54 protein-coding genes and 1 riboswitch (1 of these 55 running past the window's edge) are annotated in these 56597 nt (G+C 67.9%); of the genes, 35 read left to right on the top strand and 19 right to left on the bottom strand.

The annotated features are described in order from the left end of the window. A protein-coding gene (gene tcuA / locus K5880_RS03365; protein ID WP_297648662.1) for an FAD-dependent tricarballylate dehydrogenase TcuA crosses the window boundary here: on the top strand, window positions 1-1120 show its 3' portion. It extends 296 nt beyond the left edge of the window; 1120 of the gene's 1416 nt are visible here — the last part of the coding sequence; the start codon falls outside the window, past its left edge; it ends in the stop codon at window positions 1118-1120. Then, on the top strand, window positions 1107-2282 hold the full coding sequence (gene tcuB / locus K5880_RS03360) for a tricarballylate utilization 4Fe-4S protein TcuB (RefSeq protein WP_297648659.1): 1176 nt from the start codon (window positions 1107-1109) through the stop codon (window positions 2280-2282). The genes tcuA and tcuB overlap by 14 nt, the downstream gene beginning before the upstream one ends. A gap of 182 nt (window positions 2283-2464) precedes the next feature. Here the strand turns inward: tcuB and K5880_RS03355 are convergent, their stop codons facing one another. Then, window positions 2465-2770, bottom strand: a complete 306-nt coding sequence (locus K5880_RS03355) for a HigA family addiction module antitoxin (protein ID WP_297648655.1) — start codon at window positions 2768-2770, stop codon at window positions 2465-2467. Window positions 2771-2968: 198 nt separating this feature from the next. Here K5880_RS03355 and K5880_RS03350 point away from each other — a divergent pair, with 198 nt between their 5' ends. Further along, complete coding sequence (locus K5880_RS03350; RefSeq protein WP_297648652.1) at window positions 2969-4294, top strand: NAD(P)/FAD-dependent oxidoreductase; 1326 nt, start codon at window positions 2969-2971, stop codon at window positions 4292-4294. A gap of 12 nt (window positions 4295-4306) precedes the next feature. Here the strand turns inward: K5880_RS03350 and K5880_RS03345 are convergent, their stop codons facing one another. Next, window positions 4307-5050 (bottom strand): class I SAM-dependent methyltransferase, encoded by a 744-nt coding sequence (locus K5880_RS03345; RefSeq protein WP_297648649.1) that lies wholly within the window; start codon window positions 5048-5050, stop codon window positions 4307-4309. A gap of 150 nt (window positions 5051-5200) precedes the next feature. Then, entirely contained in the window at window positions 5201-6136 is a 936-nt protein-coding gene (locus K5880_RS03340; protein ID WP_297648646.1) for a LysR substrate-binding domain-containing protein, read from the bottom strand. A 151-nt stretch (window positions 6137-6287) separates the two neighbouring features. On the opposite strand from K5880_RS03340, the gene K5880_RS03335 reads away from it, so the two are divergent. From K5880_RS03335 to K5880_RS03275, 13 genes are all read left to right on the top strand, one after another. Further along, window positions 6288-7550 (top strand): ABC transporter substrate-binding protein, encoded by a 1263-nt coding sequence (locus K5880_RS03335; RefSeq protein WP_297648643.1) that lies wholly within the window; start codon window positions 6288-6290, stop codon window positions 7548-7550. 68 nt (window positions 7551-7618) lie between these two features. Beyond that, window positions 7619-8494 (top strand): branched-chain amino acid ABC transporter permease, encoded by an 876-nt coding sequence (locus K5880_RS03330; RefSeq protein WP_297648640.1) that lies wholly within the window; start codon window positions 7619-7621, stop codon window positions 8492-8494. Between the two features lie 13 nt (window positions 8495-8507). Continuing rightward, the gene (locus tag K5880_RS03325; RefSeq protein ID WP_297648637.1) at window positions 8508-11042 is read left to right on the top strand and encodes a branched-chain amino acid ABC transporter ATP-binding protein/permease; all 2535 of its coding nucleotides are present in this window, start codon (window positions 8508-8510) and stop codon (window positions 11040-11042) included. A 24-nt stretch (window positions 11043-11066) separates the two neighbouring features. After that, a complete protein-coding gene (locus tag K5880_RS03320) occupies window positions 11067-11453 on the top strand; it encodes a cupin domain-containing protein (protein WP_297648634.1) in 387 nt (128 codons plus the stop codon). Then, window positions 11453-12913: an aldehyde dehydrogenase family protein gene (locus tag K5880_RS03315; RefSeq protein WP_297648632.1), complete on the top strand. Its 1461-nt coding sequence runs from the start codon at window positions 11453-11455 to the stop codon at window positions 12911-12913. Before K5880_RS03320 ends, K5880_RS03315 begins: the two co-directional genes overlap by 1 nt. Window positions 12914-12953: 40 nt before the next feature. Continuing rightward, window positions 12954-14732 (top strand): thiamine pyrophosphate-binding protein, encoded by a 1779-nt coding sequence (locus tag K5880_RS03310; RefSeq protein ID WP_297648629.1) that lies wholly within the window; start codon window positions 12954-12956, stop codon window positions 14730-14732. A 26-nt stretch (window positions 14733-14758) separates the two neighbouring features. Beyond that, window positions 14759-15481, top strand: coding sequence for an SDR family oxidoreductase (locus tag K5880_RS03305; protein WP_297648626.1), 723 nt, complete (start codon window positions 14759-14761; stop codon window positions 15479-15481). A 31-nt stretch (window positions 15482-15512) separates the two neighbouring features. Next, complete coding sequence (locus tag K5880_RS03300) at window positions 15513-16418, top strand: sugar ABC transporter substrate-binding protein (RefSeq protein ID WP_297648623.1); 906 nt, start codon at window positions 15513-15515, stop codon at window positions 16416-16418. After that, complete coding sequence (locus K5880_RS03295; RefSeq protein ID WP_297648620.1) at window positions 16415-17401, top strand: tripartite tricarboxylate transporter substrate binding protein; 987 nt, start codon at window positions 16415-16417, stop codon at window positions 17399-17401. Before K5880_RS03300 ends, K5880_RS03295 begins: the two co-directional genes overlap by 4 nt. Window positions 17402-17426: 25 nt before the next feature. Continuing rightward, the gene (locus tag K5880_RS03290; protein WP_297648617.1) at window positions 17427-18401 is read left to right on the top strand and encodes a tripartite tricarboxylate transporter substrate binding protein; all 975 of its coding nucleotides are present in this window, start codon (window positions 17427-17429) and stop codon (window positions 18399-18401) included. Between the two features lie 155 nt (window positions 18402-18556). Continuing rightward, the gene (locus K5880_RS03285) at window positions 18557-20029 is read left to right on the top strand and encodes an FAD-dependent oxidoreductase (protein WP_297648614.1); all 1473 of its coding nucleotides are present in this window, start codon (window positions 18557-18559) and stop codon (window positions 20027-20029) included. A gap of 64 nt (window positions 20030-20093) precedes the next feature. Continuing rightward, a complete protein-coding gene (locus tag K5880_RS03280; RefSeq protein WP_297648611.1) occupies window positions 20094-20405 on the top strand; it encodes a hypothetical protein in 312 nt (103 codons plus the stop codon). Between the two features lie 161 nt (window positions 20406-20566). After that, window positions 20567-22795, top strand: a complete 2229-nt coding sequence (locus K5880_RS03275; RefSeq protein ID WP_297648608.1) for an ATP-binding protein — start codon at window positions 20567-20569, stop codon at window positions 22793-22795. A 17-nt stretch (window positions 22796-22812) separates the two neighbouring features. Here the strand turns inward: K5880_RS03275 and K5880_RS03270 are convergent, their stop codons facing one another. The 5 genes from K5880_RS03270 to K5880_RS03250 are packed head-to-tail and all read right to left on the bottom strand — an operon-like array spanning window position 22813 to window position 27598. Continuing rightward, window positions 22813-23631 (bottom strand): carbohydrate ABC transporter permease, encoded by an 819-nt coding sequence (locus K5880_RS03270; protein WP_297648604.1) that lies wholly within the window; start codon window positions 23629-23631, stop codon window positions 22813-22815. Window positions 23632-23647: 16 nt separating this feature from the next. Beyond that, window positions 23648-24523 (bottom strand): sugar ABC transporter permease, encoded by an 876-nt coding sequence (locus K5880_RS03265; RefSeq protein ID WP_297648601.1) that lies wholly within the window; start codon window positions 24521-24523, stop codon window positions 23648-23650. 22 nt (window positions 24524-24545) lie between these two features. Then, entirely contained in the window at window positions 24546-25823 is a 1278-nt protein-coding gene (locus K5880_RS03260; RefSeq protein WP_297648599.1) for an ABC transporter substrate-binding protein, read from the bottom strand. Window positions 25824-25832: 9 nt separating this feature from the next. Then, window positions 25833-26834: an ABC transporter ATP-binding protein gene (locus K5880_RS03255; RefSeq protein ID WP_297648596.1), complete on the bottom strand. Its 1002-nt coding sequence runs from the start codon at window positions 26832-26834 to the stop codon at window positions 25833-25835. Continuing rightward, window positions 26831-27598, bottom strand: a complete 768-nt coding sequence (locus K5880_RS03250) for a DeoR/GlpR family DNA-binding transcription regulator (RefSeq protein WP_297648593.1) — start codon at window positions 27596-27598, stop codon at window positions 26831-26833. The genes K5880_RS03255 and K5880_RS03250 overlap by 4 nt, the downstream gene beginning before the upstream one ends. A 123-nt stretch (window positions 27599-27721) precedes the next feature. Here K5880_RS03250 and K5880_RS03245 point away from each other — a divergent pair, with 123 nt between their 5' ends. Further along, on the top strand, window positions 27722-28531 hold the full coding sequence (locus K5880_RS03245; protein ID WP_297648590.1) for a phosphodiesterase: 810 nt from the start codon (window positions 27722-27724) through the stop codon (window positions 28529-28531). 76 nt (window positions 28532-28607) lie between these two features. Here the strand turns inward: K5880_RS03245 and K5880_RS03240 are convergent, their stop codons facing one another. Genes K5880_RS03240 through K5880_RS03230 form a run of 3 tightly spaced genes read right to left on the bottom strand, consistent with a single transcriptional unit; the run spans window position 28608 to window position 30861 of the window. Continuing rightward, window positions 28608-29309, bottom strand: a complete 702-nt coding sequence (locus tag K5880_RS03240) for a nitroreductase (RefSeq protein ID WP_297648588.1) — start codon at window positions 29307-29309, stop codon at window positions 28608-28610. Beyond that, window positions 29306-29869 carry a DUF4863 family protein gene (locus K5880_RS03235; RefSeq protein WP_297649239.1) on the bottom strand — a complete coding sequence of 188 codons (564 nt, stop codon included), beginning with the start codon at window positions 29867-29869 and terminating at the stop codon, window positions 29306-29308. The genes K5880_RS03240 and K5880_RS03235 overlap by 4 nt, the downstream gene beginning before the upstream one ends. Before the next feature lie 2 nt (window positions 29870-29871). Further along, the gene (locus K5880_RS03230) at window positions 29872-30861 is read right to left on the bottom strand and encodes a tripartite tricarboxylate transporter substrate-binding protein (protein WP_297648585.1); all 990 of its coding nucleotides are present in this window, start codon (window positions 30859-30861) and stop codon (window positions 29872-29874) included. A gap of 119 nt (window positions 30862-30980) precedes the next feature. Between K5880_RS03230 and K5880_RS03225 the strand changes: the two genes are divergently transcribed. After that, a complete protein-coding gene (locus K5880_RS03225; protein ID WP_297648582.1) occupies window positions 30981-31949 on the top strand; it encodes a LysR substrate-binding domain-containing protein in 969 nt (322 codons plus the stop codon). A gap of 83 nt (window positions 31950-32032) precedes the next feature. On the opposite strand, the gene K5880_RS03220 is transcribed toward K5880_RS03225, so the two are convergent. The 4 genes from K5880_RS03220 to dnaA form a co-directional block, all read right to left on the bottom strand. Next, window positions 32033-32506 carry a VOC family protein gene (locus K5880_RS03220; protein ID WP_297648579.1) on the bottom strand — a complete coding sequence of 158 codons (474 nt, stop codon included), beginning with the start codon at window positions 32504-32506 and terminating at the stop codon, window positions 32033-32035. Between the two features lie 418 nt (window positions 32507-32924). Then, window positions 32925-35546, bottom strand: a complete 2622-nt coding sequence (gyrB, locus tag K5880_RS03215) for a DNA topoisomerase (ATP-hydrolyzing) subunit B (RefSeq protein WP_297648576.1) — start codon at window positions 35544-35546, stop codon at window positions 32925-32927. Between the two features lie 85 nt (window positions 35547-35631). Beyond that, complete coding sequence (gene dnaN / locus K5880_RS03210) at window positions 35632-36738, bottom strand: DNA polymerase III subunit beta (RefSeq protein ID WP_297648573.1); 1107 nt, start codon at window positions 36736-36738, stop codon at window positions 35632-35634. Window positions 36739-36844: 106 nt separating this feature from the next. Then, a complete protein-coding gene (dnaA, locus tag K5880_RS03205; protein ID WP_297648570.1) occupies window positions 36845-38263 on the bottom strand; it encodes a chromosomal replication initiator protein DnaA in 1419 nt (472 codons plus the stop codon). A 234-nt stretch (window positions 38264-38497) separates the two neighbouring features. Here dnaA and rpmH point away from each other — a divergent pair, with 234 nt between their 5' ends. The 7 genes from rpmH (at window position 38498) to K5880_RS03170 (ending at window position 44063) form a co-directional block, all read left to right on the top strand. Next, window positions 38498-38632, top strand: coding sequence for a 50S ribosomal protein L34 (gene rpmH, locus K5880_RS03200; protein WP_006299042.1), 135 nt, complete (start codon window positions 38498-38500; stop codon window positions 38630-38632). A gap of 73 nt (window positions 38633-38705) precedes the next feature. After that, window positions 38706-39125 carry a ribonuclease P protein component gene (locus K5880_RS03195; protein WP_297649237.1) on the top strand — a complete coding sequence of 140 codons (420 nt, stop codon included), beginning with the start codon at window positions 38706-38708 and terminating at the stop codon, window positions 39123-39125. Further along, a complete protein-coding gene (gene yidD / locus K5880_RS03190; protein WP_297648567.1) occupies window positions 39115-39405 on the top strand; it encodes a membrane protein insertion efficiency factor YidD in 291 nt (96 codons plus the stop codon). The genes K5880_RS03195 and yidD overlap by 11 nt, the downstream gene beginning before the upstream one ends. Further along, window positions 39402-41108, top strand: coding sequence for a membrane protein insertase YidC (yidC, locus tag K5880_RS03185; protein WP_297648564.1), 1707 nt, complete (start codon window positions 39402-39404; stop codon window positions 41106-41108). The genes yidD and yidC overlap by 4 nt, the downstream gene beginning before the upstream one ends. Before the next feature lie 153 nt (window positions 41109-41261). Next, entirely contained in the window at window positions 41262-42668 is a 1407-nt protein-coding gene (mnmE, locus tag K5880_RS03180) for a tRNA uridine-5-carboxymethylaminomethyl(34) synthesis GTPase MnmE (protein ID WP_297648562.1), read from the top strand. A 107-nt stretch (window positions 42669-42775) separates the two neighbouring features. Further along, window positions 42776-43267 carry a cyclic nucleotide-binding domain-containing protein gene (locus K5880_RS03175; protein WP_297648560.1) on the top strand — a complete coding sequence of 164 codons (492 nt, stop codon included), beginning with the start codon at window positions 42776-42778 and terminating at the stop codon, window positions 43265-43267. Between the two features lie 88 nt (window positions 43268-43355). Then, window positions 43356-44063, top strand: coding sequence for a hypothetical protein (locus K5880_RS03170; protein ID WP_297648558.1), 708 nt, complete (start codon window positions 43356-43358; stop codon window positions 44061-44063). A gap of 28 nt (window positions 44064-44091) precedes the next feature. On the opposite strand, the gene K5880_RS03165 is transcribed toward K5880_RS03170, so the two are convergent. Together K5880_RS03165 and K5880_RS03160 are read right to left on the bottom strand one after the other, a co-directional pair. Then, window positions 44092-44637, bottom strand: a complete 546-nt coding sequence (locus K5880_RS03165) for an adenine phosphoribosyltransferase (RefSeq protein ID WP_297648556.1) — start codon at window positions 44635-44637, stop codon at window positions 44092-44094. Between the two features lie 232 nt (window positions 44638-44869). Beyond that, window positions 44870-46855 (bottom strand): monovalent cation:proton antiporter family protein, encoded by a 1986-nt coding sequence (locus K5880_RS03160; protein ID WP_297648553.1) that lies wholly within the window; start codon window positions 46853-46855, stop codon window positions 44870-44872. A gap of 63 nt (window positions 46856-46918) precedes the next feature. Here K5880_RS03160 and K5880_RS03155 point away from each other — a divergent pair, with 63 nt between their 5' ends. From K5880_RS03155 to K5880_RS03130, 6 genes are read left to right on the top strand one after another with little or no spacing between them, the layout of a single operon-like run. Beyond that, on the top strand, window positions 46919-47917 hold the full coding sequence (locus tag K5880_RS03155; RefSeq protein ID WP_297648550.1) for a KpsF/GutQ family sugar-phosphate isomerase: 999 nt from the start codon (window positions 46919-46921) through the stop codon (window positions 47915-47917). A gap of 11 nt (window positions 47918-47928) precedes the next feature. Next, window positions 47929-48474 carry an HAD hydrolase family protein gene (locus K5880_RS03150; protein WP_297649235.1) on the top strand — a complete coding sequence of 182 codons (546 nt, stop codon included), beginning with the start codon at window positions 47929-47931 and terminating at the stop codon, window positions 48472-48474. Beyond that, window positions 48471-49142 carry an LPS export ABC transporter periplasmic protein LptC gene (gene lptC / locus K5880_RS03145; protein ID WP_297648547.1) on the top strand — a complete coding sequence of 224 codons (672 nt, stop codon included), beginning with the start codon at window positions 48471-48473 and terminating at the stop codon, window positions 49140-49142. Before K5880_RS03150 ends, lptC begins: the two co-directional genes overlap by 4 nt. A 26-nt stretch (window positions 49143-49168) precedes the next feature. Beyond that, window positions 49169-49984, top strand: a complete 816-nt coding sequence (locus tag K5880_RS03140) for an SDR family oxidoreductase (protein WP_297648545.1) — start codon at window positions 49169-49171, stop codon at window positions 49982-49984. Then, window positions 49981-50934 carry a sodium-dependent bicarbonate transport family permease gene (locus K5880_RS03135; RefSeq protein WP_297648543.1) on the top strand — a complete coding sequence of 318 codons (954 nt, stop codon included), beginning with the start codon at window positions 49981-49983 and terminating at the stop codon, window positions 50932-50934. The genes K5880_RS03140 and K5880_RS03135 overlap by 4 nt, the downstream gene beginning before the upstream one ends. Window positions 50935-50945: 11 nt before the next feature. Further along, window positions 50946-51248 carry a transcriptional regulator gene (locus tag K5880_RS03130; protein WP_297648540.1) on the top strand — a complete coding sequence of 101 codons (303 nt, stop codon included), beginning with the start codon at window positions 50946-50948 and terminating at the stop codon, window positions 51246-51248. 100 nt (window positions 51249-51348) lie between these two features. On the opposite strand, the gene K5880_RS03125 is transcribed toward K5880_RS03130, so the two are convergent. Next, window positions 51349-51750: an RNA-binding protein gene (locus tag K5880_RS03125; RefSeq protein WP_297648537.1), complete on the bottom strand. Its 402-nt coding sequence runs from the start codon at window positions 51748-51750 to the stop codon at window positions 51349-51351. Window positions 51751-52032: 282 nt separating this feature from the next. Further along, window positions 52033-52108, top strand: a riboswitch (SAM riboswitch). Between the two features lie 54 nt (window positions 52109-52162). Between K5880_RS03125 and K5880_RS03120 the strand changes: the two genes are divergently transcribed. Further along, the gene (locus K5880_RS03120) at window positions 52163-53332 is read left to right on the top strand and encodes a homoserine O-acetyltransferase (RefSeq protein ID WP_297648534.1); all 1170 of its coding nucleotides are present in this window, start codon (window positions 52163-52165) and stop codon (window positions 53330-53332) included. Next, window positions 53329-53910 carry a methionine biosynthesis protein MetW gene (metW, locus tag K5880_RS03115; protein ID WP_297648532.1) on the top strand — a complete coding sequence of 194 codons (582 nt, stop codon included), beginning with the start codon at window positions 53329-53331 and terminating at the stop codon, window positions 53908-53910. Before K5880_RS03120 ends, metW begins: the two co-directional genes overlap by 4 nt. Window positions 53911-53914: 4 nt before the next feature. Here the strand turns inward: metW and K5880_RS03110 are convergent, their stop codons facing one another. Further along, window positions 53915-54601, bottom strand: coding sequence for a transglutaminase family protein (locus K5880_RS03110; RefSeq protein WP_297648529.1), 687 nt, complete (start codon window positions 54599-54601; stop codon window positions 53915-53917). Between the two features lie 198 nt (window positions 54602-54799). Between K5880_RS03110 and K5880_RS03105 the strand changes: the two genes are divergently transcribed. Both K5880_RS03105 and K5880_RS03100 read left to right on the top strand, forming a co-directional pair. After that, a complete protein-coding gene (locus K5880_RS03105) occupies window positions 54800-55330 on the top strand; it encodes a chemotaxis protein CheW (protein WP_297648528.1) in 531 nt (176 codons plus the stop codon). 32 nt (window positions 55331-55362) lie between these two features. Continuing rightward, a partial coding sequence (locus K5880_RS03100; protein WP_297648526.1) for a methyl-accepting chemotaxis protein occupies window positions 55363-56597 on the top strand: 1235 nt, incomplete at its 3' end.

Below are 56597 nucleotides of genomic sequence, written 5' to 3'. Positions count from 1 at the left end.
GATGCGCCGCCACGGCGTGCACTTCCAGCCGCCGCTCTCGGGCGCGCTGCACGTGGCGCGCACCAACGCCTTCTTCATGGGCGGCGGCAAGGCGCTGGTGAACGCCTACTACCGCAGCGCCGAAAAACTCGGCGTGCGCGTGCGCTACGAAACCCCGGTGGACCGCATCGAGCTGGAGGACGACCGCTTCGTCGCCGCCCACACGCGCGGTGGTGAGCGCATCACCGCCAGGGCCTGCGTGCTTGCCGCCGGCGGTTTCGAATCCGACCGCGAATGGCTGCGCGAAGCCTGGGGCCAGAACGAGCGCGGCGAATGGCCGGCCGACAACTTCCTGATCCGCGGCACCGCGTACAACAAGGGCGTGCTGCTCAGGCACATGCTGGAAGACCACGGCGCCGACCGCATCGGCGACCCGACGCAGGCGCACATGGTGGCCATCGACGCGCGCGCGCCGCTCTACGACGGCGGCATCTGCACCCGCATCGACTGCGTCTCGCTCGGCGTGGTGGTGAACCAGGAGGCGCGCCGCTTCTACGACGAAGGCGAAGACTTCTGGCCCAAGCGCTACGCCATCTGGGGCCGCCTGGTCGCCCAGCAGCCGCAGCAGATCGGCTATTCGATCATCGACAGCAAGGCCATCGGCCGCTTCATGCCGCCGGTGTTCCCCGGCGTGAAAGCACACACCCTGCCCGAGCTCGCGCGCCAGCTCGGCCTGGACGAACACACCTTCATGCAGACCCTGAACGACTACAACGCCGCCTGCCGCGTCGGCAGCTTCGACCACACCGCGCTCGACGATTGCCACACCGAAGGCCTCACACCCGCCAAGACGCACTGGGCGCGCCCCATCGACACCGCGCCCTTCTACGGCTACGCGGTGCGCCCCGGCATCACCTTCACCTACCTCGGCCTGCGCACCGATCACACCGCCGCCGTGCGCTTCAACGACCAGCCCAGCCCCAACCTCTTCGTGGCCGGCGAGATGATGGCCGGCAACGTGCTCGGCAAGGGTTACACCGCCGGCGTGGGCATGTCCATCGGCACCGCCTTCGGCCGCATCGCGGGCACGCAGGCCGCCAAAGCCGCGAAGCAACAGGGGGTGCAGCATGCAGGCGCTTGAAGCCCTCACGCGCGACGCGCGCGCCCTCGCTCAAGGCGAACCCGTGCAACTCTCCGCGCCCGAAACCGAAGTGGCGCGGCAGCTGCAGATCTGCAACGCCTGCCGCTACTGCGAAGGCTTCTGCGCCGTCTTCCCGGCCATGACGCGCCGGCTCGAATTCGGCAAGGCGGACATCCACTTCCTCGCCAACCTGTGCCACAACTGCGGCGCCTGCCTGCACGCCTGCCAGTACGCGCCGCCGCACGAATTCGCCATCAACGTGCCGCAGGCCATGGCCACCGTGCGCGGGCAGACCTATGCCGACTACGCCTGGCCGCCCGCGCTGGGCAAGCTCTACCAGCGCAACGGTCTCACGCTGTCGGTAGCGCTGGCCGCCGGCCTCGCGCTGTTCCTGCTGATGGCCGTCGCGCTCAAAGGCAGCCTGTGGCCCAGCGACCTCGGCGGCAACTTCTACAAACTGTTCCCGCACAACCTGCTGGTGAGCCTGTTCGCGCCCGTGTTCCTGTTCGTGGTGTTCGCGCTCGGCATGGGCGTCGCGCGCTTCTGGCGCGACGTGACGCCCGCCACCAGCGGCGCACCGCTGAACCTGCCTGCCACCACCGAGGCCACCGGCAACGCATTGCGCCTGAAGTACCTGGACGGCGGCCACGGCGACGGCTGCCACAACGAAGACGACGCCTACACGCTCTCGCGCCGCCGCTTCCACCACTTCACCTTCTACGGCTTTCTGCTGTGCTTCGCCGCCACCAGCGTGGCCACCGTGTATCACTACGTGTTTGGCTGGGTCGCGCCCTACGAACTGCCCAGCCTGCCCAAGCTGCTCGGCGTGGTCGGCGGTGTGAGCCTGCTCATCGGCACCGCCGGCCTGTGGCACCTGAACCGCCGCCGCCACCCGCTGCACGGCGACGCCGCGCAAAAACCCATGGACCTCGGCTTCATCGCCCTGCTCTTCCTCACCAGCGCCACCGGCCTGGCGCTGTGGCTGCTGCGCGGCACACCCGCACTGGCCATCACGCTGTGCCTGCACCTGGGCGCGGTCATGGCGCTGTTCGCCACCCTGCCCTACGGCAAGTTCGCGCACGGCGTGTTCCGCACGGCGTCGCTGCTGCGGTTTGCGGTGGAGAAGCGGCAGCCGAACCCGGTGGGGCTGGGGGCGGATTGAGCGCGATAAATTGCCAAGAGTGGTAGTTGCTGCCGCGGGATCAAGCTAACGACGACCTGTTTCAGCTCTTTTAGCTCTTTGGCGATTTCCTTCATCTGATCCACTGCGGGCTCGGGTACTGCCGTTGCCTGGACCATCGGGTGAAGGTCTGTGCTGGATGTTGTCCGGCGAATGAAAGCTCTTCACACGGCCAGCGCGAGCGGCTTGATCTCCCTGGTGATCGCCTTGCCTGCCGCGATCTCGGCGGTGCGCAGGTCGTACGCGCTTTGCAGGTTCAACCAACCCTGGGCCTCGCTGCCAAAGTAGCGCTCCAGACGCAGCGCGGTATCGGCACTCACGCCGCGCTCGCCTTTGGTGATTTCACTGAGGCGCGAGTAGGGCACATGCAGGGCGATGGCCACTGCGCGCACGCTGACGCCCATGGGTTTGATGTAGTCCTCCAGCAGGACTTCGCCTGGATGGACTGGACGCATGCCGTTCTTGAACATGATGCACTCCGTTGCTGTTCAGGGTTTCATTGCGGAAAGGACCAGGTGCATTCTCGCCCCGGTGGGCGTCAACCGGGCAACGGTCAATGATGTGAAGTGCAGGTTTGGTCAAATCAAGTTCACACACTTCAAAACGCCGCCGGCCGCGCCCGTCGCCATGGTATTTTTGGCCCCCTCCCCAAATCAGAAAGTGCCCCGATGCAACCGGAAGAACATTGCGACGTGCTGGTGGTGGGTGGCGGCCCCGCTGGCTCCACCATTTCCGCCCTGCTCGCGCGCCAGGGTCGCAAGGTGGTGCTGCTGGAGAAGGCGCACCACCCGCGCTTTCACATCGGCGAATCCCTGCTGCCGGGCAACGTGGCCTTGTTCGACCAGCTCGGCGTGCGGGACCAGATCGAGAAGATCGGCATGCCGAAGTACGGCATCGAATTCGTCCCTCCGGACCTCGACTACTGCAGCTATGTGGATTTCGCCGAGGGCTGGGACCCTTCGATGGCGTCGGCGTGGCAGGTGCGGCGCTCCGAGATGGACGAGCTGCTGTTTCGCCACGCCGCGCGCACGGGCGCCCAGGCGCTCGAAGGTGTGAGGGTCACGGACGTCGCGTTCGACGACGAGGGCGCCCGGGTCGAGGCGGTGCACGACAGCGGTGAAACGCGCCGCTGGCGCGCGCGCTTCGTGGTGGACGCATCGGGCCGCGACACCCTGCTGGCGAACAAGTTCAGGTGCAAGCAGAAGAACAAGGACCACAACAGCACGGCCCTGTTCGGCCACTTCCGCGGCGCGCGGCGCCTGGAAGGCAAGCGCGAAGGCAACATCAGCATCTGCTGGTTCGAGCACGGCTGGTTCTGGTTCATCCCGCTGGCCGACGGCACCACGAGCGTGGGTGCGGTGTGCTGGGCCTACTACCTGAAGGCGCGCGACAAGCCGCTCAAGGACTACTTCTTCGACACCATCGCCCTGTGCCCGGAACTGCACGACCGGCTCAAGGACGCCACGCTGGTGGACGACCAGGTGCACGCCACGGGCAACTTCGCTTACGCCAGCACACATGCCACGGGTGACCGCTACCTGATGGTGGGCGATGCCTTCACCTTCATCGATCCCATGTTCTCCTCCGGCGTGTTCCTGGCGATGCAGAGCGCCTTTGACGGCGCAGCGTTCGTGGCCACGGCGCTGGACGAACCCCGGCGCCTGCCCGCTGCTCGCGCTGCGTTCGAGAAACGCGTGCGCGTTGGCCCGCGCGACTATTCATGGTTCATCTACCGCGTCACCAACCCCACCATCCGCGACATGTTCATGCACCCGAACAACCGGTTCAAGGTCAAGCAGGGGCTCATGTCGCTGCTGGCGGCCGACATCCACCACGGCCCCGCCTACCGGCTGTCGCTGGTGATGTTCAAGCTGATCTACTACGTCGTCTCGGTGGCGAACTGGCGCCGCACCTATGCCGGCTGGAAGCGCCACCGCCTCAACATCCGCGACGTGGGCCCCTTGAGCGGCGAGACGGTCATGAAGGCCGACTGACGGGACACCCGCTCACGGCCGCACAGCCGTGTACTCCGAGAAGATGCCCAGCTCGGTGTGGCGCCTGACCTGCAGGAAGCCGGCACGCTCCATCGCCTCAAGGATCTGCGCGGGCGGGATGCAGCTCTCGATGGTGTCCCAGTAGTAGCGCCACAGCTCCGCACTGCCGCGCTCGCGCGCCACCAGGCGCGCGAGGGTCGGCACGACGCGGCGCATGTAGAACTTCACGAAGGCGCGCGAGAGGCGGCTCGCCGGCTGGCTGATTTCCAGGATCAGCAGGCGGCCCCCAGGCCGCAGCACCCGATGGAACTCGCGCAGCGCGGCGTCCACGTCCGACACATGCCGGAACGCGTAGCCGAAGCTGAGGAAGTCGGCCTCGCCGGTGGCGCACGGCAGTTCCTCCGCCCGGCCGGCGCGCAGTTCAACGCCGGGGATGTCCACCTGCGCCAGCATGCCGGGGCTGGGGTCGACGCCGATCAGGCGGCCCCGCTCGCCGATCACGCCGCAGGCCTGGCGCGCCAGCAGCCCCGTGCCGATGCCCACGTCGACGACCTTGTCGCCGGCCGCCAGGCCCGCCCGGACCAGCGCTTCCCGCCGGTACCAGCCACCCGACCCGAGCGCCATCGCGCGCTCGATGCGGTCGTAGTCGACGGCGGTCTCGTCGAAGATGCGGCGCACGTACCGCGCATGGTCCGCCTCGTCACGGTAGTAGGCCGGCAGGGGCGCATGCGGCAGGTGGGGGGTGGGTTCTGTCAATGTCTGCTCCTGGGGGTCTTGGGCCGGGATGGGGGCCGGATGTTGTGCATCGGATGGCGGGGCTTCGGCCGCCGCGCCCAGGTCGCAGCGTAACGCAGCGCCGCGCTCGCCCCCGATGATCTTGTCGAGGTTCGTCCTGCCGAGGCCCGGTCAGATCAGGTTCACCCCGCGCCACTCCCCGCCCACCACCAGGTCCTTCACCGTCTCCCGCAGCTCCGCCCGCACCGCGGCCGCCGCCGGCGTGAGGCGGTCGGCCACGACCGAGAACAGGTAGTTCGGCCGCTTCATGTCGGCGTCGGAGAACGCCAGCGTGCGCCAGTGTTCGCGCATCTTGCCTTCGAGCAGCGCGGCGGCCATGGGCTTGATGGTGGCGCCCATGCCGTCGCGCACGCAGGTCATCAGCAGCGAGAGCGAGTCGATCTCGGCCACCACGCGCGTGGTCAGGTTGCGCTGTTCGAACTCGGCCGAGATGCGGCGGCGCAGGCCGTGGATGCCGGTGGGCAGGATGAGCGGCAGCTCGGCCGTCTCGGCGCAGCTGAGCTTGATGCGCCGCGGCGCGACGAGCTCGCTGCTGTCGGGAAGCATCACGAAAAGTTCTTCCTCTACCAGCGGCTCGGCCGGCAGGTCGGGCACGGCGTCGCGGCTGAACAGGATGGCCAGGTCCAGCTGGCCAAGCCGCATCATCTGCGCCAGGTGGCCGCTCATGCCTTCGACGACGTTGAGCACGACGCCCGGGTACTTCTCGCGCACGCGGCGCATGAAGGGCACACCCACCGCGCACACCGTGGTGGCGGCCAGGCCCACCGACACCATGCCGTGCACCGTGCCCGGCTCCTGCCGCGCGATGGACAAGGCCTGGTCCAGCTGGCGCAGCATGAAGCGCGCGTGGTGGTGCAGGGCGGCGCCGTTCTCGGTCGGCGTCACGCCCTTGGCGGTGCGGATCAGCAGCGGCTTGCCCACCTCCGCTTCGAGCTTGGCCACGTGCTGGCTGAGCGCGGGTTGTGCGACGTAGAGCTGGCGCGAGGCTTTGGCCAGGCTGCCGCTTTCGACGATCTGCACGAAGTACTTGAGCTGCCGCAGGTCCATGCCGTGTCTCCGTTGTGGTGGCCCGAGCATAGTGGAACAGCCCATAAGCAAAAGCGATAGCCCATCTCGGAAAACAGTATTTTCCCTCTGAGAGGCTCCTTCCTATGATCGCGCTGCATCCCGGCAGACCCAACAAACAGGAGACAAGAGCATGGAATCGAAATCGCAATTGCAGGTGGCTTCGGCGCATCGCCGCACGATGCTCAAGACCGGCGCCCTGGTGGCCGGCAGCGCGGCGCTGGGCTTGCCCACGCTGGCCGTCGCACAGGCGGAAAAAATCAGGATCGGCCACCTCACGCCGCTCACCGGTTTCCTCGGCGCTCTGGGCGACTACGCCGTGCAGGGCATCAAGATGGCGGTGGAAGAGGTCAATGCCGCCGGTGGCGTGCTGGGCCGCCAGATCGACCTGGTCAGCGAGGACTCGGTCAACCCGCAGACGGCCTCGAGCAAGGCGCAGCGCATGATCGAGCGCGACAAGGTCGCCTTCCTGATGGGCGAGATCAACTCGGCCTCGGCGCTCACCATCGCCCAGGTGGCCGAGCGCAACAAGACCCTGTTCATGAGCATCGGCGCGCGCTCCGACGCGCTGCGCGGCAAGAACTGCAACCGCTACACCTTCCACGTCGACATCCCGGTGACGGTGATGGTCAACGCCGCGGGCGAGGCCCTGCTGCGCCAGGGTCTGGTCAAGGACAAGAAGGTCTATGCCCTGACCTCCGACTACCTGTTCGGCCACGACCTGTCCAAGGCGGCGAAGAACTTCTTCACCCGCAACGGCGGCACCGTGATCGGCGACGAGCTCGTGCCGACCGACCTGACCGACTTCAGCTCGCAGATGATCAAGATCCGCCAGGCCCGGCCCGATCTCATCGCCACCAACCTCGGCGGCAACCAGGTCACCAACTTCGTCAAGCAGTATTCGGAGTTCGGCCTGCAGATTCCCGTGGCGGGCTTCAACCTCAACACCGCCGACGCCTGGGCAGCGGGCGAAGGCAACCTGGGCGGCATCTGGCCCACGGTGTGGCACCACGAGCTCAAGACACCGGGCACGCAGGCCTTCGTCGAGAAGTTCACGAAGAAGTACGGCCGCATCCCCGAGAACCACGCCTGGATCGAATACGTCTCGCTCATGATGCTGGTGCAGGCGATCCGCGAAACCAAGTCGACCGACACCGACAAGGTCATCGCCTACTTCGAGAGCGAGGCGCAGTTCGACGTGCTCAAGGCGCGCAAGGCCTACTTCCGCAGCTGGGACCACCAGCTCATGCAGGAGGCCTACCCCTTCACCGTCAAGCCCAAGGGACAGGCGAAGCACAAGCAGGACTTCCTGCTGTTCGGCGAGGCCGTGCCCGGCCCGAACGAGCCGCTGGAAAAGCTCGCACCCACCAAGGCGGAGAGCGCCTGCAAGATGTGACCGCGCCCTGAGCGGCCCCGGCCGGCACCGCGTGGCGGTGCCGGTGTTTTCCCTTTCCCCGGATCCCCATGGAAATCGTCTTTCTGCTCGAGCAGGTCGTCAACGGCCTGGTGCTCGGGGGTTACTACCTGCTGCTGGCCCTGGGCCTGTCGCTGATCTTCAGCGTGGGTGGCATCGTCAACCTCGCGCACGGCGCCTTCTACGCGCTGGGCGCCTACCTGTCGCTGGAAGTCATCCAGGTCACCGGCTTCGGCCCCAGCATCGTCATCACGCCGCTGCTGGTGGGCCTGCTGGGCATCCTGTTCGAGCGCTTCCTGCTGCGCCGCTTCTACAGCGCCGATCCCATCCTCAGCCTGCTGGTCACCTTCGGGCTGGCGCTGGTGGCCGAACAGGCGCTGCGCATGATCTGGGGCTCCGCGCCACTGGCCTCCAACATGCCGCCCGAATTCAAGGGCAGCGTGGTGCTGGGTGACTTCCTGTTCTCGAAATACCGCCTCTTCATCCTGGGCGTGGTGATCGTGGTGATGACGGGCATCTGGCTGCTGATGCACAAGACCGCCTTCGGCCGCGTGGTGCGCGCGGGCGTGCAGAAGCCCGACATGGTGGCGGTGCTGGGCATCAAGCTGCAGCCCTACATGACGGCGATCGTGGTGCTCGGCGTGGCCACGGCCGCGCTGGGCGGCGTGCTGTTCGGGCCGATTGCCATCGTGCACCCGGCCATGGGCATGGAGATCATGACGGTCGCCTTCGTGGTGGTGGTCATCGGCGGGCTGGGCAGCTTCTGGGGCGTGGTGGCGGCGGCGCTGCTGGTGGGCGTGGTGCGCGGCATCACCACGCACTTCATGCCCGCAGCCAGCGAGGCATCGATGTACGTGCTGATGTTCCTGGTGCTGATGTTCCGCCCGCGCGGCCTGCTGGGGGAGCGCATCGAGCGCTTCGAATGACGAGACAAGAACAATGAACGCCTTCCTGACATCCCGACACCGACCCCTGTGGATCGGCGCACTGGCCCTGGTGGCGCTGCCGCTGGTGTTCCAGGCCGTCGGCCTGACGCTGGACTCCGCCACCGTGGTGGTCATCCTGGCCATGGCGGCCATGGGTCTGAACCTGCTTGTGGGCTACACCGGCCTGGTGTCCTTCGGCCACGCGGCCTGGTTCGGCATCGGCGGTTACGCGGCCGGCCTGGCGCAGCTGCACTGGTTCAAGGGCCAGATGCTGCTGCCGCTGCTGTTCGCGGTGGTGTTCGTCGCCGCGCTGTCGCTGGTCGTCGGCTACCTGATCCTGCGGCGGCGCGGCGTCTACTTCTCGCTGCTCACGCTTGCCCTGTGCGCACTGACGTTCGCGATCTCGTTCCGCTGGACCAGCCTGACCGGCGGCGAAGGCGGCCTGGGCGGCATCGAGCGCGCCAGCTTCGGCCCGATCGACCTCAACAGCCACCTGAGCTACTACGTCTTTGCGGCGCTGGTCGGCTTTGCCGTGCTGTACCTGCTGCACCGCGTGGTGCGTTCGCCGTTCGGCCATGTGCTCGTGGCCATCCGCGAGAACCAGCAGCGCGCCACCTTCCAGGGCTACGACGTCGAGCGCTACAAGCTGATGGTGTTCGTGCTCTCGGCCACGGTCACCGGACTGGCGGGCGCGCTGCTGGTGTTCCTGCACCGGCTGGTGGCGGCCGAATCCACTGCCGTGCATTTTTCGGGCGAACTGCTGGCCATGGTGGTCATCGGCGGCATGCACAGCTTTCTGGGCCCGGCCCTGGGCGCGGTGTTCTTCCTGCTGTTTCGCGAGCTGTTCTCGATGTGGACCGACAACTGGCTGCTGTACTTCGGCCTGATCTTCGTCGGCTTCATCATCTTCTCGCCCTCGGGCCTCACCGGCATCTGGGGGCAGATCCAGCGCCGCCTGCGCCCGCCGCCCGAGGACGGCGCGGCCATGAGCAAGCGCAAGATCTACGAGGGCCTGCCGCTGCCCGAATTCCTGCGGCCCGCGCGGCGCGAAGGCGCGGTGCTGGAGGCGACAGACGTCGGCATGCGCTTTGGCGGCATCCAGGCGGTGAAAGGCGCGCACCTGAGCGTGGAAGCCGGGCAGATCCACGCGCTGATCGGGCCCAACGGCGCGGGCAAGACGACCACCTTCAACCTGATCTCGGGCATGTTCCCGCCCAGCACCGGCACCGTGCACCTGCACGGGCAGGCCATTCACCACCTGGCGCCGGACCGCATCTGCCAGCAGGGCCTGGCGCGCTCGTTCCAGATCACCAACCTGTTCAAGGGCCTGACGATCCAGGAAAACCTGCGGCTGTCGCTGCAGGCGCGGCACCCGGCGCGCTTCAACTTCTGGCGCGACATCGACAGCTACCCCGAGATCCACGCCGAGACCGCCGAACTCATGAAATTCCTCGGCCTGCAGGGCATGGAGGCCGTGGGCGGCGGCGACCTGTCCTACGGCGGCCAGCGCCTGGTGGACCTCGGCATCGCGTTGGGCTCCAAACCACAGGTGCTGTTGATGGACGAGCCGCTGGCCGGCCTGGCGGCGGCCGAGCGCGAGCGCGTGTCGCGCCTGGTGACCACCATCGCCAGCAACATCCCGGTGCTGATCGTGGAGCACGACATCGACCGCGTGCTGGCGCTGTCGCACCGCGTGACGGTGATGAACCAGGGCGAGGTGCTCATGAGCGGCACGCCCGACCAGGTGCGCGACGACGCGCGCGTGCAGGAGATCTACACCGGCACCGGCACACCGCCCGTCACCGGGCGCACGGGCGTGGCCACGGGTGACCGCGCCCTGGTGCTGGACTTCGACCAGGTCAACGCCTTCTACGGCAAGAGCCACATCCTCAACGGCGCCAGCCTGCAGGTGCGCGCGGGCGAGATCGTGGCCCTGCTGGGGCGCAACGGCGCGGGCAAGTCCACGCTGCTCAAGAGCCTGGTGGGCCTGGTGCCGCCCGCCAGCGGCAGCGTCCGGTTCGACGGGCGCGAGATCGCCGGTCTGAGCGCGCCCGACATCGCGCGGCTGGGCATCGGCTATGTGCCCCAGGGGCGTGGCCTGTTCGCCGGCATGACGGTGGCGGAAAACCTCTCGCTCGGCCGCCTGGCACGCGCCACCGACGGCAAGACCGGCGTGGTCTGGGACGAAGCGAAGATCTTCGAGTACTTCCCGCGCCTGAAGGAGCGCATGCACATCGCGGCCGACTACCTCTCGGGCGGCGAGCAGCAGATGGTGGCCGTGGCGCGCGCGCTCTCGGGCAACGTGAAGCTGCTGCTGCTCGACGAACCCTTCGAGGGGCTGGCGCCGACGGTGGTGCAGGAACTGTTCACCGTCTTCGACCGCTTGCGCCAGCACATCGCCATCGTCATCGTCGAACACAACCTCGACCTGGTGCTGGCCCTGGCCGACCGCGCCTACGCGCTGGAGCGCGGCGCCGTGTTCCACGAAGGGCCGGCCGAACCGCTGCTCACGAATCTCGACTACCGCAAGCAGATCCTCTGGCTCTGACACATGAACAAGGAAGAACACACCATGACCCGCAAACCGGCACCCCGACTGCTGCTGGAGAAGATGGCCAACATGCCCTGGAAGGAGTACCCGGGACACTTCGGTGGCGCCCTGTCCAAGGAGCTGGCCGGCCCCGAGACCACAGGCAGCGCGCGCGTGGACTTCCGCATCTCGCGCTACGCGCCCGCGGCCTACGTGCAGGAGCACGTGCACCAGGTGCAGGAGCAGGTCTACTACGTGCTTGAAGGCGAAGGCGTGCTCACGCTGGACGACACGAAGAACCTGATGCGAGCGCACGACTACGTCTACGTGCCACCGGGCGTGCGCCACAGCTTCACCAACACCGGCACCCAGGGCCTGGTGTTCCTGGTGATCACCACACCCGCGAGCGACGACGAGGAGGCGCGCTGATGGACCGCAAGGCTGCCGCCGTGACCGACACGGCACCGACCACCCTGCACCACCTGCTGATCGACGGCCAGTGGGTCGAAGGCGCCGGGCCGCGTGTGACCGTGCACGACAAGTTCCGCCTGGAACCCTTCGCCACCATCACCACCGCCGACGCCGCGCAGGTGCGCCAGGCGGTGGACGTGGCGCACGCCGCGTTCCGCCAGGGCGCCCCGGTGGCGTACGAGCGCGGCGTGGCGCTGGACCGGGCCGCCGCGCTCATGGAGGCGCGCCTGCCGGACTTCGTGCGCACCATGCAGATCGAGGCCGGTTTCACGCAGTCCGACGCCACGGGCGAGGTGCGCCGCTGCATCCAGACGCTGAAGCTCTCGTCCGAGGAAGCGCGCCGCCTGGCCGGCGACGTGATCCCGCTGGCCGGCGCGCCCGGCCAGGCCGGCCGCCTGGGCTTCACGCTGCGCGTGCCGCTGGGCGTGGTCGCGGCGATCACGCCATTCAACTCGCCGCTGAACACCGTCACGCACAAGGTGGCGCCGGCGCTGGCGGCGGGCAACGCGGTCATCCTCAAGCCGTCCACGCACACGCCGTTGACGGCGCTGCTGCTGGCCCGGGTGCTGCTGGATGCGGGCGTGCCCCCGGGCTTTCTCACGGTGCTGCATGGCAGCGCCGAGGTGGTGAAGCACCTGCAGGACGACGCGCGCGTGCGCTTCTTCGCCTTCACCGGCAGCACCGAGGTGGGCCGCCAGATCCAGCAGGCCGCCGGCCTGCGGCGCACGCAGATGGAGCTGGGATCGATCGCCTGCACCATCGTCTGCGAGGACGCCAACCTCGACATGGCGCTGCCCAAGATCGTCAACGCGGGCTACCGCAAGGCCGGCCAGGTCTGCACCTCGGTGCAGCTGCTGCTGGTGCACGAGTCGCTGCAGCAGGTGGTGGAGACGCGGCTGGCGAAGCTGGTGCAGGCCCTGCCCTGTGGCGACCCGATGGACGCCCGGACCTTCGTCGGCCCGGTCATCAGCGTCGAGGCGGCGCGCCGCATCGAACAGTGGATTGCCGAGGCGGTGGCCGCTGGCGCCCAGTGCCTGGCCGGTGGCACGCGCGAAGGCGCGGTGGTTGCGCCCACGCTGCTCACCCGCGTCAGCGACAGCATGCGCGTGGGCTGCAGCGAGATCTTCGGCCCGGTGGTCTGCATCGTGCCCTTCGGCACGCTCCAGCAGGCGATCGACCGCGTCAACGCCACGCCCTTCGGCCTGGCCACCGGCCTGTTCACCAACCGCCTGGGCGACGCGCTGGCCGCCGCGCAGAAACTCGAAGTGGGCGGCGTGCACGTCAACGAGACCTCCAGCTCGCGCGTGGACCTCATGCCCTACGGCGGCTCCAAGGACAGCGGCTTCGGCCGCGAAGGCCCGCGCTACGCGGTGCACGAAATGACCGAGGAACGGGTCGTGACCTTCACGACCGCATGAGACATTGCGGCCTACCTATTGAACCGATGGAAGACAAGACATGCCCATGATGAAAGGCGGCGAACTGATCGCCGAATACCTCGTCCAGGAGAAAGTGCCGTACATCTTCGGCATCTGCGGCCACGGCAACGTGGGCATCCTCGACGCCCTGTACGACCGCAAGGACAAGATCCAGCTGGTCTCGCCGCGCCACGAGCAGTGCGCCGGCCACATGGCCGACGCCTACTTCCGCGTGAAGCACAAGCCGGTGGCCACGCTCACCTCCACCGGCCCGGGATCGGCCAACATGGTGATGTCCTGCGCCACCGCGCTGTCGGACTCGTCGGCCTTCCTGTGCATCACCTCCAACGTGCCGACCTCGCAGCACAACCGCGCGCCGTTCCAGGAGCTCTACAAGCACAACCAGGCCGACTTCGCGCAGGTGATGCGCCCGGTGGTCAAGCGCGCCTTCCAGCCCAGCCGCGTGGACATGCTGCCGCTGGCGCTGCGCCAGGCCATGGACACCATGGTCACCGGCCGGCCCGGCCCGGTGAACCTGGACATCCCGTACAACGTGTACCAGGAAGAGGCGGACGTGGAACTGCCACCGCCTTCGCACATCCACCGCGCGCACCGCCCCGGCGCCAGCGACCTGGATGTGGCCGCCGCGCTGGACCTGCTGGCCGCCGCGCACAAGCCGGTGCTGTTCATCGGCCATGGCGCCACGCTGTCCGAGGCCGGCGTGGAGATCACCACGCTGGCCGAACAGCTCGGCATCCCGGTCATCACCTCGCCCAACGGCATGGGCTGCATCGCGGGCGACCACCCGCTGGCGCTGGGCTTCATCGGTCGCAACGGTGCCTACCCGGCCAACGAGGCCGGCCGCCGCGCCGACCTGGTCATCACCCTGGGCACGCGCTTCGACGACCGCAGCTCGTCGAGCTGGCACGAGGGCTACTCGTGGAACTTCCCTGCCACGAAGCTGGTGCACGTGGACATCGACCCGCAGGAGCTGGGTCGCAACTACGCGCCGACGCTGGGTGTCATCGCCGATGTGCAGGTGTTCACGCGCCAGTTGCTCAACGCACTGCCCGCGCGCACCGGCATCACCGCGCAGCGCTACGCGCCCTGGCTGGCCGAGGTGCAGGGCTGGCAGGCCGAGTGGGAAGCTTTCGTGCGCCCGCACTTCGGTGACAGCACCAGCCCGCTGCGGCCCGAGTTCGTGGTCGGCACGCTGCAGAAGGTGCTGCCTGACGACGTGATCCTGGCGCTGGACTCCGGCGTGCACCACAACTGGTTCATGCAGTTCTGGCAAGCGAAGCGCCCGCAGAGCATGTTGAACAGCTGGGGCTACTCCAGCATGGGCTTCGGCGTCTGCGGCGTGATGGGCGCGGCGCTGGCCGCGCCCGACCGCCCCTGCGTGGCCGTGGTCGGCGACGGCGGCTTCACCATGGCGCCATACGTGCTGTGCACGGCGGTGGAGCTGAACCTGCCCGTGGTCTGGATCATCTGGAACAACTTCGCCTGGGGCGCGATCCGCGACCTGCAGTACGGCCTGTTCAACGGCCGCGAGATCGGCACCGCCTTCTACAAGGGGGAGACCGGCGAACGCTACAACCCCGACTTCGCTGCCTGGGCCCGCGCCGCCGGCGCCGACGGCTACACCGTGACGCGCCCGCAGGACCTCGGCGCCACCGTGCAACAGGCCTTGAAGAACAGGCGACCCTGCGTGATCGATGTGCACGTGGACGCCGAGGTGCGCCCGCCCTCCACCGGAACCTGGCAACTGCCACCCATCCCTTTCAAAGAACCGATCTACGGCAAGCCTTTCAAGGCCTGACCGATTTCACCGACCAAGGATTTCCCATGAGCAAGAAGACAGCACTGGTGTTTGGCGGCACGCGCGGCATCGGCGCGGCCTGTGTGCGCAAACTCGCCGAGAGTGGCTACGACGTGGCCTACACCTATGTCAGCAGCGCACCCGACCTGCCCGAGCGGATCGGCGGCGCGCGCACGCGCGGCTATGCGGTGGACATCTGCGACGCGGCGCAGGTTGAACAGGTGTTCGCCGACGCGGCGCGCGACTTTGGCGGTGCCGTGCACTGCGTGCTGGCCAACGCCGGCATCAACGTGCCACCGGGCCCGCTCGCCCAGTTCGATCCCGCCAGCTTCCGCAAGCTGGTCGAGGTCAACATCGTCGGTGCCTTCCATGTGCTGAGCGCGGCCGCGCGCCATGTGGCCGACGGCGGCAACATCATCGGCCTGACCACATCCATGGTGCGCGTGGCGGTGCCGGGCGGTGGCCCCTACACGGCGAGCAAGGCGGCGGTGGAAAGCCTGTTGCGCTCGCTGTCGAAGGAGCTGGCGGGTCGCAAGGTGCGCGTCAATGGCGTCGCGCCCGGCCCGGTGGACACGGACCTGTTCCGCGCGGGCAAGGACGAGGCGGCGATCGCGCGCTCGGCGGGCATGAGCCCGTTCAACCGCGTGGGCCAGCCCGAGGAGGTGGCCGAGGTGGTGGCCTTCCTGGCCTCCGACAAGGCGTCCTGGGTGCACGGCCAGATCGTGCAACCCAACGGCGGCATGGTCTGAACATGAAGCCCCCACGTTCGCTCGGCGAATCATGATGCGCCTGGCCGTCTTCACCAAGAACCTCACCAACCCGGCCTACGGCGCGGCGCGCCTGGGCGCCGAGCGCGCGGCCGCCGCACTCGGGGGCGCCGAGGTGCTGCACTTCGTGCCGCAGACGCCCGACGACCCCGCGCAGCAGAGCGTGCTGATCGACGAGGCGCTGGCGCTCAGCCCACGGCCCGACGCCTTCGTGCTCTCTCCGGTGCACGCGAGCAAGGTGAACCCCGCCATCCGCCGTGTGGCCGACGCCGGCATTCCCATGATCGGATTCGTCAACCCGATCGAGGCCGCACCCAGCGTGGCCTACGTGAGCTCGGACGACCACGCGCTGGCGCTGGCCATCGCGCGCCACCTGTTCAAGCACCTGCAAGGCCAGGGGCGCGTGCTCATCGTCACGGGCCCGGCCGAGTCCTTCACCAGCAATGAACGCCTGCGCGGCTTCCGTGAGGCGGTCGGCGCATTCCCCGGCATCGAGGTGGTGGACGTGATCGCGGGTGACTACGCGCGCGACACGGCCCGCGAACGCACGGCGCACTGGCTGCGCCACCACGCCCTGCTCGACGCCTGCCTGGTGGCCAACGACATCATGGCCGTGGGCGTGCTCGACGCGCTCGACGCCGCCGGGCGCGGTGCCACCGTGGTGGGAGTGAACGCCATTCCCCAGGCCATCGAGGCCATTGCCGCTGACCGCATGCTGGCCACGGCCGACTTCAACGCCATGCAGATGGCCTACCTCGCCACCGAATGCGCGGTGCGCCACCTGCGCGGCCAGGCCGTGCCCGCGCGCATCGAGCTGCCGGTGCAGATCGTCGACGCGGGCAACTGCCACCAATGGGACCTGCCCTACGCGCGGCGGCCCGTGATCACCCTGGAACAACTGAAGGAGACAACACCATGAAACGGCGCTTTCTGAAACAGCTGGGCACGTTCGCGCTCGGCCCTCTGCTGGTGCTGGGCGGCGGGACCGCGCTGGCCCAGCCGGCCGACTACCCGAACAAGCCGATCCGGCTGGTCGCGCCTTTCGCCCCCGGGGGCGCGGTCGACATCCTGGCGCGCATCCTCTCCGAGCGGCTCGCGCCGCAGTACGGGCAGAGCGTCATCGTCGACAACAAGCCCGGCGCCAGCGGCCACCTGGGCGCGCAGCTCGTGGCAAATTCACCGGGCGACGGCTACACCCTGCTGGTGGGCACCATCGGCATCCACGCCGCCCATGCCAGCTACCGCAAGCTGGCCTACCAACCCGCCACCGAGCTGCAGCCCGTCATGGTCCTGGGCGAGGCGCCCAACCTGGTGCTGGTGCCCGCGAACTCGCCCTACAAGACCTTTGGCGACTTCCTGGCCGACGTGAAGGCCCACCCCGGCAAGATCAACTACGCCTCGGCCGGTGCGGGCTCCTCGGTGCACATGGTCACCGCGCTGTTCGAGCTGGCCAGCGGCGCGCGCATGGCCCACGTGCCCTACAAGGGCAGCGGCCCGGCGCTCGTCGATCTCATGGCCGGCCAGGTGCAGGTGATGTTCGACAACATGTCCTCGGGCATGCCGCACGTGCACAGCGGCAAGCTGCGCGCGCTGGCCGTGACCGGCCCGAAGCGCGACGCGCGCTTCCCCGACGTGCCCACCATCGCCGAGGCCGGCGTGCCGGGCTACAGCGGCACCTCATGGTTCACGCTGGCGGCACCGGCCAGCATGCCCGCGGCGCTGGTCAACAAGCTCAACAAGGACGTGGAGCGCGCGCTGGCCTCGCCTGAGGTGGTGGCGCGCTTCGACAAGCTGGGCGTGAACCACACGCCCAACACATCGGCCGAAGCCGCCGCGTTCTTCAAGACCGAGACGGTCAAGTGGAACCGGGTGATCGAGGCAGCCAACCTGCAGCTCGACTGAAGACACAACCGACAGGAGACAAGACATGCTCAAGAGAACCTTCCACCGATCGCTGCTGGCCCTGGGCCTGTGTGCTGTTTCGATCCCCGCGTTCGCGCAGGATGCCTACCCGGCGCGGCCGGTCAAGATCGTCGTGCCGTATGCCGCCGGCGGCCCGGCCGACCTGCTCGCGCGCATGGTCGGCGAGCGCCTGGCGCCGCGCCTGGGCCAGCCGGTGGTGATCGAGAACAAGCCCGGCACCGGCGGCCACACCGGCGCCGAGCAGGTCGCGCGCGGCGCTGCCGACGGCTACACCCTGGTGCTCGCGACCATCGCGCACAACGGCGCCGCCAGGCTCTACAACAACCTGCGCTACGACCCGGGCAAGGACCTGCAACCGGTGGTGTTGCTGGCCGAGGCACCCAGCGTGCTGCTGGTGAACGACAAGGTGCCCGCGAAGTCGGTGCAGGAGCTGCTGGCACTCGCGAAGAGCCAGCCCGGCCAGCTCAGCTATGGCTCGGCGGGCAATGGCTCGGCCATGCACATGGCGGCCGAGCTGTTCCGCTACATGACGAAGATCGACTACGTGCATGTGCCCTACCGCGGCGGCGCGCCGGCCATGGCCGATCTGCTGGGCGGCCAGATCCAGCTGCTGTTCGAGAGCCTGGGCACGGCGCACGCGCACCTCAAGTCCGGCAAGGTGCGCGCGCTCGCCGTGACCGGCACGCAGCGCGACCCGAGCCTGCCCGACGTGCCCACCGTGGCCGAGGCGGGAGTCGCCGGCTACGCCTCGGTGCCCTGGTACACGATTTCCGCGCCCGCCGGTGTGCCGGCCGACATCGTCAACAAGCTCAACGCCGAGATCAACGTCGTGCTCAAGGCGCCCGACCTGCGCGAACGCTGGGCCACGCTGGGGGTGTCCGCGCTCGGTGGTTCGCCGGCCGACGCGGTCAAACGCAACCAAGCCGAAACCACCAAGTGGAACGCCGTGATCCAGGCGGCCAACATCAAAGTGGATTGATATGAAGCACCCCCCGCGCGCCTTCGGCGCTCCCCCCTCTCTCGCCTGCGGCGGGAGGGGGGCGACACCTGGGGCCGGCGGAGCCGGACCCTCGGTGTCCCTGGACGGGGTCATCTCATGCGCTGCGGGTCCAGCGCCAGCGTGGAAGGTTTGGTGTGGCGAAATCTGAGGAATGCTTCGACGTGGTGGTGGTCGGCGCGGGCGGCGCCGGACTGGCCGCGGCCATCGAGGCGCGCGGGGCCGGGCGCAGCGTGGTGCTGCTGGAGAAGAACCCGCAGCCCGGCGGCTCCACAGCGTGGTCGATCGGCTCGGTCACGTCCAGCGGCACGCCGCACCAGCGCCGGCGCGGCATCGCCGATTCGCCCGCGGACCACTGGGCCGACATGCCCGGCTTCGCGGGCGATCTCGACGGGCGCGACAACGCCGCGCTGCGCCGCGTGCTGTGCGACGAGATGCCCGCCACCTTCCAGTGGCTGCTGGATTCGGGCGTGCGCTTCATGGGCCCCATGCCCGAACCGCCGCACCGCCAGCCGCGCATGCACAACGTGCTGCCGAACTCGCGTTCCTTCATCTACCACCTCACGCGGCGCGCGAAACGCGCGGGCGTGGACATTCGCACCGGCGTGCGGGTGAACGCGATCGTGCAGGAGAGCGGCCGCGTCACCGGCGTCGATGCCGAAGGCGAAGGCGGCCCGGTGCGCTACCGCGCGCGCGGCGGCGTGGTGCTGGCCGCAGGCGACTTCACCAACGGAGCCGCGTTCAAGGCGCGCTTCATGGGGCCGCAGGAGGCCAAGGTCGAAGGCGTGAACGTGACCGCCACCGGCGACGGCCAGCGCATGGCCGAGGCGCTGGGTGCGCGCATCGTCAACGGCGACCTCGCGCTGGGTCCCGAGATCCGTTTCATCGCGCCCGCCACCGAAACCCTGGTGCGCCGCCTGCCGCCCTGGCGCTGGCTGGCCGTCTTCATGGAGTGGGCGATCGACCACGTGCCGCCGATGATCCTGCGGCCGCTGATGATGCGCTTCCTCACCACCGCGCTGGCGCCATCCACCGCGTTGTTCGACGCGGGCGCGGTGCTGGTGAACCGGCACGGCGAGCGCTTCGGTGACGAGCGCGACCGCCCGGCCTGGCGCCTGCCCGACCAGCCCGACAAGCTCGGCTACATCGTGATCGACGCCGCGCTGGCACAGCGCTTTTCCGCATGGCCGGACTACGTGTCCACCGCACCGGGCGTGGCCTACGCCTACGTGCCCGACTACCGCCGCAACCGCCCGGACGTGTTCGCCGAAGCGCCGACGCTGGACGCCCTGGCCGCGCGCCTGGGCATGGACACCGCGGCGCTGGCGCGCAGCGCCCGCGAAGGCGGCGTGCGCCCGCTCGGCGAGGGCCCTTTCGTGGCGCTCGGCCCGGTGCGTTCGGTGTTCGTGCACAGCGAGGGCGGCCTGATGGTCGATGGCGAGCACCGCGTGCTCGGTGCCGACGAGCAGCCCCTGCCCGGTCTCTATGCCGCCGGCTCCACCGGCCAGGGCGGCCTGCTGCTCAAGGGCCACGGCCACCACCTGGCCTGGGCCTTCGTCTCCGGGCGGCGCGCGGGGCGCTTCGCCGCGCGGGACGCGGCCCGGGGCTGACACGCGCCGCGGTTGGTGCTACAAGGGGCCGTGCCCCTTCGGAAACCCGACTTCGGAGACAGCCATGGACGAGATCAGCAGACTGGTGGAGCAGCACTTCCTCATTTCGGCCTCGCACCTCAAACACATCGACGAGATGATGGACAAGGCCCGGCAGGCGCACGCGCTCAAGCCCGCAGGGCCCGACCTGCAGGCCCAACTGGCCGAGATCGAGCGCGAGCGCTTCCGTCTCGGCAGCGAGCTCGCGCAGTTGCAGGGCCAGCCGAAACACATGGCTTCGGAGACCGTTCACAAGAGCGCGGGCGTCAAAGGCGTGCTCGAATCCATCGGCCTGCAGCTGGAGCGGCTGCTGCAGACGCTGGTGGATCGGCACTGAGGCTCGCGCCGGCCGTGTGCCGGCCGCTGCCGACGGGCGGAGCAGCCCCGCAGTGAGGGCACGCGGGTTCAGTGAGGAAGCGCACACCGTCGGGCGGAACCTTGCGCCTCGTGGTCCGCGGGCGCTTCATCCCCATCGGCCCCTGCCGATATGCCAGTCACATGAAGCTGCAACACAAAGCCTGGGCCTTGATACTGACCGCACTGGCTTTGAGTGCGTGCACGGCCATGCTGGGCGCTCGTTACATCGTCGGCGATTCGTTTGCCCAGCTGGAGACGGCGGCCGCGTTGCGCGAGGGCGAGCGCGCCAGGCGCGTCTTCAACCAGCAGGTGCAGGCCCTGAGCGCCACCGCGCAGGACTACGCGTTCTGGAACGATGCCGTGGAATTCGTCACGGGCCATCAGCCCGATTTCATGTCCTCGAATTTCGAGGCCGAGAACATGGGCTACCTGCGCATCTCGGAAATCCTTGTGTTCGACGGTGGCGGCCGTGCGCTCGCGACGCTGGAGAAAACGCGTGACGGCTCGCTGGCGTCGCTGAACGCCGAGCGCACGGCGTCCTTCCAGGCGCTGGCAGCGCAGGTGCTGGCTGCCGGGGGACCGAAGCGCGCGCTGCAGACGCTGCGCGCGGAGGATGGCGAGCTCAGGATCGTGATCGCGGCCGCCATCCACCGGCAGGACCTGTCCGATCAGAAGACCTACGGCGTCATGGTCATGACGCGCCGCTTCGACGACACCGAGATCGCGCTCCTGGCAGAGGTGCTGATGACGCCCGCGCGGCTGTCGTTCGACGTCGCCGCGCACCCCGGACCTCCCATCCATGTGCACCGGGACGAGGAGGAGGATGTCCTGCACGTCGTCCTGGAGGACCACACCGGCCAGCCCGTGGCGGATCTGGTCCTGGGTCTGGACCGCCGCCTGCAGGCGCGCGGGCGCGCACTGAGCGGGCTGAGCATGGTGGTGGTCGCCGTGACCTCGCTGATGGCCAGCCTGCTGCTTGTGTGGCTGCTGGACCGTTTCCTGCTCAAGCGCCTGCAGCGCCTCTACGGCGACATCGAGGTCATCACCCGCGACGGCCCCACCGCGGCCCCGCCGGTGCGGGTGCAAGGCCGCGACGAGATCAGCGCGCTGGCCACCGGCATCAACCACCTGCTCGCGCGCGTGCGTTCGGACGCGCAGCAGCAGCAGCAGGCACACGAACGGCAGGAGGCCACGCGGGCGCAGATGATGCAGGGCCAGAAGGCTGAAGCCCTGGGCCGGCTGGCCGGAGGCATTGCCCACGACATCAACAACTCGCTGGCGGCGGTGTCGGGCTGGGTGCGGCTCACGATGGAGGACCTGGAGAAGGGACACCCGGGGCACGAGTCGCTGGAGCAGGCCCTGAAGGCGACGCGCTACGCCGATGGCCTCATCCGCCAGCTGCTCGCGTTCGGCCGCAAGACCCAGCCGAAGCTGCAGCCGCTGCACCTGAAGATCCTGCTCGAGGACACCCGCCGTCTGGTCAGCGCCGGGCTGACGCGCGAATGCGAAATCGTCTGCGTCGGACGCGTGGAGGCCGATGTGGTCGAAGCAGATCCCACCCAACTGCAGCAGGTCGTGGTCAACCTGCTGATCAACGCCGCCGACGCCATGAACGGCAAGGGCCGCATCGAGGTCACTCTCGACGAGATCACGGTGCCGTTCGCGGACGCGGATGCGCACGCGCGCTGGCCAGGCGCCTGCGCGCTGGCACCCGGGCGCTACCTCGTTGTGGGCGTGCGCGACTTCGGGCCGGGCGTGCCGGCGGAGATCGTGGACCAGGTCTTCGAGCCCTTCTTCACCACCAAGGGGGCAGGCCGTGGCACGGGGCTGGGCCTGTCGGTCGCGCAGGGCATCACGGTGCGCCACGGCGGTCACATCGGGCTGCGCAGCGTGCCCGGCGAGGGCGCGCACTTCCACATCTACCTGCCCGCGTGCGGGGGCGAGGCCGCCGCGGCGCTGCCGGCCACCACGACGAGGACCGGCAGCGCGGGCCGGGAGCTGCTGTTCGTCGACGACGACCAGCTGGTGCGCCAGTCGTGGAGCGCCCTGCTGGAGCGCCGCGGCTGGCAGGTCACGCGCGCGCGCGACGGCGAGGAGGCCTGGAGCTACCTGGTGCAGTCGCCACGGCGCTGGGATGTGGTGCTCACCGACTACGCGATGCCGCGGCTCAACGGCGCGGGCCTGGCCGAGCGCATCCGCGCCATGGACCAGCCGCCACCGGTGGTGCTGCTCAGCGGCAACCTGGACGAGGCCGGCAGCCACCTGCCCCGCGAGCTGTTCGCCGCCGTGCTGCGCAAGCCGATCGAGGCCGCTGAACTGGATGCGGTGCTCATGGGCGTGGTCCGCCGCACGGTCGACGACGAAGCTTGATCCGCCGCGGCCCGCCCTCAGCGGATGCCCGCGCGCAGAAAGCTCTGCACGAAGTGCCGCTGGAACAGCAGGAAAGCCAGCAGCAGCGGCGCGCTGGAGATCAGCGTGGCCGCGTTGATGATGGCCCAGTCGATGCCCTGGTCGGTGCCCGCAAACACCGACAGCCCCACCGTCAGGGGCCTTGTCTCCACCGAATGGGACACCACCAGCGGCCAGAGAAAGTTGTTCCAGTGGTAGCTCACCGACACCAGCGCGTACGCCAGGTAGACCGGCGTCGCCAGCGGGATGTACACCCGCCACAGCACGCCCAGCGCGCCACAGCCTTCGACGCGCGCGGCCTCCTCCAGCTCCCTCGGCACGGTCTTGAAGGTCTGGCGCAGCAGGAAGATGCCGAAGGCCGAGGCCATGTAGGGCAAGGCCATGGCGCTGAGCGTGTCGGTCAGGCCGAGCTGGTGCAGGGTGCGGTAGTTTTCCACCAGCACCACGTCGGGCATCACCAGCAGCTGCACCAGCACCAGGGCGAAGGCGATGTCGCGGCCCGGGAAAGTGAAGCGGGCGAAGGCGTAGGCCGCCAGCGTGCACAGCACCAGCTGTCCGACGAGGATGCTGCTGACCAGCGCGAAGGTGTTGAGGAAGTAGCGCGGAAAGGGCGCGGCGGCCCAGGCGGCGCGGAAGTTCTCCAGCGTCAGGGGCGCCAGCAGATCGAAGCGGGTCGAGAACTCGGTGGCGTGCACCGCCGACCAGATGGCGTAGAGCAGGGGCAGCAGCCACAGCAGGGCGAGCAGCCAGGCGCCCGCGGTGTTGAGCCAGGTGTCGGCGCGTGAAGGGTTCAGCATGGGGTGCCGGTCACTGTCACTGGTAGTGGGTGCGGCGCTCGAGCAGACCGAACTGCAGCAGGGCCAGCAGCGCGAGCAAGGCCAGCAGTACCGCGGTGAGCGCGGCGGCATAGCCGGCGTCCCAGAACTTGAAGCCGGTCTCGTAGATGTGGAACAGCAGCAGCGAGCTGGCGTTGTCGGGCCCGCCGCGCGTCATCACGACCACATGGTCGATCAGGCGGAAGGCGTTGATGACGGCGTTGACCAGCACGAACAGTGTGGTCGGCATGAGCAGGGGAAAGGTCACGCGCCAGAAGAACTGCCAGCGCCCGCAACCCTCCAGCGCAGCGGCCTCGCGCAGCTCCGGAGACATCTGCTGCAGCGCGGCCAGGTAGAAGATCATGAAGAAGCCCGCTTCCTTCCACACCGCCACCACCATCAGCGCGCCCAGCGCGGTCTCGCGCGAGCCCAGCCAGTTGTGCGCCGCGCCGCCGAACAGGCCGCGGATCTGGTCGAGCAGGCCGTAGTCGGGCGTGTAGAAGAACAGCCAGATGTTGGCCACCGCGATCATGGGCAGCACGGTGGGCGTGAAGTAGGCCAGCCGCAGCAGGCCGCGGCCGGCGAGCTTGCGGTCCACCCAGAGCGCCATCGCGATGGCCAGCGCGATCGCCGGCACGATGGTGCCCAGCGCGTACCAGGCGTTGTTGGTGAGCGAGGTCCAGAACACCGGGTCTTCGGCCAGCGCCTGGTAGTGCTCCAGCCCGATCCAGCGCGCCGGGCGGTTGGGCCGGGCGGTGCTGAACAGGCTGTGCCACAGCGTGGCCACCGCCGGGTAGTGGGTGAAGGCCGCCAGCAGCACCGCCGCCGGCAGCAACAGCAGCCAGCCCATGATGGCGCCGCGGCGATCGGACATCAGGACGTACCCGGCACCCGGCTCAGCGGTACGGCCGCAGGATGCGGTCGGCCTCGCGCTGCGCGTCCTGCAGGGCCTGCTGCGCCGGCTTGGCGCCGGTGAGCGCGGCCTGCAGGCCGTCGTTGAGCGCCTTGGTCACGCGCTGGTTCTCATGCGTGGAGAGTTCGGCCACGGCGTGCTGCAGCTGGTCGCGCGCGACGATGGGCGCGGGAAACTCGCCCAGGTACTTCTTCATCTCCGGCGTGTCCCAGGCCGCCGGGCTGACGGCGATGTAGCCGGTGGCAATGGCCCACTCGGCCGCGCGCCTGGGCGAGGTCATCCACTGGATGAATTTCATCGAGGCCTCGCGCTCGGCCGCGGTGGCCTTCTTGAACACGTAGAAGTTGCCGCCGCCCGTCGGCGTGCCGCGCTCCTTGCCGGCGGGCAGCATGGCCACGCCGAAATCGAACTTCGCGTTGTTGCGGATGTTGGTCAGGTTGCCGGTGGTGGTCCAGATCATGGCCGCCTTGCGTTCGAAGAAGTCCTTCGGCGTCGTGCCCCACTCCACCACGCCGGGCGGGTGGATCTTGTGCTTCTGCGACAGGTCCATCCAGAACTGCAGCGCCTGCACGACCTCGGGCTTGTCGTAGTAGGTCTGGGTACCGGCCGGGTTCATGAGCCGCGCCCCATTCTGCGTGGTGAAGCCCTGGAACAGCCAGTACGGGAAGCCCGAGGACGGCACCTGGATGCCCCAGGTGCTGACGTTGCCGGCGGCGTCGCGCTTCGTCAGCTTCTGTCCGTAGTCGACCAGCTCGTTCCAGTTCTGCGGTGGCTTGTTCGGGTCCAGGCCGGCTTGCTTGAACAGGTCCTTGTTCCAGTACATCACCACGGTGGAGCGCTGGAACGGAATGCCCCAGGTCTTGCCACCGGTCTGGCTGTTCTGCATGAAGCCAGGGTAGAAGCTGTTCATCCAGGCCTTGTCGGCGGCGGTCCTGGCCATGTCGTCGAAGGGCACGACCACGTCCTCGTCGATCAGCGTGTACATGTCGGTCGACAGCATCACCGCGACGTGCGGCGCGTCGCCGCCCTTGGCCGCGGTCAGCACCTTGGTGATGGTGTCCTGGTAGCTGCCGGCGTAGACCGGCTTGATCTTGATGCCGGGGTTCTCCTTCTCGAAGTCGGCGGCCATGCCGTCGATGATCTTGGTGACCGGGCCGCCGACGGCGACCGGGTAGTAGAAGCTCAGCTCCTGCGCGATGGCAGGCAGGCTCAGGGTCGCGCTCAGCGCGACGGCGGCAAGGCTCGGGGTCCAGGGTTTCATGGGTTCTCCTTACGGTTGGGAAAGTCGCAGGCCGCTTGCGCGGTCGAATCGGTGCAGGGCAGAGGCCGGCCAGTCCAGGCCGACCGCGTCGCCGCGACGGGGCAGCGCGTGTCCACCGGCGCGCAGCACCACGCGCGCCGAAGAGGCGGTCTCGCAGATCAGCAGGCTCTCGGCACCCAGGTACTCCACGGCCTGGACGGTGGCGGCCAGGCCTTCGTGCACGGGTCGCAGCTGCATCTGTTCGGGACGCACGCCCCACACGGCGGCGCTGCCGTCGGGCGCGGGAAACAGGTTCATGGCGGGCGCGCCGATGAAGCCGGCCACGAAGGCACTGGCCGGGCGCTCGTACAGGTCCTGTGGCGTGCCCTGCTGCTCGATGTGGCCCGCGCGCATGAGCACCACGCGGTCGGCCATGGTCATGGCCTCGGTCTGGTCGTGCGTGACGTAGACCATGGTGATGCCCAGGCGCTGCTGCAGCTCGCGGATCTCGCCGCGCATCTGCTGGCGCAACTGCGCGTCCAGGTTGGACAGGGGCTCGTCCATCAGGCACACCGGCGCCTGCGCCACGATGGCGCGGCCCAGCGCCACGCGCTGGCGCTGTCCGCCGGAGAGCTGCGCCGGCTTGCGCCCGAGCAGAGCCTGCAGGCCCAGCAGCTCGGCGGCCTGCGCCAGCCGGCGCGCGCGCTCGGCCTTGTCCACGCGGCGCACGGTGAGCCCGAAGACGATGTTCTCGCCCACGGTGAGGTGCGGAAACAGCGCGTAGTTCTGGAACACCATGGCAATGCCGCGCTCGGCCGCCGGTGCGTGGGTGACGTCCACACCGCCGATGACGATGCGCCCCGCGTCGGGCTGCTCCAGCGCCGCGATCAGGCGCAGCGTGGTGCTCTTGCCGCAGCCCGAGGGGCCAAGCAGCGCCACGAACTGGCCGGGCTCGGCCACCAGATGCACGTCCTGCACCGCGGCGTGGCCGCCGAAGTGCTTGCCGATGCCGTGCAGTTCGACCCGGCTCATGACAGATGCACCTGTGGCCGCGCGAGCTTGAGCAGCGCGCGAAACGGCGTGGCGGGCCGCTCGTCGATGAAGAGGTGGTCCATGTCGGCCAGCTGCCCGCCGCGTGCCATGGCCGTGCGGCCAAACTTGCTCGCGTCGGCCACCAGCAGTGACTGGCGGCAGTTCAGGCGCATGGCCTCGCGCGCCGCCACCTCGGCGGGGTCGAAGTCCAGCAGCGTGCCGTCCTCGTCGATGCCGCCAACGCCGAACACCGCGTAGTCGGTCTTGAAGCCCGCGAAGCAGCGCACGGCGGCTTCACCCACCACGTCGAGATCGGCGGTGCGCAGAAACCCCCCGGCCACCGCGATCTCCAGGCCTTCGCTGCCCGAGAGCGCGAACACCACGCGCAGGCTGTTGGTGACCACGCGCAGCTTCTTGTGCGCGCGCAGCGCCAGCGCCACCTGGTGCGGCGTGGTGCCCAGCCCGATCGACACCGAGGCGCCGTGCGGGATCAGCGCCGCCACCGCGGCGGCTATGCGGCGCTTGCCGTCGAGCCGCTGCACCTGGCGCGCCTCGTAGGGCAGGTTGGCGCTGTGGGCCGGCAGCGTGACGCCACCGTGCACGCGGCGCAGCAGGCCGAGTTCGCTGAGCTGGTTCACGCCACGGCGGATGGTCTGCGGTGTGACGCCGAACTGGCCCGCAAGCTCGCTGATGTCCACCAGCCCACGACCGCGCACGAGGTCCAGGATCTGTTGCGCGCGCGAATCGGGCTTCAGTGCCGGCATGTTCGAATGAATGCATCAAGCGGGTTCATACGAACAGCGTAGAAGCCGAATGTGACCCGTCGATGTCATCGCGGGGCCACGCTTTCGGTTTCCAATCGGGGTTCAACACAGGAGACAGGCCCCGTGCTCGTGCAACTCTCAGACCCCCACATCGTCGCGCCCGGCCGCCTGCTGATGGACCGCATCGACACACCCGCGCTGCTGGCGCAAGCCGTGGCCAGCGTGTGCGGCCTGGCGCCGGCGGCTTCGGCCGTGGTGGTCACGGGCGACCTGGTCGACCGGGGCAGCGCCGACGAATACGCGCACCTGCAACTACTGCTGGCGCCGCTGTCCTGCCCGGTCTGGCTGATGCCCGGCAACCACGACGCCGCCGGCGCGCTGCGCCGCGCCTTCCCTGACCACGCCGAACTGGCGCCTCTGCCGGACCCGGCGCTCGCGCCCTTCGTGCTGTGGGTGCGCGAGGTGGCTGGCCTGCGCCTGGTGGCGCTGGACACGGTGGTCGAAGGCGCGTCCCACGGCGCGCTGTGCGAACACCGCCTGGCCTGGCTGGACCGCACCCTGGCCGAGGCGCCGCACCAGCCCACGGTGGTGGCCATGCACCACCCGCCGTTCGCCACCGGCATCGCGCACATGGACCGCATCGGTCTGCGCCAGGGCAGCGCGGCACTGGCGGAGCTGCTGCGCCGCCACCCGCAGGTCGAGCGCGTGCTCTGCGGGCACCTGCACCGCCCCATCGTGCGCCGCTTCGGCGGCACGGTGGCCATGACGGTGCCGTCCACCGCGCACCAGATCGTGCTCGACCTGCGTGAGGACGCGCCCGCCACCTACCGGCGCGAACCGCCCGGGTACGCGCTGCACCTGCTGCGCGACGGGGCGCTCGTGTCGCACACGGTGGCCGTGGGGGATCACGGGCCGGTGGAGATCTACGACTGAGGACGAGTGGCGCGCTTCAGTCGGTCTGCACTGTCCGGTGTCGGCATCGCGCGCAGTGTCACTGTTGCGTGGGCGCTCATTCGAATTGATCGAAGCATGCGAATTCCCTCACCCCGCGACGCGGCATGGCCATGCGGTTGACGGGCTCGTCGTGCTCTGGGTAGCCCAGCGACATGCCGCACACCGTCAGCTCGTGTTCGGTGAAGGCCAGGTGCTGCGCGATGACCGGATGGAAACGCGCGAAAGAGACCTGCGGGCAGGTGCCCAGGCCGCGTGCGCTGGCGGCGATCATCACGTTCTGCACCAGCAGGCCGAGGTCGAGCCAGCTGTGCGGCGCCAGGCGGCGGTCGATGGTGAAGATCAGACCGACCGGCGCGCCAAAGAAGCCGAAGTTCTTCTCGGTCTGGCGCAGGCGGGCGGGCATGTCGGCGACGTCGATGCCCAGCGTGCGGTAGTAGACCGCGCCAAAGTCCCGCTGCCGCTGGGCGTATTCCTCGGGCAACGGGTGGGGGAAGTGCGGCGACGGGGGCAGGGTGTTCTCTCGGAAGGCGGCCAGCAACGCGGCGCCCAGCGCCTGCTTGGGTGCGCCCGCAAGGGCGTGCACGCGCCAGGGCTGGGTGTTCGAGTTGCTGGGCGCGCTCGAGGCCACGTCCAGGATGTCCTCCAGCACGGCGCGCGGCACGGCGTCTGGCCGGTAGGCGCGCAGGCTGCGGCGCGAGCGCAGCACGCCGTCGACCACCCGCGTCACGTCCTCGATGCTGTGTTCCGACATGCTCATCCTTCCATTTGTGCTTCCACCGGTGGTGGGTGGTAGGCGATGCGCCCCGCGGGCAGATAGAACAGCGCGATGACCGCGCCGCCCCGGGCCTCGGGGTAGTGGTGGCTGCCCGGGCCGGGTGCCGTCCAGCCGGCTTCGCACCAGCCGTTGGGTCCGGCCAGCGCGGCGCCGGGGTTGAGCGGGATCACCATGTTCAGCTCGCCATAGGGGTGTGCATGGTACTGCCCGCGAAAGCTGTTGCCCGGGTTGCCCTGGGTGTTGCCGCTGCTGTCCATGTACACCGCGGTGATGCTGAACCAGTGCGTGCCTTCCGAAGGCTCCATGATGCGGCTGCGGCGGTAGTGCGTGCCGGTGATCTCGATGTTGGCGGCCCAGCCGTCGCGCACGCCGGCCTTCACCAGCCGCGCCAGGTCTTCGTACACCGCGCTGCCCGGGCCGTGCGTCCGGTTGAGCCAGCGTTCGACCTCCGTGCCGGCGGTCATGTCCTTGACCTCGTCGAGAAAGGCGATGCTGCGCTGGATCAGGGCCTCGCGGTCGGGGTGCTGCTGCTCGTCCCGCATGCTCATTCCTCCGACTTGAAGCCCGAGGCACGCACCACCGGGCCCCACTTGTCGCGCTCAGACTGGATGTAGCGTTCATACGCCTTCGGGCTGAGCGTGAACAGCTCCAGGCCCACCTCCTCGAAGCCTGCGACCAGGGCGGGGTTGCGGGTGGATGCGATCACGTCCTCGTGCAGCGTCCTTACCACCGCCTCGGGCGTGCCGGGCGGCGCGAAGATGCCGTAGGACTCGATGCCGGTGATCGCGCCGAAGCCCTGTTCTGGAAAGCTCGGTACACCCGGCATGAATCGCGAGCGCTTCTCGCCGCTCACGGCCAGGATGCGCAGCTTGCCGGTCTGCATGTAGGGCAGGAAGTCGGCGACAAAACCCAGGTAGGCGGGGATCTGGCCGCCCAGCATGTCGTTCATCGCCGGCGCCGAACCGCGGTAGCCCACGTGCTGCAGCTTGAGGCCGGCCGCTTCCGAAAACTGGAAGCCCAGGAAGTGCGCCATGGAGCCCGCGGCCGGTGAGGCGTACATGGCGTGGTCGGGCGATTGCCGCACCCACTTCACGTAGTCGGCCAGCGTCTTGACGGACGCCGGCACGGCGTTGCTGATGGCCAGCGCGCAGGTGGCCGAGACCACGGGCGAGATGGGCACGAAGTCCGCGACCGCGTCGTACATGAGCTTGCTGTAGACGTGCGGGTAGATGCTCAGCGCCGAGGTGTGGGTGCACAGCAGCGTGGCGCCATCGCCGCGCTCGCGCCTGAGCTGGGAATTGGCCAGGCGGCCGGCTGCGCCGGAGCGGTTGTCGACCATGGTGGTGATGCCCTGCTGGCGCCATGCCTCGGCCACGCGGCGCGCTGTCTGGTCCAGCGTGCCGCCAGCGGGGTAGCCGACGATGATCTTGCGGGTTGATCCGGGTGCTTGTGCCCAGGTCGTCAGAGGCCAGGCCGACGCGGCCAGTGTGGCGAGGCTGGCGGCGCCAAAGCGCCTGCGCGAGAGTGTGTTCATGTGGGGCTCCGTGGGTTCAGGGGATGGGTGTCACGGATGATCGCCACCGGGCGACTTGAACGGAAGCGGTGCTTTTGCAAGAGCAAAATGCACGCCATGCAACACGCGAAAGGCTGGCCATGAGCATCGGGCGCATCGACCTCAACCTGATCAAGGTGTTCGACGCGGTTCACGAAGACCGCAACCTGCTGCGCGCCGGCAAGCGCCTGAACCTCAGCCAGTCGGCGGTGAGCCACGCGCTCGCGCGCCTGCGCGAGGTGGTGGGCGACGAGCTGTTCGTGCGCACGGCCCGAGGCATGGTGCCGACCGCGCGGGCCGTGGCCATGGCCGATGAACTGCGCGACGCGCTGCGCCGCATCGAGGCGACGCTGGGCGTGGAGCCGTTCGATCCGGGCCGTTCGACGCGCCGCTTCGTGATCGCCGCCAACGACCACCTGACGGCGGTGATGGTGGCCGAACTGAGCCGCCTGATGAAGGTGGAGGCGCCCGGTATCGACCTGGTGATCCGCCCCTCCACGCGCATCGACCTGGCCGAGCAGATCGACGTGGGGCGGATCGATCTCGCGGTGGGCATCTTCGCGCAGGTGCCGCAGCGGCTGAGCTCGCGCACGCTGATGACGCAGGGCGAACGGATCGTGATGCGCAAGGCCCACCCGGCCTCGCGCCGCCGCCTGGCGCTGCAGGACCTGGCGCGCTACCCGCTGGTCACGGTGTCGGTGGGCGGGCAGGAGGAAGGCGCGGTGGGGGGCTTCATCCTGGAGCGCGGGCTGGCCCGCCAGGCGGAGATGTTCGACCGCCACGCACTGGAGGAGGCCCTGCAGGCCGTGGGCAAGGCGCCGCGCTACCGCGTGACCGTGCCCCATTCGCTCGCGATCCCCGCGCTGCTGCGCGACTCGGACATGCTGTCCATCATGCCGTCGTCGCTGGCGCGCAATCTGGCCGCGGGCGGCGAACTGCTGATGCGCGAGCCGCCCTACCCGTCCGCGCCATCCACCTTCCGCGCCGTCTGGCACAGCCGCAACGACCACGACCCCGCGCACGTGTGGCTGCAGGACAGCGTGGCGCGGGCGGCGGATCGGGTGGCCTGAGGGGCTGCCACCGGGAGGCGGGCAGTTCGACGATGAGGCCGTCCAGTTCGGGGCGAGCCGTGCGCGCGATGGCGTATGGCCGACTACGCCGCCTCGCGAACCGCTGCCTCGATCGCGGCGATATCGATTTTTCGCTGTTTCATCATTGCGGCCATCGCCGAGGCGGACACCTTCTTGTCGGCACTCGTCGTCAGCTCCGTCAGCCGCCGGGGGAAAATCTGCCAGGACACCCCGTAGCGATCCTTCAGCCAGCCGCAAACACTCTCCTCGCCGCCATTCGCGGTCAGCGCCGCCCACAGCCGGTCGGTCTCGGCCTGGTCATCCGTCGCGACCGAAATCGACACCGCCTCGGTCAGCGTGAAGACGGGACCGGCATCGAGAATCTGGTACGGCACGCCGCCCAGCGAGAAATCGATCACCGAGAAGGTGCCGTGCCCGGCATCGCCGGAAAACGTCGTCTCGACCCGGCTTCCCGGGATCAGTGAACAGTAGAAGTCAGCGGCCTCACGGCCCCGACCGTCGCGGAACCAGAGGCAGGTACGGATGGAACTGCTCATTGGGTTGCTCCTTGCTTGAGTGAATGGATGGACAGATAGACAGGTCTTCGAGTCTCGGGAGGAAGGCTGACAAGTCCTGATTCGCCCGCCTTCCACCTCACGACGATCGGCTGCCACCCGAATCGACAAAACGGGGTGCACCGGAGTGCGCCATCCCGCTGCGCAACGCCACGGCGTCCGCTGACGGCGCCAGGCGTTGTGGTCCATGCCATCGCGCACATTGCAGGAAAGGATCGCGAGCGGTGGCGGCTTGCGCTCAGTCGGTGCGTTTGAGCGCGCGTCCCAGCGAGAGCGTGGCGTCGCGCCGCGCACCCATCGCAAACGCGTTTGACACCGTTCAGGCGGGTGCCTGACGTGCCATCCGGCGCCAAGCCCGCGAAACGGGGTGTGATGGCCGGGGTCCAGCCATCCGCAAAACTCAGACGTCGATATTGCCCGCGCGCAAGGCGTTGCTCTCGATGAAATCACGACGCGGTTCCACCTCGTCGCCCATCAGCATCGTGAACACGCGGTCGGCCTCGATGGCGTCGTCGATCTGTACGCGCAGCAGGCGGCGCACTTCCGGGTCCATGGTGGTTTCCCAGAGCTGCGCGGGGTTCATTTCACCCAGGCCTTTGTAGCGCTGGCGGCTGGTGGTGCGTTCGGCTTCGCTGATGAGCCAGCGCATGGCCTGGCGGAAGTCGCCGACCTTTTCTTCCTTCTGCTTGTCACCCTCGCCGCGCATGACTTTCGCGCCTTCGCCCAGCAGGCCGCGGAAGGTGTCTGCGGCGGTCGCCAGCGCGGCATAGTCGGCGCCGTGCACGAAGTCCTGCGTGAGCACGCTGCTCTTGATGTTGCCGTGGTGGCGGCGGCTGATGCGCAGGATGGGCTTGTCGGTGCGCACGTCGAACTCGGCAGCCACTTCGGCGGGCACGCCGGTGGTGGTGAGTTCGCGCAGCTTCTCCTGCAGCGCGACCGCGCTGACTTCGGCCTGTTCGACGCTGTCGAGGTTGAGCGAGACGCCGTCGGCGATCGCGCGCAGGGCTTCGGCGTCCATGAAGTTGGACAGGCGGGCGATCACGCTCTCGGCGATCTGGTGCTTGCGCGCGAGTTCGCCCAGCGTGTCGCCGCTCAGGGTGGTCTGGGTGGCGCCGCCGGTGAACACGGACGCGTCCTTGAGCGCGATGCGCAGCAGGAAGCCGTCGAGCGCGGGGCCGTCCTTCAGGTACAGCTCTTCCTTGCCGGCCTTGACCTTGTACAGCGGCGGCTGCGCGATGTAGATGTGGCCGCGTTCGACCAGCTCGGGCATCTGGCGGTAGAAGAAGGTCAGCAGCAGGGTGCGGATGTGGGCGCCGTCGACGTCGGCGTCGGTCATGATGATGATGCGGTGGTAGCGCAGCTTGGCGACGTTGAAGTCGTCGGCGCCGGCGTTGCCGTTGCTGCCCTCGGCGCCGGCCTTGCCGATGCCGGTGCCCAGCGCGGTGATGAGCGTGAGGATTTCGTTGCTGGTCAGCAGCTTTTCGTAGCGCGCCTTCTCCACGTTCAGGATCTTGCCGCGCAGCGGCAGGATCGCCTGGAACTTGCGGTCACGCCCTTGTTTGGCCGAGCCGCCGGCGGAGTCGCCCTCGACGATGTAGATCTCGCACAGGGCCGGGTCTTTCTCCTGGCAGTCGGCGAGCTTGCCGGGCAGGCCCATGCCGTCGAGCACGCCCTTGCGGCGCGTCATCTCGCGCGCCTTGCGCGCGGCCTCACGGGCCCGCGCGGCCTCGACGATCTTGCCGCAGATGATCTTGGCGTCGTTCGGGCGTTCCTGCAGGTAGTCGGCCAGCAGGCGGGACACGATGTCTTCCACCGGGCCACGCACCTCGCTGGAGACCAGCTTGTCCTTGGTCTGGCTGGAGAACTTGGGCTCGGGCACCTTGACGCTGAGCACGCAGCACAGGCCTTCGCGCATGTCGTCGCCGGTGACTTCCACCTTGGCCTTCTTGGCGAGTTCGTTCTCTTCGATGTACTTGTTGATCACCCGCGTCATGGCCGCGCGCAGGCCGGTAAGGTGGGTGCCACCGTCGCGCTGCGGGATGTTGTTGGTGAAGCAGAGCACCTGTTCGTTGTAGCCGCTGTTCCACTGCATCGCGACTTCGACCCCGATGTTGGTGCCCTGGTCGCTCTGGCGGTCGCCCAGGGCGTGGAAAACGTTCGGGTGCAGAACCGTCTTGCCCTTGTTGATGAAGTCGACGAAGCCTTTGACGCCACCGGCGCCGGAGAAATCGTCTTCCTTGCCGCTGCGCTCGTCCTTGAGGCGGATGCGCACGCCGTTGTTCAGGAACGAGAGTTCGCGCAGGCGTTTGGACAGGATCTCGTAGTGGAAGTCGGCGTTCTCGCGGAAGATCTCGTAGTCGGGCAGGAAGTGCACCTCGGTGCCGCGCTTCTCGGTCGCGCCGGTCACGCGCATGGGTGAGAGCTCCACGCCGGTGGGCGTGGCTTCAATGATGCGGTTCTGCACGAAGCCGCGCGCAAACTCCAGCTGGTGCACATGGCCTTCGCGGCGCACCGTCAGGCGCAGCCATTGCGAGAGCGCGTTCACGCAGCTCACGCCCACGCCGTGCAGGCCACCGGATACCTTGTAGCTGTTCTGGTTGAACTTGCCGCCGGCGTGCAGTTCGGTCAGTGCGATCTCGGCTGCGCTGCGCTTGGGCTCGTGCTTGTCGTCCATCTTCACCCCCGTGGGGATGCCGCGGCCGTTGTCGACCACGCTGATGGAGTTGTCGGTGTGGATGGTCACGACGATGTCGTCGCAGTGGCCGGCCAGGGCTTCGTCGATGGAGTTGTCGACCACCTCGAACACCAGGTGGTGCAGGCCGGTGCCGTCCGAGGTATCGCCGATGTACATGCCCGGGCGCTTGCGCACCGCCTCCAGGCCTTCCAGGATCTGGATCGAACCCTCGCCATAGCCTTCGCTGGCGCCGGCCTGGTGGGCGTCGATGACGGGCTGGAAATTGGAACTTTCGGCTTGAACCGCGCCGGTGTGAACGGATTCGGCGGGCTTGTTGGCGTCGGACATGGTGAAGTTTCTCGATCTCAGTAAACGCCAAACCCGCGGTGTGCGCGGGTTTGGAATGCGGGAGCAGCCGGGGCGGCGGGCACCCTCAAATGCGCATCGGCATGACGACGTACTTGAAGGCGTTGTCGTCGGGGTTGGTGACCAGCGCGGAGCTGTTGCCGTCGGAGAGCTCGATGCGCACCATCTCCTGCGACATGTTCTGCAGCGCGTCGATCAGGTAGGTGACGTTGAAGCCGATCTCGATCGCGTCGCCGCCGTAGTCGATGTCGAGCTCGTCCACCGCTTCTTCCTGCTCGGCGTTGCTCGAGGCCACGCGCAGCGCGCCGGGCTCGACGTTCAGGCGCACGCCCTTGAACTTCTCGCTGGTCATGATGGCCGTGCGCTGCAGCGATGCCAGCAGCGGCTGGCGGCCCAGCGTGACGATGTTCTTGTGGTTCTTCGGGATCACGCGGTTGTAGTCGGGGAACTTGCCCTCGACCAGCTTGGTGACGAACTCCATGCCGTCGAAGCTGAACTTGGCCTGGTTGGCGGCGAACTGCATCTCGATGGCGCCCTCCTTGTCCGAGAGCAGGCGCTGCAGTTCCAGCACGGTCTTGCGCGGCAGGATCACCTCCTGCTTGGGCACTTCCACGTCCAGCGTGCTGGAGGCAAAGGCCAGGCGGTGGCCGTCTGTGGCCACCAGGCTGAGCTGCTTGCCTTCGGCCACGAACAGGATGCCGTTGAGGTAGTAGCGGATGTCGTGCACCGCCATGGCGAAGGAGACCTGACCGAGCAGGCTCTTGAGTGTTTTCTGCGGCACCGAGAACACCGGGCCGAAGCTGGCCGACTCCTGCACCAGGGGAAAGTCTTCCGCCGGCAGGCTCTGCAGCGTGAAGCGGCTCTTGCCGCCCTTGAGGATCAGCTTGCCGGCGCTGGATTCGAGGCTCACGGTCTGATCGCCCGGCATGGTGCGCAGGATGTCGATCAGCTTGCGCGCGCCCAGCGTGGTGGCGAAGTTGCCGGCGTCGCCTTCGAGTTCGGCGGTGGTGCGGATCTGAATCTCCAGGTCGCTGGTGGTCAGTTGCACCTGCGAGCCGGTCTTGCGCAGCAGCACGTTGGCCAGGATCGGCAGGGTGTGGCGGCGCTCCACGATGCCTGCGACGGACTGCAGTGCGGCCAATACCTTGTCCTGGGTCGATTTCAAAACGATCATGTCAGACTCTTTCGTCTCTGGTTGTTTGCAAGCCGGTTCCTGCCACCCGGATGACCTGCCCCGTTGTTCGGGGCAAATCCACGCTATTTTCGCCCTTTTTGCGGCCTCATCCCTTGAGTGTCTGTTCGAGCACGTGCAGCTGCTGGTTCAGTTCGGTGTTCTGCTGCCGCTCAGCACCGATCTTGCGCACCGCATGCAGCACCGTGGTGTGGTCGCGTCCGCCAAACAGCTCGCCAATCTCGGGCAGACTCTTCTGGGTCAGTTCCTTGGCAATGAACATCGCGATCTGGCGCGGCCGGGCAATGCTGGCCGGACGCTTCTTGCTGTACATGTCCGCGACCTTGATCTTGTAGAAGTCGGCCACGGTCTTCTGGATGTTCTCCACGCTGATCTGCCGGTTCTGGATCGACAGCAGGTCCCTGAGCGCATCGCGCGCGAGCTGGATCGAGATGTCTTTCTGGTTGAAGCGGGAATAGGCCAGGATCTTGCGCAGCGCGCCTTCGAGCTCGCGCACGTTGGAGCGCACGTTCTTGGCCACGAAGAAGGCCACTTCCTCGGGCATCACGGCGTTCTCCACGGCCGCCTTGTTGATCAGGATCGCCACGCGCATCTCCAGCTCGGGCGGCTCGATCGCCACCGTCAGGCCCGAATCGAAGCGCGAGACCAGCCGCTCGTGGATGTCGGCCAGGCCTTTGGGATAGGTGTCGCTGGTCAGCACGATGTGGCTTTTCTTGGCCAGCAGGGCCTCGAAGGCGTTGAAGAACTCCTCCTGGGTACGCTCCTTGTTGGCGAAGAACTGCACGTCGTCGATCAGCAGCAAGTCGAGCGAGTGGTAGCGCTCCTTGAACTCGTCGAAGGTCTTGCGCTGGTAGGCCTTGACCACATCCGAGACGAACTGCTCGGCGTGAATGTAGAGAACCCGTGCCTGTGGACGGTCGGCCAGCAGATGGTTGCCGATGGCGTGCACCAGGTGCGTCTTGCCCAGGCCGACGCCGCCGTAAATGAACAGCGGGTTGTACAACTGGCCCAGGCTGCCAGCCACGTGCATGGCCGCGGCACGGGCCATGCGGTTGGCCGAGCCTTCCACCAGGGTGGAGAAGGCCAGCGCGGGATTGAGCCGGGTCTTGGGTCCGCTGGGCGTGGCCACTTCCACCGGCGCCAGGTCGGGCAGCTCAGCCAGCACGGGGTCTTGCGCCATACGTGGGGCAGGCGACGTCCGGCTGGGCCCTTCGCGCGGAGCAAGCACCAACTCCAACACCACTGGCGTACCGTTTACGGCTTCCAGCAAGGCAGAGATGCGTGCTGCGTACTGGGCGCGGATCCAGTCCAGCTTGAAGCGATTGGCCACGGCAACGACCACCCGCGAGCCGTCCTCGGCCACGGTCGCGGACAGCGGCCGAATCCAGGTGTTGAACTGTTGTTCGGGGATTTCCTGCGACAGCCGGTCCATGCAGCTCGGCCACAGCGAGGGGGTGTCGGGCCGGGTGGCGGCCACGATGGCTTCAGGGGGTGTGCCCTCGATCATGCGGGAAGCGTCGGATGCGTTGGAGTTGTGGACAATTGTCTCGGGCAGACCCGGCATTGTAGTTCGGCGGAAAACTTATCCACAAGGCCCGCAAACCCTTGAATGGCTGAATTTTCCGGCGCTTGCCGCAGACCGGCGGCTTCAAGTGCCGTGCCCGCAGCCGCGGCCAAGTGCTTGCCGGGTATGGGTTTTATTTGCGATAATTGCGGGTTTCCCCGATTTCTACAGACCACCATGAAACGCACCTACCAGCCCTCCAAGATCCGCCGCGCCCGCACCCACGGCTTTCTCGTCCGCATGAAAACCCGCGGGGGCCGCGCCGTGATCAATGCGCGCCGCGCCAAGGGCCGCAAGCGTCTGGCCGTCTGAGGCCATTGCGCGTGTTCTGCCGGCGCCAGCCTGACCGGCTTCCTCGCCGCGTGACCCCATCGATTCTGCGGTGATCCAGCGGCTGCGGTCACGGCAACAGTTCCAGGCCGTCATGGCGGGAGCCCCCGTGGCCAAGACCCCTCACTTTGCCTTGCACCGTGCCGCGCTCACCAGCGCGCACGATGGCAGGGTGTTGTTTCCCGTGGCCGATGCCTGGCTGGGGGTTTTGCTGCCCAAGCGCTGGGCGAAACGCGCGGTCACGCGCAACACGATCCGCCGCCAGATCTATGAAACCGCGCGCCTGCGGGCCGGGAGCCTGCCCCAGGCGGCCCTGGTGGTGCGGCTGCGCAGCGAGTTCAGCCGCCAGCAATTCATCAGCGCCACCTCGGAGGTGCTCAAGCGAGCGGTGCGTGCCGAGCTGGAGCAGTTGCTGTCGCCCCGGTCCGCGCCGCGAGCCGCGAGCCGCTCCGTGGAGACCCGCGATGCTGTCTGACTGGCCTCGCCAGGGCCTGCTGGGGCTGGTCAAAGGGTACCGTTTGCTGCTCAGTCCCTGGCTGGGCAGCGCCTGCCGCTTCGAGCCGTCCTGTTCGGTCTATGCGATCGGGGCGCTGGAGCGCCACGGGGCCCTGGTCGGGAGTCGCCTGACGCTGGGCCGCCTGGTGCGCTGCCATCCCTGGTGCGAGGGTGGCCATGACCCGGTCCCCATGGAGCGCCCGGCGCTGTTTTCCCGCCTGATTTCTTCACCTTCCTGCGAAAAGAAGAACCCGTCATGAATGACATCCGTCGGTCCATCCTGTGGGTGGTTTTTGGTCTGTCGATGGTCCTGATCTGGGACAAGTGGCAGATTCACAATGGCCACCAACCCACCTTCTTCCCGGGCTCCGCGCCGGTGACCGCGCCTGCCGCCACCTCCTCCAGTGCCCCCGCGGCGCCCGCGGCCGACGCCAGCCTGCCGACGGCGAGCCAGGCGGCCGTGGCCGCTGGTGGGCAAGCGCCAACGACCGCCCCGAGTGCGGTCGCCCAGCGCTACGAGGTGAGCACCGATGTGTTCAAGCTCGCCTTCAACAGCGAAGGTGGTTCCCTGATCGGCGCCCAGTTGCTCAGGCACGCCGAAGCCACGCGCCAGAGCAAGGACCAGAGCGCGCAGCCCTTCACCCTGCTCACCCAGGGCGGCGAGCACATCTACGTGGCCCAGACCGGCCTGATCGGTGGCAGCTTTCCGACCCACAGGACGCCGATGACGCTGGTGGGTGCGCCCGTCAACATGGCCGACGGCCAGAACCAGCTGCAGGTGCGCTTCGAGTCCGCCGAAGTCGGTGGCGTGAAGCTGGTCAAGACCTACACGCTCACACGCGGCAGTTACGACATCGCGGTCGAGCACGAGGTGCAGAACCTGGGTGGCCAGCCGGTGAGCCCGCAACTCTATTTTCAGCTCGTGCGCGACGGCAGCACGCTCAGCAGCGAGACGCCGTTCTACTCCACCTTCACCGGCCCGGCGGTCTACACCGCCGAGAAGAAGTACCAGAAGGTCGAATTCGCCGACATCGAGAAGAACCAGGCCGAATTCGTGAAGTCCACCAGCGATGGCTATGTCGCCATGGTGCAGCACTACTTCGCTTCGGCCTGGCTGCTGGGCGACGGCGTGGCGCGGGACAACTTCGCGCGCAAGATCGACAACAACCTGTATGCCGTCGGCAGCATCACGGCGCTCAAGGCCATCGAGCCCGGGCAGAGCGAGCGCGTGCAGACGCGCCTGTTCGTGGGGCCGCAGGAAGAAAAGGTGCTGGAGACCATCGCTCCGGGCCTTGAACTGGTCAAGGACTATGGATGGCTCACCATCCTGGCCAAGCCGCTGTACTGGCTGCTCGAGAAGATCCATGGTTACGTGGACAACTGGGGCTGGGCCATCGTACTGCTCGTGGTGCTGATCAAGGCGGCGTTCTACTGGCTCAATGCCAGCGCTTACCGCAGCATGGCCAAGATGAAGAAGATCAACCCGCGCATCATGGAAATGCGCGAGCGCCTCAAGGGCAACCCGCAGGCGATGCAACAGGAAATGATGAAGATGTACCGGGAGGAGAAGGTCAACCCGCTGGGCGGCTGCTTCCCCATCCTGATCCAGATTCCGGTGTTCATCGCGCTCTACTGGGTGCTGCTGTCCAGCGTGGAGATGCGCAACGCGCCCTGGATGGCCTGGATCACCGACCTGTCCTCGCCGGACCCTTACTTCATCCTGCCGCTGGTGATGGCCGTCACGACCATGATCCAGACCGCGCTCAACCCGCTGCCGCCGGACCCGCTGCAGGCCAAGCTGATGTGGCTGATGCCGCTGATGTTCTCGGTCATGTTCTTCTTCTTCCCGTCCGGCCTGGTGCTGTACTGGATCACGAACAACGTGCTGACCATCGCTCAGCAGGCGGTGATCAACAAGAGCATGGGCGTGCCGCTGAAGTTCAGCATGCCGAAGTTCTCCTGACCCCCCTGCGCCGCTGACGCGGCTTCCCCCCTCGAAGGGGGGACGACACCTCGGGCCGGCGGGGCCGGACCCTTGGTGTCTCTGATGAGGGGCATGGCTTCTCTCGGTAAGGGCCTGCTTGCGCAGGCCCTTTGTCTTTTATGCTCGCTCGTTATGCTCGCCGCCTCGCGTGATCCCATCGTTGCCATTGCCACCGCGCCCGGACGCGGGGGCGTGGGCATCGTGCGGGTCTCGGGGCGGGGGCTGGCGCTGTTCGTGCAGGCTTTGCTGGGGCGAGCCTTGAAGCCGCGCGAGGCAACCTACCTTCCGTTCGCGGATGCCGTCGACCAGCCGATCGATCACGGCCTGGCGCTGTGGTTTCCCGGGCCACATTCCTACACCGGGGAGGATGTGCTTGAACTCCAGGGACACGGCGGGCCGGTGGTCCTGCAGTTGCTGATGGCGCGTTGCCTGGAGGTGGGACGCGACGTGCTGCCTGCCTTGCGGCCGGCGCGCGCGGGCGAGTTCACCGAGCGCGCGTTTCTCAACGACAAGCTTGACCTCGCGCAGGCCGAGGCGGTCGCTGACCTGATCGACGCCAGCACCGAGGCGGCCGCACGCAGTGCCTCGCGCTCGCTCGCGGGCGCGTTCTCCGCCCTTGTCCACGATCTGCGCGATGCACTGGTGAACCTGCGCATGCTGGTCGAAGCGACGCTGGATTTCCCCGAGGAAGAGATCGATTTCCTGCAGAAGGCCGACGCCACTGGCCAGTTGCAGCGCCTGCAGCAGGCGCTGGCGGACGTGCAGGCGCAGGCGCGCCAGGGCGCCCTGCTGCGCGACGGCCTGCAGGTGGTCATCGCCGGCCAGCCCAATGCAGGCAAAAGCTCGCTGCTCAATGCACTGGCGGGCGCGGAGCTGGCCATCGTCACGCCCGTTGCGGGCACCACGCGCGATGTGGTGCAGCAAACGATACAGATCGAGGGCGTACCCCTGCACGTGACCGACACCGCGGGCCTGCGCGACAGCCCCGACGTGGGCGAGGTCGAGAAGATCGGCATCGAGCGCGCCTGGGGCCGCATCCGCCAGGCCGATGCCGTGCTGTTCCTGCACGACCTGGGCCGGGGTGAAAACCAGGAGTACCGGGATGCCGATGCCTCGATCGCCGCCAGCCTCGCCGCAGCACTGCCACCGGGTGTGCCGGTACTGCACGTCTGGAACAAGCTGGACCAGGTGGACGGTCGCGTGCCCGATGGTGTGCGCGGACAGGGCGATGCGCTGGCCATATCGGCACGGAACGGCACCGGCCTGGAGGACCTGCGCCAGCGGCTGCTCGCGCTTGCCGGCTGGCAGCATGCGGGCGATGGTCTGTTCATGGCGCGAGAGCGGCATGTGCAGGCCCTGCATCGCGTGGGCGAACACCTGGATGCCGCCGCTGGCCTGCTGCGCTCGCGCGCCGAACACCTCGATCTGTTGGCCGAGGAGCTGAGGCTGGCTCAGCAGACCCTGAGCGGGATCACGGGTGAGTTCACCGCTGACGACCTGCTGGGCGAAATCTTTTCGCGTTTTTGCATCGGCAAATGAAGCCGAAAGTACCGCTCGGAGCCGCGCGGATACCGTCGAGAGTGCAACTGTAAGCGCGGGTAAGAACCGGCTTGCGCGCGGTGGCAGGGCGCGGTTATCTTGATCGCATGAACGCCCAGTTGCCCACGCCCGTGCGCTTTGACATCCAAGGTCTGGCCCAGTCCATGCGCCTGAGCAGCGCGCTGGACGCCGTGCCCCTGAATCTCAATGACAACCAGTGGCCTTTGCTGGCCAACTACCTGCAGCCGGTGGCCTTGCAGCAGGGGCAGGTGCTGATCGAGCAGGGCGTGAAGGACCGTACTGTCTATTTCGTGGAAAGCGGCACCCTGACCGTGCATTACGAGGATTCGCGCGAACGCGTGCGCATTGCCGTGGTGGGTTCAGGTTCTTTGCTGGGCGAGGGCGCATTCTTCAGTCACCTGCCACGCAGCGCCACGGTGCACGCGGGTAGCGACTGCCGACTCTGGTGCCTGACGCCGCTGCGTTTTCGCGAGTTGTCGACGCGCCACCCCGAGATCGCGCTGGACGTGACGGTGGCCATGTCGGCGGTGCTGGCGCGGCGCATGTACAACCGACCCAAACGGGTGGCCGTGACCTGAACCCGTTGGGGTTGCGTGCATTGATCAAGGTCCATTTGTGCCGTCTTTTCAATCCTATGCGCGCGCGCCTCTGGCGCACACTCTGCCCATGTCCTTGTTGAGCTGGCTACAGGCCAAGAAGTCCACCACATCCAGCAAGGGCGGACCGTTCACGCGCGCCCGCAACAAGTTCAGCCAGACCACGCTGCCGCTGATCTCGCCACGCCGCGGGCGCCGCATCCTGCGGCGTGAACAACTGTTCTCCGTGGTTCGCGAATCGCTCATCCGCGCCGGCGTGCTGTCCACCAGCTACGAATTCAAGGTGCTCACACTCGACGCCAATGGTGACAGCTTCCTGGTGCTGATCGACCTGGCCCTGCCCGCCCAGTCCATGCCAGACGAATACCTGCTCGAGATCGAGCGCTGGATCCAGCAGAGCGCCCGGACCCGGCACGAGATGGATGTGCGATCCGTCTACTGGCGTCGCAAGGCGGTGCACGATCAGGTCGGCATGGCACTGAAGGCCGCGGTTGCGGCTCAGACGCGGCGCGAGACTGTGCTGATGGCGCCCGGCATGGTGCCGCCGACCTCGCAGCCGGTGCCTCGCCCGACTGCCATTCCACGTCCCGTGCTCGCACCGGACAACGCACCCACGCAGCAGGTGGGTGACGACGAGGTGCAGGCCTTCAGGCAAGCGCTCGAAAGCGTGGCCACGCCGCCCTACCGTACGCCGGCAGAAGCACAGATGGAGATGCCGGTACCCGAGTCGCACAGTGACTTCGCGGCATTGAGCGAGACACAACACGGCAAGCTCTGACGCGCCGTGCCGTGCGAAGTGCCGCTGTTCAGTGGCCCGCGAAATCCAGCAGCGTGAACAGCGGCAGGCCCGACGCGCGAAGCTTCTCCGAGCCACCGAGCTCGGGAAGGTCGACGATGGCCGCGCCCTCCATCACGTGGGCGCCCAGCTTCTCCAGCAGCCGCCGTCCGGCCATCATGGTGCCGCCGGTGGCGATCAGGTCGTCGATCAGGACCACCCGGTCACCGGCCTTCACCGCGTCGGTGTGCAACTCCACCGTCGCGCTACCGTACTCCAGTTCGTAGGTCTCTTCCACCGTGGTGAATGGCAGCTTGCCCTTCTTGCGAATCGGCACGAAACCCACACCCAGTTCGTAGGCCAGCACCGAGCCGATGATGAAGCCGCGCGCGTCCAGTCCGGCCACCACGGACGGTCGCAGCGCCGGGTCCATGTAGCGGTGCACGAAGGTGTCGATCAGCACACGAAAGACCTTGGGGTCCTGCAGCAGTGGCGTGATGTCGCGGAATTGCACGCCGGGCGCGGGCCAGTCCGGCACGGTGCGGATATGGGACTTCAGAAAAGCGGAGGTGTCCATGGGCTCGGTCCGGAAGGGGACGCCCATTATCAATGGCGACAAAAAAACCCCGGCACGAAGGCCGGGGCGAGAGACCATGGCGACCCTGTACTTAGGCCATGGGCAGGAAGCAAGGCCGTGAAAAGGGCCCGTGGATTCATTGTGGTGGCCGCTGCCAGGCGGTGGTCCCGGTTCCCGGTGTGCGGCGCGCTGTGGCCGACGAAGTGCGTGGAGAGGGTGCGCCAACCGGATCTCAGCCCATCAGCAGCTTCTGTTCGGCCAGCGCCAGCGCAGGCGCCTTGCCGCTGATCACCACCGTGTCGCCGCCTTCGAAGACCGTCTCGTCCTCGAGTGGTTGTGGCCGTCCGCTGGCCCGGCGCAGGCTCACCACCCGCACGCCGACCGCGTGCAGGGCCAGGCTGCCCAGCGTCTTGCCGACGTTGCGCCCACCGGCGGGCAAGGTCACCGTGTTGAGCCGCTCGTGATCGATCTCGTCCACGCCGTCGTCGTCGGCGCCGTGGAAGTAGCCGCGCAGCAGGTTGTAGCGCGCGTCGCGCTGGTCCTGCACCAGGCGGATCACGCGCCGCATGGGCACGCCCACCAGCGCCAGGGCATGGCTGGCCAACATCAGGCTGGCCTCGATGGCTTCGGGCACCACCTCGGTGGCGCCCGCGGCGCGCAGCTTCTCCAGGTCGCCGTCGTCCACCGTGCGCACCACCACGGGGACATGGGAGGCCTGCGCGTGCGCATGGTGCAACACCTTGAGCGCGCTCGCGGTGTCCAGGTAGGTCACCACCACCGCGCTGGCGCGGTGCAGGCCGGCGGCCATCAGCGCCTGCAGGCGTGCGGCGTCACCGAACACGACCGAATGCCCGGCGGCGGCGGCCTGGCGCACGCGGTCCGGGTCGAGGTCGAGCGCCATGTAGGGAATGCCTTCGGTTTCCAGCAGCCGCGCCAGGTTCTGCCCGCAGCGTCCATAACCGCAGATGATCACGTGCTTGTCGGCGTTGATGGCCTTGCGCGCGATGGTGGTCATCTGCACCGACTGCATCAGCCAGTCGCTGCCGACCAGGCGCGTGACGATGCTGTTGGCGTAGAGGATGGCGAATGGCGTCGCCAGCATGGAGATCACCATGCTGGCGAGAATCGGGTTGAACAGCTGCGGCGGCACCAGGTTGTTCTGCCCCGCCAGCGTCAGCAGCACCAGGCCGAATTCCCCCGCCTGCGCCAGGTACAGGCCGGTGCGCAGCGCCACGCCCGTGGGCGCACCGAAGGCGCGCGTCAGCCCGGTGATGAGTGCCAGCTTGAACAGCACCGAGACCGACAGCAGCAACAGCACCAGGGGCCAGCGGTCCAGAACCAGACGCCAGTCCAGCATCATGCCGATGGTGATGAAGAACAGGCCCAGCAGCACGTCGTGGAAGGGCCGGATGTCGGTCTCCACCTGGTGCTTGAACTCGGTCTCCGAGATCAGCATGCCGGCCACGAAGGCCCCCAGCGCGAGCGAGAGCCCGGCGTGTTCAGTCATCCAGGCAAGCCCCAGCGTGATGAGCAGCAGATTGAGCATGAAGAGCTCGTCACTCTTGCGCCGAGCTACCAGCGTGAGCCACCAGCGCATGAGCTTCTGCCCTCCCGTGAGCAGGAGGCCCAGCAGCAGCACGGCCTTCATGCCGGCCCACGCCAGCGCGGGCAGCAACTCCTCGGGCTCGGCGGACAGCGCGGGAATGAGCACCAGCAGGGGCACCACCGCGAGATCCTGGAACAGCAGGATGCCCAACACGCGTTTGCCGTGCTCGGACTCCAGCTCCAGCCGCTCGGCCACCATCTTCATCACGATTGCGGTGCTGCTCATCGCCATCACGCCGCCAAGCGCCAGTGCGGTCTGCCAGGAGACGTTCCACCACGCTGGAAGCCACAACGCCAGGCCCAGCGAGGCCAGCGTGGTCAGCAGCAGGGTGAGCACCACCTGCGACAGCCCCAGACCGAACACGTGGCGTTTCATGGCACGCAACTTGGGCAGGCTGAACTCCAGTCCGATGACGAACATGAGGAAGACCACGCCGAATTCGGCCAGGTAGCGGATGCCGCCCGAGTCCTGCGCCAGGGCCAGCGCGTTCGGCCCGATCAGCACGCCCACCACCAGGTAGCCGAGCATCGGCGGCAGGCGCAGCATGCGGCAACCCACAACGCCCAGCACGGCGGCCAGCAGGTACAGCAGGGCGATGTCGAGCGAATTCATGCGGCGATGGTACTGGCTGCCCGCGCGGCGCAAACGGAGGGGGTGGCGGCGATAATGCCCCGCATGAGCCTGCCTTCCACCTTCGACCCTGCCCGGGCCCTGGCCATGGCGCAGGAGACCCTGAGCATCGAGGCGCAGGCGGTGACCGCCGTGGCCCGGCGCATGGACGACACTTTCGTGCGCGCAGTGGCGCTGGTGTTGGGCGTTTCCGGGCGCGTCGTGGTCATGGGCATGGGCAAGAGCGGTCATATTGGCCGCAAGATCGCCGCCACGCTGGCGTCCACCGGCACGCCGGCCATGTTCGTGCACCCGGCCGAAGCCAGCCACGGCGACCTCGGCATGATCACCCGCTTCGATCTGGTGCTGGGCATCAGCAACAGCGGCGAGAGCGAGGAGCTCACCGCCATCCTGCCCCTGATCAAGCGCATGGGGGTGCCGCTGCTGGCGATCACCGGCCGCCGCGACTCCACCCTGGGCCGCCACGCCAGCGTAGTGCTGGATGCCTCGGTGGACAAGGAGGCCTGCCCGCACAACCTCGCGCCCACGGCCAGTACCACCGCGCAGCTCGCGCTGGGCGACGCGCTGGCGGTGGCGCTGCTCGACGCGCGCGGCTTCAAGGCCGACGACTTCGCGCGTTCGCACCCGGGTGGCGCGCTCGGTCGCAAGCTGCTCACCCATGTCGGCGACGTCATGCGCAGCGGCGATGCGGTGCCCCGGGTAGGACCGGGTGCCGGCTTGATGGACCTGATGCGCGAGATCAGCGCCAAGGGCCTGGGCATGAGCGCCATTGTCGACACCGAACAGCGGGTGCTGGGCATCTTCACCGATGGCGACCTGCGCCGTCTGATCGAGAAGACCGGCAGCAGCGCCGACCTGCGATCGATGGTGGCGCGCGACGTGATGCATCCCGACCCTCGCACCGTGCGTTCGGACGCGCTGGCGGTGGAGGCGGCCGGCCTCATGGAAGCCAGCCGCATCACCAGCGTGCTGGTGGTGGGCGAAGATGGCCGACTGCAGGGCGCGATCAACAGCAACGACCTGATGCGCGCGAAGGTGATCTGAGCGTGAACCCCTTGCGCCCCGTGCTGAACTTCCCGCCTGCCCTGCTTCTGCGCGCCCAGCCGGTGCGCGTGCTGTTCCTCGATGTCGACGGCGTGCTTACCGACGGCAGCCTGTACTTCAGTGAAGCCGGTGAAACCCTCAAGCGCTTCCACACCCTGGACGGCCACGGCATCAAGCTGCTGCAGCGCGCCGGCATTGCCCCTGCGGTGGTCAGCGGGCGCGACTCGGCGGCGTTGCGCGCGCGCCTGTCCGCACTGGGCGTCGTGCACCTGCGCCTGGGCACCGAGGACAAGGCGCCCGCGGCCGAGGCCATCCTGGCCGAACTGGGCCTGGACTGGAGTGCTGCCGCGGCCATGGGCGATGACTGGCCCGACCTGCCGCTGCTGCGCCGCGCCGCGCTGGCCATCGCGCCGCCCACGGCGCATGCCGAGGTGCTGGCCGTGGCGCACCATGTCACTGCGGGCGCGCCGGGAGCTGGCGCGGTGCGCGAGGCCTGCGATCTGTTGCTGATCGCCAGTGGCAGCTACGCGCAGGCACTGGAGGCGGCCTCGCGGTGAGCACCTCCGACCCGCTCGACTTCTTCGACGACGTCGACCAGACGGCCGTCGTGCCCCGCGCGCCGCGGCGCAAACGCCAGCTCATGGACCGCCTGTCCATCTACCTGCCGGTGCTGCTCATGGGCCTGCTGGCCCTGGCGTCCTACTGGTTGCTGCGGGCAACGCCTGCGCCCGCGTTGCCAGCGCCACCGCAGCCGGTGAGCAGCGAGCCCGACTACTTCATGCGGCAGTTCTCGGTCAAGGCCTTCGACGCCCAGGGCGAACTCCGGACGCAGGTCTCCGGGGTGGAGGCGCGCCATTTCCCGGCCAGCGACACGGTGGAGATCGACATGGCGCGCATCCGCCACATCGGGGAACAGGGCCTGCCCACGCTGGCCCGTGCGCGCCTGGTCACGACCAACAGCGACAACACCGAATTCGTGCTGGAAGGCGATGCCGTGGTCGTGCGCGAGGCAGGCAACGACGCCCAGGGAAATCCCCAGCCGCGGCTGGAGTTCCAGGGCGAGTTCCTGCATGTCTATCTGGAGCCTGATCGCATCGTCTCCGACCGGCCGGTCACCTTGTTGCGCGGCAGCGACCGCCTCGTCGCGGACACCCTTGACTACAACGCAGAGAATCAGGTGGCGCTGTTCAAGGGCCGCGTGAAAGTGCAGCTGGTGCCGCGCTGAACGGACACATTCCTCCAATGCCCGTCATGCCAAGCACCCACACCCCGCGATCCCGCAGCGACGCTCCACTGGTATTCATCACCGGCGCTTCCAGTGGCATTGGTCAGGCGCTGGCGCTGCGTTTTGCGCAAGCCGGCTACCGGCTCGCGCTGGTGGCACGCCGTGCGCGGGAGATGCAGGCCTGGGCCGATGCCCGGGCGTTCGACGCGACCGAATGCCGCGTCTATGGCGCGGATGTGGCTGACACCGACAGCATCGCAGCTGCCGGGCAGGCCTGCCTGGCCGAGCAGGGCGTGCCCGACGTGGTGATCGCCAATGCCGGCATCAGCGTCGGCATGGACACCTGCGAGCGTGCCGACATCGACGTGATGGCACGCACCTTCGCCACCAACAACACCGGCCTGGCCGCCACCTTCCATCCCTTCTTGACCGCGATGGCCACGCGCGGCAGCGGCGTGCTGGTGGGTATTGCCAGCGTGGCTGCCATCCGCGGCCTGCCCGGCCACGGCGCCTACTGCGCCAGCAAGGCGGCCGTGGTGGCCTATTGCGAGAGCCTGCGCGGCGAGTTGCGCAGCAGTGGCGTCGCGGTGGTCACCCTGCTGCCCGGCTATGTGGATACGCCACTGACGCGCCAGAACCGCTACAGCATGCCGTTCCTGCTGAGCGCCGAGACCTTTGCCGATCGCGCCTTCAACGCCATCCGGGCGCGTTCCAGTTACCGTGTCATTCCCTGGCAGATGGGTGTGGTGGCCAAGTTGCTGCGCCTGTTGCCCAATGCCCTGTTCGATCGCCTGCTCTCGGGCCGACCGCGCAAGCACCGCCAGGGCGAAGGTCGCACGTGACACTCGACGTCGTCGTCCTGTTCTTCCTGCTGGGCGTGTTTGCCCGCCTGGTCGGGAGCGACTTGCGACTGCCCGAGCCGCTGTACGAGACGCTGTCCATCTATCTGTTGCTGGCCATCGGACTCAAGGGCGGCATCGAACTCTCAAGGCAGCCCTGGCTTGAGTTGCTGCCGCAGATGCTGGCCTGCATGGGCCTTGGACTCGCCATTCCCTTTGTGCTCATGCCCGTGCTGCGTTTGCTGGGGCTGTCTCGAGCGGACGCGGCCGCCATGGCGGCGCACTATGGCTCAGTCAGTGTGGTCACCTTTGCCGTGGCCAGCGCCTACCTTGCCGCGCACGGCGTGCCGGCTGAGTCCCACGCGGCGCTGTGGGTGGCCATCATGGAAGCTCCGGGCATTGTTGCCGGCATTTTGCTGGCTCGACTGGGTGCCGTGGATGCGGCCGGCCGGCCCCAGCGGGTGGCCTGGGGTGCGCTGGCGCACGACGTATTTTTTGGCAAGTCGGTGCTTTTGCTGGCGGGCGGCCTGTTGATTGGCGCCGTCATGGGAGAGGCGGGCACCGCACCGATCGCGTCCGTGTTCAGTCTGCCTTTCAAGGGCCTGCTGGCCTTGTTCCTGCTGGAACTCGGGCTGGTGGCTGGCGGACGCCTGGGCGAGCTGCGGCGCCACGGCCTTCGCCTGCTTGCATTCGCCCTCATCGCCCCCCCGCTGCTGGCCGTGGCGGGCGCGCTCACGGGGTTGGCACTGGGCCTGAGCGTGGGCGGTACCGCGCTGCTGGCCACCCTGGCCGCCAGCGCCAGCTATATCGCCGCGCCCACGGCCATGCGCCTGGCCGTCCCCGAGGCGAACGCGGCGCTGTCGATCACCGCCGCGCTGGGCGTGACCTTTCCCTTCAACATCGTCATTGGCGTGCCGCTGTACCTGCAGCTTGCGCGCATGCTGCACGATTGAGGAGTCGCACCATGGACAGACATTCCCGCCAGCTGCTGGTCATCATCACTGAGGCGGTGCTGGAAAAGAGGCTGGTGGCCGACGCCTTGCGCATCGGTGCCCAGGGCTACACCGTGCACGACGTTCGCGGGGGCAGCCGACTGGGCGCGCGCGAAGCACTGTGGGAGGCAGATCGCAGCATCGAGGTCAAGATCGTCTGCTCCGCCGATGTGGCAGACCAGGTGGCCCAGCATGTTCTGGCCACGTATGCGCCGGATCACGCGCTGTCGCTGTATTTCGCAGATGTGACCGTGGTACGCGGCGAAAAATACTGATCTCCTGCACCCGGGGCGGTGTGCCCATGAAAAAAGCCCTGAGGCATCGCCGCAGGGCTTTGTTTGCGCATCGACCGCTCAGGTCGACGGGTGCGGGCGATCAGTAACCGCCGCGGCCACCACCGCCACCACCTTCACGACGGCCACCGCCGCCGTAGGGGCTGCGGAAACCGCCTTCGCCACCACCACCACCACCAAAGCCGCCGCCGCCACTGCGGCCGCCGCCAAAGCCGCCGGTGCGCGGGGGACGCGCTTCCATCGGGCGGGCTTCGTTGACCACCAGGCTGCGACCGCCCAGGGACTGGCCGTTCATGCCTTCGATCGCGGATTGCGCTTCTGCATCACTGCCCATTTCCACGAAGCCGAAGCCCTTGGAACGGCCGGTTTCGCGCTCCATCATGACCTTGGCGCTGTTGACAGAGCCAAAGGCGCTGAAAGCCTGCTGCAGATCTTCGTCGCGCACGGTGTAAGGCAGGTTGCCCACGTACAGTTTGTTGCCCATGGATGGGACTCCTAATAACACTGAGAAAAATAGCGATGGAGCCCCGTTAGCACACAAAAACCTGTAGCACGCGAAACCAACCGATCACTTGTCAAAACGAGCGCTTTCCACGCTCGCCGGAGGATTATGCGCTGAATGTCCCGCAAACACTAACTATTTTTCAGGATGTGCAAAGCCGGCCGGGGGTCGATGCGCGGCTACAACAGGGCTGTCCAGGCACAGGGGAAACCCGTGTCGGGACCCTTCGGGCCCGGCTGCACATGCCTTGTGCTTCAACTTATACTTGTGCCCAGCGCCGATTTGATCCAGATTGCGGGCGCTTTAAAAATGCCGCTAAAGGGGAGATTCCCGGTCTCGCTTTTGGCGGCGCCGGGTTTTTTTATTGGGCGGGTGCCGCCCGCAGGACAAGGCCTTGATCGTCACGCCCCAAACCTTTCACTTCGCCGAACCGCTCGCATTGCGCTCCGGTGCCGTGCTTCCTGCCTACGAACTGGTGGTGGAAACCTATGGCACCCTCAATGCCGAACGCTCCAACGCGGTGCTGATCTGCCACGCGCTCAATGCGTCGCACCACGTGGCGGGCTGGCATGCCGACGCGCACGGCCAGCCGCTGGCGCGCAGCGAGGGCTGGTGGAACAACATGATCGGTCCTGGCAAACCGGTCGACACCGACCGCTGGTTCGTCATTGGCGTCAACAACCTGGGCTCGTGCTTCGGCTCCACCGGCCCGACGCATGTCAACCCCGCCACCGGCACGCCCTGGGGGGCTGACTTTCCAGTGGTCACGGTCGAGGACTGGGTCGATGCCCAGGCCCGGCTGCTGGACCTGATGGGCATCGAGACCCTGGCTGCCGTCATGGGTGGCAGCCTGGGCGGCATGCAGACGCTCAGTTGGACCCTGCAGTACCCCGAGCGCGTGCGCCACGCGGTGGTGGTCGCCAGCGCACCCAATCTCACGGCGGAAAACATCGCCTTCAACGAGGTGGCGCGCCGCGCCATCGTGACCGATCCCGACTTCCATGGCGGCCACTACCTGCGCGAGGGCACGCTGCCCCGGCGCGGCCTGCGCATCGCCCGCATGATCGGCCACATCACCTACCTCAGCGACGACGTGATGAACGAGAAGTTCGGGCGCTCGCTGCGCTCGGCCGATGGCGAAGACCCCGCCGCCGTGGCCGAACAGGCCTACCGCTACACGACGCAGGATGTCGAGTTCCAGATCGAAAGCTACCTGCGCTACCAGGGCGACAAGTTCAGCGAGTACTTCGACGCCAACACCTACCTGCTGATCACCCGGGCGCTCGACTATTTCGATCCCGCGCGCTCGTTCGACGGCAACCTGACGGCGGCACTGGCGCGCGCCCGGGCTCGGTTCTTGCTGGTGAGCTTCACAACGGACTGGCGCTTCTCGCCCGCGCGCAGCCGCGAGATCGTCCGGGCCCTGCTCGACAACAGGCGCGAGGTCAGCTACGCCGAGATCGACGCGCCGCACGGCCACGATGCCTTCCTGCTCGACGACCCGCGTTACCTGCATGCGGTGCAGGCCTATTTCGAACAGACCGTCGGGGGGACGCGGCCATGAGCGAGAAACCCGTGATGGAGTCCATCGCCCGCCTGGTGCCGCCTGGTTCGCGCGTGCTGGACCTGGGCTGCGGCGACGGTGCGCTGCTGGCGCATCTGCAGGCCACTCGCGCGTGCAGTGGCTACGGTGTGGAGATCGACGACGCCAAGGTGCTGGCCTGCATGCGGCGCGGCGTCAGCGTGCTGCAGCTCAACCTGGAAGACGGGCTGACCATGTTCGAAGATGACGCCTTCGATGTTGTCTTGCAGATCGATACCCTGCAACACCTGCGCAACGCGGAGACCATGCTGCGCGAAACCGCGCGCGTGGGTCGCGCGGGCGTGGTGGCCTTTCCGAACTTCGCGCACTGGCCGAACCGCCTGCACGTGCTGCAGGGGCGCATGCCAGTGACCAAGCGCCTGCCCTACCAGTGGTATGACACGCCCAACATCCGTGTCGGCACGCATGCCGACTTCGAGGTGCTGGCGCGGCGCAATGGACTGACCATCGAAGACAGCTTCGGCCTGCACGAAGGCCGCGAAATCCGCACCTGGCCCAATCTGCTGGCCAGCACGGCGGTGTTCCGCTTCTCGAGCTGAGCGCTTAGCCCCGAGCCGCTTCACGCGCGGCATCGGCCGCAAAATCGCCCTCGGCCACGTCGCTGGCCGTGGGCATGTCGGGATAGATCTCACGGAACGCGGCGCGCAGTTGCGCCAGCGGCAGGTCGTCGAAGGCGCCGCGCTCGTTCACGTACTCCATGTGCTGGCGGCCTTCCCGGTCGAACGGGTGATAGAGCGAATCGCGCTCACCGTCAAACTCCAGCGGCAGCAGGCCGAACTTTTCGCACAGTTCGATGTTGAACGCGGGCGTGGCCTTGCGCCAGGCGCCATCGAGCCACAGCGAGGTGTAGCCGTGCCAGGCGAACACGTCGGTCTTCATGGTGTTGCGCAGGCGCTCCGTGGACAGGTGGTTGCGCACGTCGGCAAACCCCAGCCGGGCCGCAATGCCTTGCGCGCGGCACACCGCGGCCAGCAGCACCGCCTTGGGCACGCACCAGCCATGCCCTTGTTCCAGCACGCGGCTGGCACTCATGCCGGTATCCGACAGGTCAATGCGGTAAGGGTCGTAGCGCACGCGGTCGCGCACCGCCAGGTAGAGCGCCACGGCCCGGTCGCGCGGGTTGCCGCCACGGGCATGCTCGGCCGCGAAGGCCTGCACCGCGGGGTGGTCGGACTGGATCCAGGGCGTGGCGGCCAGGTGCTGCGGGCCGGGCGCGGTATCGATGGGCATGGGACACAAGGTAGCAGATGAGTGGCAGCCCTGGCGACGCCGCAGGGACAGCTCGGGTTGGTCAATATGAGAACTTTTGAATTCGTTTCCGGTGCCGCGCGCCGGAATGCGGCGGGTTTGTCCGCTTTTTTCCGACTTCAGCCGCGCCGCTGCCGGCCGATAGTCCTTGGACCAACCTGTCAACCGAGGACCGATCCCATGGACATGCGCAACGACGCCTCCCCAATTGCCCGCCCGGACAGCGCGCGGGCCGCCGCGGCCCAGCAGGCCAGCGCCGAATTCCTGACCTTCCGCCTGGGCGGCGAGGAATACGGCATCGACATCCTGCGCGTGCAGGAAATCCGCTCCTACGAGGAACCGACCCGCATTGCCAATGCGCCCTCGTTCATCAAGGGCGTGGTCAACCTGCGCGGCGTGATCGTGCCGGTGGTGGACCTGCGCATCAAGCTCGGCTGCGACAAGGTCGAATACAACGGTTTCACCGTGGTGATCGTGCTCAACGTGCACGGCCGTGTGGTGGGCGCGGTGGTGGACTCGGTCTCGGATGTGCTCGAACTCGCGGGTGACCTGATCAAGCCCGCGCCCGAAATGAACACCAACGTGGACACCACGTTCATCACCGGTATCGCCAGCGTGGGTGAACGCATGCTGATCCTGATGGACATCGAGGCCCTCATGTCCGGCAGCGACATGGGTCTGATGGACACCACCACCCAAGCCCTTCAATAAGCCGGCTGGCATCCCCACGAGGAGAACCGATCATGAAAGACAAGACCCTTCGAGAAAGTTCGGTCGCGCGCCGCGTGGCGCTGCTGGCTGTTGTCCTGCTGGCGTCGGTGCTCGCGCTGATCAGCGGCGTGCTGTCCGTGGTCGCCGAAAGCTCCTCGCGCGAGCGCACGGTGGAATGGGCGGGCGACAAGGCGGTGTCCGTCGCCAACTCGGTCGACGCATTCGACGCCACGGCCCGCCTGATGACCGAACGCGCGTTCAAGCCGTTCCGCCAGAAGTTCGCCGACAAGTTCGAACTCGACACACAGGCCAACATGCTCAAGAGCTGGGGCATGTTGCTCAACAACGACTTCTCCGAAGTCGACACCTTCAACCGCACCAACGGTGGCGTGGCCACCATCTTCATGCGCAAGGGCGACGACTTCGAGCGCGTCAGCACCTCGCTGAAGAAGGAAAACGGCGAGCGCGCCATGGGCACGTTGCTCGCGCGTGGGCATCCGGCCTATCCGCTGATGCTCGAAGGCAAGAGCTACACCGGGCGCGCCGTGTTGTTCGGCAAGCCGTACATGACGCATTACGAAACCATGAAGGACGAGGCCGGCAAGGTGGTCGGCATCCTCTTCATCGGCTTTGACATCGCCGACTTCCAGGCCTCGCTGGACAAACTGGTCGACGAAGCGCGCTTCTTCGAAAGCGGCGGTACCTACGTGATCGATCCACGCCAGTCCAACGCCGAAGCGGTGTTTGTCTCGCACCCCACCGCCGCAGGCAAGAAGGTGCTGGAGGTCAACCCCGGCGCGGACGCGATGCTGAGCGAGCTGCGCGCATCGCCCAGTGCTTTCGTGCGCAATGCCGTGCCGCTGCTCGGCGCATCCATCCAGGACCCCTGGGTGGCCAAGCGCGAAGCCAAGGCGGGCGGCTGGTGGGTGGTGGCCGAGGTGTCCGACACCGAAGCCATGGCCAGCCACTGGCGCACCATCTATGCGTTCTGGGCGCTGCTGGCCGGCGCCACCTTGGCGCTGGGCGTGGGCCTGTTCCTGCTGGTGCGCCGCAACGTGAGCCAGCCCCTGGCCCAGCTGACGTCGGCCGTCACCACGGTGGCCCAGGGCGACTTGAGCCAGGCCTTTGAGTCCTCGCGCAGCGACGAAATCGGTCGCCTGGTGCGCGAGGTGGAAACCATGCGCCAGCGCTTCTTGGGCATGATGCGCGAGCTGCGCAGCGCGACGGACAGCATCAACACGGCGTCGGTGGAGATTGCCTCGGGCAA

Origin of the sequence: Hydrogenophaga sp., from assembly GCF_025699295.1 — a bacterium.
In the GTDB taxonomy this organism is placed as follows: Bacteria; Pseudomonadota; Gammaproteobacteria; order Burkholderiales; family Burkholderiaceae_C; genus Hydrogenophaga.
The sequence above is the reverse complement of the archived record's forward strand: the minus strand, read 5'-3'. Positions and strand labels throughout refer to the sequence as shown.

Bases quoted from the DNA above. Each gene is read 5' to 3' on its own strand.
- gyrB (WP_297648576.1), bottom strand. From the start codon at position 35,546: ATGTCCGACGCCAACAAGCCCGCCGAATCCGTTCACACCGGCGCGGTT.
- K5880_RS03350 (WP_297648652.1), top strand. From the start codon at position 2,969: ATGCAACCGGAAGAACATTGCGACGTGCTGGTGGTGGGTGGCGGCCCC.
- K5880_RS03310 (WP_297648629.1), top strand. From the start codon at position 12,954: ATGCCCATGATGAAAGGCGGCGAACTGATCGCCGAATACCTCGTCCAG.
- K5880_RS03355 (WP_297648655.1), bottom strand. From the start codon at position 2,770: ATGTTCAAGAACGGCATGCGTCCAGTCCATCCAGGCGAAGTCCTGCTG.
- K5880_RS03230 (WP_297648585.1), bottom strand. From the start codon at position 30,861: ATGAACACACTCTCGCGCAGGCGCTTTGGCGCCGCCAGCCTCGCCACA.
- K5880_RS03155 (WP_297648550.1), top strand. From the start codon at position 46,919: ATGAGCCTGCCTTCCACCTTCGACCCTGCCCGGGCCCTGGCCATGGCG.
- K5880_RS03110 (WP_297648529.1), bottom strand. From the start codon at position 54,601: ATGCCCATCGATACCGCGCCCGGCCCGCAGCACCTGGCCGCCACGCCC.
- K5880_RS03340 (WP_297648646.1), bottom strand. From the start codon at position 6,136: ATGGACCTGCGGCAGCTCAAGTACTTCGTGCAGATCGTCGAAAGCGGC.
- metW (WP_297648532.1), top strand. From the start codon at position 53,329: ATGAGCGAGAAACCCGTGATGGAGTCCATCGCCCGCCTGGTGCCGCCT.
- dnaA (WP_297648570.1), bottom strand. From the start codon at position 38,263: ATGATCGAGGGCACACCCCCTGAAGCCATCGTGGCCGCCACCCGGCCC.
- K5880_RS03265 (WP_297648601.1), bottom strand. From the start codon at position 24,523: ATGTCCGATCGCCGCGGCGCCATCATGGGCTGGCTGCTGTTGCTGCCG.
- K5880_RS03280 (WP_297648611.1), top strand. From the start codon at position 20,094: ATGGACGAGATCAGCAGACTGGTGGAGCAGCACTTCCTCATTTCGGCC.
- dnaN (WP_297648573.1), bottom strand. From the start codon at position 36,738: ATGATCGTTTTGAAATCGACCCAGGACAAGGTATTGGCCGCACTGCAG.
- K5880_RS03275 (WP_297648608.1), top strand. From the start codon at position 20,567: ATGAAGCTGCAACACAAAGCCTGGGCCTTGATACTGACCGCACTGGCT.
- K5880_RS03305 (WP_297648626.1), top strand. From the start codon at position 14,759: ATGAGCAAGAAGACAGCACTGGTGTTTGGCGGCACGCGCGGCATCGGC.
- K5880_RS03225 (WP_297648582.1), top strand. From the start codon at position 30,981: ATGAGCATCGGGCGCATCGACCTCAACCTGATCAAGGTGTTCGACGCG.
- K5880_RS03290 (WP_297648617.1), top strand. From the start codon at position 17,427: ATGCTCAAGAGAACCTTCCACCGATCGCTGCTGGCCCTGGGCCTGTGT.
- K5880_RS03140 (WP_297648545.1), top strand. From the start codon at position 49,169: ATGCCAAGCACCCACACCCCGCGATCCCGCAGCGACGCTCCACTGGTA.
- K5880_RS03270 (WP_297648604.1), bottom strand. From the start codon at position 23,631: ATGCTGAACCCTTCACGCGCCGACACCTGGCTCAACACCGCGGGCGCC.
- K5880_RS03295 (WP_297648620.1), top strand. From the start codon at position 16,415: ATGAAACGGCGCTTTCTGAAACAGCTGGGCACGTTCGCGCTCGGCCCT.
- rpmH (WP_006299042.1), top strand. From the start codon at position 38,498: ATGAAACGCACCTACCAGCCCTCCAAGATCCGCCGCGCCCGCACCCAC.
- K5880_RS03125 (WP_297648537.1), bottom strand. From the start codon at position 51,750: ATGGGCAACAAACTGTACGTGGGCAACCTGCCTTACACCGTGCGCGAC.
- K5880_RS03220 (WP_297648579.1), bottom strand. From the start codon at position 32,506: ATGAGCAGTTCCATCCGTACCTGCCTCTGGTTCCGCGACGGTCGGGGC.
- K5880_RS03255 (WP_297648596.1), bottom strand. From the start codon at position 26,834: ATGAGCCGGGTCGAACTGCACGGCATCGGCAAGCACTTCGGCGGCCAC.
- K5880_RS03170 (WP_297648558.1), top strand. From the start codon at position 43,356: ATGTCCTTGTTGAGCTGGCTACAGGCCAAGAAGTCCACCACATCCAGC.
- K5880_RS03335 (WP_297648643.1), top strand. From the start codon at position 6,288: ATGGAATCGAAATCGCAATTGCAGGTGGCTTCGGCGCATCGCCGCACG.
- K5880_RS03130 (WP_297648540.1), top strand. From the start codon at position 50,946: ATGGACAGACATTCCCGCCAGCTGCTGGTCATCATCACTGAGGCGGTG.
- K5880_RS03325 (WP_297648637.1), top strand. From the start codon at position 8,508: ATGAACGCCTTCCTGACATCCCGACACCGACCCCTGTGGATCGGCGCA.
- K5880_RS03165 (WP_297648556.1), bottom strand. From the start codon at position 44,637: ATGGACACCTCCGCTTTTCTGAAGTCCCATATCCGCACCGTGCCGGAC.
- yidC (WP_297648564.1), top strand. From the start codon at position 39,402: ATGAATGACATCCGTCGGTCCATCCTGTGGGTGGTTTTTGGTCTGTCG.
- K5880_RS03320 (WP_297648634.1), top strand. From the start codon at position 11,067: ATGACCCGCAAACCGGCACCCCGACTGCTGCTGGAGAAGATGGCCAAC.
- K5880_RS03330 (WP_297648640.1), top strand. From the start codon at position 7,619: ATGGAAATCGTCTTTCTGCTCGAGCAGGTCGTCAACGGCCTGGTGCTC.
- K5880_RS03300 (WP_297648623.1), top strand. From the start codon at position 15,513: ATGATGCGCCTGGCCGTCTTCACCAAGAACCTCACCAACCCGGCCTAC.
- K5880_RS03240 (WP_297648588.1), bottom strand. From the start codon at position 29,309: ATGAGCATGTCGGAACACAGCATCGAGGACGTGACGCGGGTGGTCGAC.
- K5880_RS03315 (WP_297648632.1), top strand. From the start codon at position 11,453: ATGGACCGCAAGGCTGCCGCCGTGACCGACACGGCACCGACCACCCTG.
- K5880_RS03160 (WP_297648553.1), bottom strand. From the start codon at position 46,855: ATGAATTCGCTCGACATCGCCCTGCTGTACCTGCTGGCCGCCGTGCTG.
- K5880_RS03235 (WP_297649239.1), bottom strand. From the start codon at position 29,869: ATGCGGGACGAGCAGCAGCACCCCGACCGCGAGGCCCTGATCCAGCGC.
- K5880_RS03250 (WP_297648593.1), bottom strand. From the start codon at position 27,598: ATGCCGGCACTGAAGCCCGATTCGCGCGCGCAACAGATCCTGGACCTC.
- K5880_RS03175 (WP_297648560.1), top strand. From the start codon at position 42,776: ATGAACGCCCAGTTGCCCACGCCCGTGCGCTTTGACATCCAAGGTCTG.
- mnmE (WP_297648562.1), top strand. From the start codon at position 41,262: ATGCTCGCCGCCTCGCGTGATCCCATCGTTGCCATTGCCACCGCGCCC.
- K5880_RS03260 (WP_297648599.1), bottom strand. From the start codon at position 25,823: ATGAAACCCTGGACCCCGAGCCTTGCCGCCGTCGCGCTGAGCGCGACC.
- tcuB (WP_297648659.1), top strand. From the start codon at position 1,107: ATGCAGGCGCTTGAAGCCCTCACGCGCGACGCGCGCGCCCTCGCTCAA.
- K5880_RS03105 (WP_297648528.1), top strand. From the start codon at position 54,800: ATGGACATGCGCAACGACGCCTCCCCAATTGCCCGCCCGGACAGCGCG.
- yidD (WP_297648567.1), top strand. From the start codon at position 39,115: ATGCTGTCTGACTGGCCTCGCCAGGGCCTGCTGGGGCTGGTCAAAGGG.